The 52,040-nt window shown below is 72.4% G+C and carries 46 protein-coding genes and 2 pseudogenes (1 of these 48 running past the window's edge); 24 read left to right on the forward strand and 24 right to left on the reverse strand.

Annotation, left to right across the window (positions count from 1 at the left end; translation table 11 throughout):
• On the reverse strand, positions 1-294 hold the 5' portion of the coding sequence (locus tag ACZ5CW_RS13085) for a hypothetical protein (protein WP_468600505.1). 258 nt of this gene lie to the left of the window's left edge; only the first 294 of its 552 coding nucleotides appear in the window; its start codon is at positions 292-294; its stop codon lies beyond the left edge, outside the window.
• Positions 295-446: 152 nt separating this feature from the next.
• Here ACZ5CW_RS13085 and hmgA point away from each other — a divergent pair, with 152 nt between their 5' ends.
• Genes hmgA through ACZ5CW_RS13100 form a run of 3 tightly spaced genes read left to right on the forward strand, consistent with a single transcriptional unit; the run spans position 447 to position 3,735 of the window.
• Positions 447-1,760, forward strand: a complete 1,314-nt coding sequence (gene hmgA / locus ACZ5CW_RS13090) for a homogentisate 1,2-dioxygenase (protein ID WP_468600507.1) — start codon at positions 447-449, stop codon at positions 1,758-1,760.
• A gap of 45 nt (positions 1,761-1,805) precedes the next feature.
• Positions 1,806-2,555, forward strand: a complete 750-nt coding sequence (locus tag ACZ5CW_RS13095; RefSeq protein ID WP_468600509.1) for a GntR family transcriptional regulator — start codon at positions 1,806-1,808, stop codon at positions 2,553-2,555.
• A 25-nt stretch (positions 2,556-2,580) separates the two neighbouring features.
• Positions 2,581-3,735: a type ISP restriction/modification enzyme gene (locus ACZ5CW_RS13100; RefSeq protein ID WP_468600511.1), complete on the forward strand. Its 1,155-nt coding sequence runs from the start codon at positions 2,581-2,583 to the stop codon at positions 3,733-3,735.
• Positions 3,736-3,780: 45 nt separating this feature from the next.
• On the opposite strand, the gene ACZ5CW_RS13105 is transcribed toward ACZ5CW_RS13100, so the two are convergent.
• Positions 3,781-4,491, reverse strand: a complete 711-nt coding sequence (locus ACZ5CW_RS13105) for a TetR/AcrR family transcriptional regulator (protein ID WP_468600513.1) — start codon at positions 4,489-4,491, stop codon at positions 3,781-3,783.
• A gap of 63 nt (positions 4,492-4,554) precedes the next feature.
• On the opposite strand from ACZ5CW_RS13105, the gene ACZ5CW_RS13110 reads away from it, so the two are divergent.
• From ACZ5CW_RS13110 to ACZ5CW_RS13120, 3 genes are read left to right on the forward strand one after another with little or no spacing between them, the layout of a single operon-like run.
• The gene (locus ACZ5CW_RS13110) at positions 4,555-5,511 is read left to right on the forward strand and encodes an ATP-binding cassette domain-containing protein (RefSeq protein WP_468600515.1); all 957 of its coding nucleotides are present in this window, start codon (positions 4,555-4,557) and stop codon (positions 5,509-5,511) included.
• The gene (locus ACZ5CW_RS13115; RefSeq protein WP_468600517.1) at positions 5,508-6,290 is read left to right on the forward strand and encodes an ABC transporter permease; all 783 of its coding nucleotides are present in this window, start codon (positions 5,508-5,510) and stop codon (positions 6,288-6,290) included. Before ACZ5CW_RS13110 ends, ACZ5CW_RS13115 begins: the two co-directional genes overlap by 4 nt.
• A gap of 44 nt (positions 6,291-6,334) precedes the next feature.
• Positions 6,335-7,531, forward strand: a complete 1,197-nt coding sequence (locus ACZ5CW_RS13120) for a CaiB/BaiF CoA transferase family protein (RefSeq protein ID WP_468600519.1) — start codon at positions 6,335-6,337, stop codon at positions 7,529-7,531.
• Positions 7,532-7,627: 96 nt separating this feature from the next.
• Here ACZ5CW_RS13120 and ACZ5CW_RS13125 read toward each other — a convergent pair whose 3' ends face one another.
• From ACZ5CW_RS13125 to ACZ5CW_RS13135, 3 genes are all read right to left on the reverse strand, one after another.
• The gene (locus tag ACZ5CW_RS13125; RefSeq protein WP_468600521.1) at positions 7,628-7,897 is read right to left on the reverse strand and encodes a hypothetical protein; all 270 of its coding nucleotides are present in this window, start codon (positions 7,895-7,897) and stop codon (positions 7,628-7,630) included.
• A 126-nt stretch (positions 7,898-8,023) separates the two neighbouring features.
• Complete coding sequence (locus ACZ5CW_RS13130; RefSeq protein ID WP_468600523.1) at positions 8,024-8,836, reverse strand: anti-sigma factor; 813 nt, start codon at positions 8,834-8,836, stop codon at positions 8,024-8,026.
• Complete coding sequence (locus tag ACZ5CW_RS13135) at positions 8,833-9,375, reverse strand: sigma-70 family RNA polymerase sigma factor (protein WP_468600525.1); 543 nt, start codon at positions 9,373-9,375, stop codon at positions 8,833-8,835. The genes ACZ5CW_RS13130 and ACZ5CW_RS13135 overlap by 4 nt, the downstream gene beginning before the upstream one ends.
• A gap of 208 nt (positions 9,376-9,583) precedes the next feature.
• Here ACZ5CW_RS13135 and ACZ5CW_RS13140 point away from each other — a divergent pair, with 208 nt between their 5' ends.
• The 4 genes from ACZ5CW_RS13140 to ACZ5CW_RS13155 all read left to right on the forward strand — a co-directional run bounded on the left by ACZ5CW_RS13140 (position 9,584) and on the right by ACZ5CW_RS13155 (position 16,136).
• Positions 9,584-11,125: a DUF4331 domain-containing protein gene (locus ACZ5CW_RS13140; RefSeq protein WP_468600527.1), complete on the forward strand. Its 1,542-nt coding sequence runs from the start codon at positions 9,584-9,586 to the stop codon at positions 11,123-11,125.
• Positions 11,126-11,224: 99 nt separating this feature from the next.
• Entirely contained in the window at positions 11,225-12,781 is a 1,557-nt protein-coding gene (locus ACZ5CW_RS13145; protein ID WP_468600529.1) for a tetratricopeptide repeat protein, read from the forward strand.
• Entirely contained in the window at positions 12,778-14,457 is a 1,680-nt protein-coding gene (locus ACZ5CW_RS13150) for a nickel transporter (protein WP_468600531.1), read from the forward strand. The genes ACZ5CW_RS13145 and ACZ5CW_RS13150 overlap by 4 nt, the downstream gene beginning before the upstream one ends.
• Before the next feature lie 44 nt (positions 14,458-14,501).
• Complete coding sequence (locus ACZ5CW_RS13155; RefSeq protein ID WP_468600533.1) at positions 14,502-16,136, forward strand: serine/threonine-protein kinase; 1,635 nt, start codon at positions 14,502-14,504, stop codon at positions 16,134-16,136.
• A 19-nt stretch (positions 16,137-16,155) separates the two neighbouring features.
• On the opposite strand, the gene ACZ5CW_RS13160 is transcribed toward ACZ5CW_RS13155, so the two are convergent.
• Complete coding sequence (locus ACZ5CW_RS13160; RefSeq protein WP_468600535.1) at positions 16,156-16,962, reverse strand: SGNH/GDSL hydrolase family protein; 807 nt, start codon at positions 16,960-16,962, stop codon at positions 16,156-16,158.
• Positions 16,963-17,279: 317 nt separating this feature from the next.
• On the opposite strand from ACZ5CW_RS13160, the gene ACZ5CW_RS13165 reads away from it, so the two are divergent.
• The 6 genes from ACZ5CW_RS13165 (at position 17,280) to ACZ5CW_RS13190 (ending at position 25,955) form a co-directional block, all read left to right on the forward strand.
• Positions 17,280-18,488 carry a S8 family peptidase gene (locus tag ACZ5CW_RS13165; protein ID WP_468600537.1) on the forward strand — a complete coding sequence of 403 codons (1,209 nt, stop codon included), beginning with the start codon at positions 17,280-17,282 and terminating at the stop codon, positions 18,486-18,488.
• Between the two features lie 213 nt (positions 18,489-18,701).
• Positions 18,702-19,073: a hypothetical protein gene (locus tag ACZ5CW_RS13170; RefSeq protein WP_468600539.1), complete on the forward strand. Its 372-nt coding sequence runs from the start codon at positions 18,702-18,704 to the stop codon at positions 19,071-19,073.
• Positions 19,074-19,465: 392 nt separating this feature from the next.
• Positions 19,466-20,287, forward strand: a complete 822-nt coding sequence (locus ACZ5CW_RS13175) for a glycosyltransferase family 2 protein (protein WP_468600541.1) — start codon at positions 19,466-19,468, stop codon at positions 20,285-20,287.
• Complete coding sequence (locus tag ACZ5CW_RS13180; protein WP_468600543.1) at positions 20,284-21,306, forward strand: glycosyltransferase family 2 protein; 1,023 nt, start codon at positions 20,284-20,286, stop codon at positions 21,304-21,306. The genes ACZ5CW_RS13175 and ACZ5CW_RS13180 overlap by 4 nt, the downstream gene beginning before the upstream one ends.
• Positions 21,299-22,099 (forward strand): polysaccharide deacetylase family protein, encoded by an 801-nt coding sequence (locus ACZ5CW_RS13185; protein WP_468600545.1) that lies wholly within the window; start codon positions 21,299-21,301, stop codon positions 22,097-22,099. Before ACZ5CW_RS13180 ends, ACZ5CW_RS13185 begins: the two co-directional genes overlap by 8 nt.
• Positions 22,092-25,955, forward strand: coding sequence for a lipopolysaccharide biosynthesis protein (locus tag ACZ5CW_RS13190; RefSeq protein ID WP_468600547.1), 3,864 nt, complete (start codon positions 22,092-22,094; stop codon positions 25,953-25,955). The genes ACZ5CW_RS13185 and ACZ5CW_RS13190 overlap by 8 nt, the downstream gene beginning before the upstream one ends.
• Positions 25,956-25,970: 15 nt before the next feature.
• Here the strand turns inward: ACZ5CW_RS13190 and ACZ5CW_RS13195 are convergent, their stop codons facing one another.
• Entirely contained in the window at positions 25,971-27,386 is a 1,416-nt protein-coding gene (locus tag ACZ5CW_RS13195) for a GH39 family glycosyl hydrolase (RefSeq protein ID WP_468600549.1), read from the reverse strand.
• 129 nt (positions 27,387-27,515) lie between these two features.
• On the opposite strand from ACZ5CW_RS13195, the gene ACZ5CW_RS13200 reads away from it, so the two are divergent.
• A complete protein-coding gene (locus ACZ5CW_RS13200; RefSeq protein WP_468600551.1) occupies positions 27,516-28,610 on the forward strand; it encodes a DUF5925 domain-containing protein in 1,095 nt (364 codons plus the stop codon).
• A gap of 39 nt (positions 28,611-28,649) precedes the next feature.
• Positions 28,650-29,420: a DUF72 domain-containing protein gene (locus ACZ5CW_RS13205; RefSeq protein ID WP_468600553.1), complete on the forward strand. Its 771-nt coding sequence runs from the start codon at positions 28,650-28,652 to the stop codon at positions 29,418-29,420.
• A 23-nt stretch (positions 29,421-29,443) separates the two neighbouring features.
• On the opposite strand, the gene ACZ5CW_RS13210 is transcribed toward ACZ5CW_RS13205, so the two are convergent.
• Entirely contained in the window at positions 29,444-29,815 is a 372-nt protein-coding gene (locus ACZ5CW_RS13210; protein WP_468600555.1) for a GntR family transcriptional regulator, read from the reverse strand.
• A gap of 71 nt (positions 29,816-29,886) precedes the next feature.
• On the opposite strand from ACZ5CW_RS13210, the gene ACZ5CW_RS13215 reads away from it, so the two are divergent.
• Both ACZ5CW_RS13215 and ACZ5CW_RS13220 read left to right on the forward strand, forming a co-directional pair.
• On the forward strand, positions 29,887-30,816 hold the full coding sequence (locus ACZ5CW_RS13215; RefSeq protein WP_468600557.1) for a GNAT family N-acetyltransferase: 930 nt from the start codon (positions 29,887-29,889) through the stop codon (positions 30,814-30,816).
• Complete coding sequence (locus ACZ5CW_RS13220) at positions 30,797-31,297, forward strand: ribonuclease FAU-1 family protein (protein ID WP_468600560.1); 501 nt, start codon at positions 30,797-30,799, stop codon at positions 31,295-31,297. Before ACZ5CW_RS13215 ends, ACZ5CW_RS13220 begins: the two co-directional genes overlap by 20 nt.
• An 18-nt stretch (positions 31,298-31,315) precedes the next feature.
• Here the strand turns inward: ACZ5CW_RS13220 and ACZ5CW_RS13225 are convergent, their stop codons facing one another.
• The gene (locus ACZ5CW_RS13225) at positions 31,316-31,936 is read right to left on the reverse strand and encodes a class I SAM-dependent methyltransferase (protein WP_468600562.1); all 621 of its coding nucleotides are present in this window, start codon (positions 31,934-31,936) and stop codon (positions 31,316-31,318) included.
• Between the two features lie 138 nt (positions 31,937-32,074).
• On the opposite strand from ACZ5CW_RS13225, the gene ACZ5CW_RS13230 reads away from it, so the two are divergent.
• Complete coding sequence (locus tag ACZ5CW_RS13230; protein ID WP_468600564.1) at positions 32,075-32,209, forward strand: hypothetical protein; 135 nt, start codon at positions 32,075-32,077, stop codon at positions 32,207-32,209.
• 46 nt (positions 32,210-32,255) lie between these two features.
• Here the strand turns inward: ACZ5CW_RS13230 and ACZ5CW_RS13235 are convergent, their stop codons facing one another.
• A complete protein-coding gene (locus ACZ5CW_RS13235; RefSeq protein WP_468600566.1) occupies positions 32,256-32,714 on the reverse strand; it encodes a GNAT family N-acetyltransferase in 459 nt (152 codons plus the stop codon).
• A 65-nt stretch (positions 32,715-32,779) separates the two neighbouring features.
• Positions 32,780-33,109, reverse strand: coding sequence for a hypothetical protein (locus ACZ5CW_RS13240; protein WP_468600568.1), 330 nt, complete (start codon positions 33,107-33,109; stop codon positions 32,780-32,782).
• A gap of 296 nt (positions 33,110-33,405) precedes the next feature.
• Between ACZ5CW_RS13240 and ACZ5CW_RS13245 the strand changes: the two genes are divergently transcribed.
• Positions 33,406-34,419 (forward strand): lytic polysaccharide monooxygenase auxiliary activity family 9 protein, encoded by a 1,014-nt coding sequence (locus ACZ5CW_RS13245; RefSeq protein WP_468600570.1) that lies wholly within the window; start codon positions 33,406-33,408, stop codon positions 34,417-34,419.
• 49 nt (positions 34,420-34,468) lie between these two features.
• Here the strand turns inward: ACZ5CW_RS13245 and ACZ5CW_RS13250 are convergent, their stop codons facing one another.
• Both ACZ5CW_RS13250 and ACZ5CW_RS13255 read right to left on the reverse strand, forming a co-directional pair.
• The gene (locus tag ACZ5CW_RS13250) at positions 34,469-35,329 is read right to left on the reverse strand and encodes an esterase/lipase family protein (RefSeq protein WP_468600572.1); all 861 of its coding nucleotides are present in this window, start codon (positions 35,327-35,329) and stop codon (positions 34,469-34,471) included.
• A gap of 170 nt (positions 35,330-35,499) precedes the next feature.
• Positions 35,500-35,946, reverse strand: coding sequence for a MarR family winged helix-turn-helix transcriptional regulator (locus ACZ5CW_RS13255; protein WP_468600574.1), 447 nt, complete (start codon positions 35,944-35,946; stop codon positions 35,500-35,502).
• Between the two features lie 97 nt (positions 35,947-36,043).
• Here ACZ5CW_RS13255 and ACZ5CW_RS13260 point away from each other — a divergent pair, with 97 nt between their 5' ends.
• Positions 36,044-36,418, forward strand: coding sequence for a cupin domain-containing protein (locus ACZ5CW_RS13260; RefSeq protein WP_468600576.1), 375 nt, complete (start codon positions 36,044-36,046; stop codon positions 36,416-36,418).
• A gap of 16 nt (positions 36,419-36,434) precedes the next feature.
• Here ACZ5CW_RS13260 and ACZ5CW_RS13265 read toward each other — a convergent pair whose 3' ends face one another.
• From ACZ5CW_RS13265 to ACZ5CW_RS13310, 10 genes and pseudogenes are all read right to left on the reverse strand, one after another.
• Positions 36,435-37,409 carry a DNA polymerase Y family protein gene (locus tag ACZ5CW_RS13265; protein ID WP_468600578.1) on the reverse strand — a complete coding sequence of 325 codons (975 nt, stop codon included), beginning with the start codon at positions 37,407-37,409 and terminating at the stop codon, positions 36,435-36,437.
• Positions 37,406-40,924, reverse strand: coding sequence for a DNA polymerase III subunit alpha (locus ACZ5CW_RS13270; RefSeq protein WP_468600580.1), 3,519 nt, complete (start codon positions 40,922-40,924; stop codon positions 37,406-37,408). The genes ACZ5CW_RS13265 and ACZ5CW_RS13270 overlap by 4 nt, the downstream gene beginning before the upstream one ends.
• Before the next feature lie 260 nt (positions 40,925-41,184).
• Positions 41,185-42,263: pseudogene (locus tag ACZ5CW_RS13275) on the reverse strand (S1 family peptidase).
• 359 nt (positions 42,264-42,622) lie between these two features.
• Positions 42,623-43,525 carry a S1 family peptidase gene (locus tag ACZ5CW_RS13280; RefSeq protein WP_468600582.1) on the reverse strand — a complete coding sequence of 301 codons (903 nt, stop codon included), beginning with the start codon at positions 43,523-43,525 and terminating at the stop codon, positions 42,623-42,625.
• 223 nt (positions 43,526-43,748) lie between these two features.
• On the reverse strand, positions 43,749-44,531 hold the full coding sequence (locus tag ACZ5CW_RS13285) for a DUF1684 domain-containing protein (RefSeq protein ID WP_468600584.1): 783 nt from the start codon (positions 44,529-44,531) through the stop codon (positions 43,749-43,751).
• Positions 44,532-44,555: 24 nt separating this feature from the next.
• The gene (locus ACZ5CW_RS13290) at positions 44,556-45,818 is read right to left on the reverse strand and encodes an NtaA/DmoA family FMN-dependent monooxygenase (RefSeq protein ID WP_468600586.1); all 1,263 of its coding nucleotides are present in this window, start codon (positions 45,816-45,818) and stop codon (positions 44,556-44,558) included.
• Complete coding sequence (locus ACZ5CW_RS13295) at positions 45,815-46,894, reverse strand: LLM class flavin-dependent oxidoreductase (protein WP_468600588.1); 1,080 nt, start codon at positions 46,892-46,894, stop codon at positions 45,815-45,817. The genes ACZ5CW_RS13290 and ACZ5CW_RS13295 overlap by 4 nt, the downstream gene beginning before the upstream one ends.
• Positions 46,895-46,938: 44 nt before the next feature.
• Positions 46,939-47,700, reverse strand: a complete 762-nt coding sequence (locus ACZ5CW_RS13300) for an amino acid ABC transporter ATP-binding protein (RefSeq protein WP_468600590.1) — start codon at positions 47,698-47,700, stop codon at positions 46,939-46,941.
• Between the two features lie 35 nt (positions 47,701-47,735).
• Positions 47,736-49,493, reverse strand: coding sequence for an FAD/NAD(P)-binding protein (locus ACZ5CW_RS13305; protein ID WP_468600592.1), 1,758 nt, complete (start codon positions 49,491-49,493; stop codon positions 47,736-47,738).
• Entirely contained in the window at positions 49,490-50,347 is an 858-nt protein-coding gene (locus ACZ5CW_RS13310; protein WP_468600594.1) for an amino acid ABC transporter permease, read from the reverse strand. Before ACZ5CW_RS13310 ends, ACZ5CW_RS13305 begins: the two co-directional genes overlap by 4 nt.
• 413 nt (positions 50,348-50,760) lie before the next feature.
• Here ACZ5CW_RS13310 and ACZ5CW_RS13315 point away from each other — a divergent pair, with 413 nt between their 5' ends.
• Positions 50,761-51,708, forward strand: a complete 948-nt coding sequence (locus ACZ5CW_RS13315; RefSeq protein WP_468600596.1) for an ABC transporter substrate-binding protein — start codon at positions 50,761-50,763, stop codon at positions 51,706-51,708.
• 17 nt (positions 51,709-51,725) lie between these two features.
• Here ACZ5CW_RS13315 and ACZ5CW_RS13320 read toward each other — a convergent pair.
• A pseudogene (locus ACZ5CW_RS13320) lies at positions 51,726-52,040 on the reverse strand (teichoic acid biosynthesis protein C); the annotation flags it as partial.

The raw sequence follows: 52,040 nt of genomic DNA on the forward strand, positions 1-52,040 counted from the left end.
GACCGCCGTCGGCTCAGCGCCGGGCGCGGAGCAGCGGAAGTTGCGGAAGGACAGCCGGACGTCCCAGCCGCCGGCGTCCGGGGTCACCTCGACGCCGACCTCCGGGGCGTTCTTCCCGGCGACCTCGCGCAGATGGCGGCCGGTGTCGTCGGTGTCGTCCAGCACCTCGCCCACCGGAGAGGGCGAGAGCGCACTCCCGCGCTCGTGCGCCTCGCCGGTCCCGCAGCCCGCCACTGCGCACGGCAGCAGGACGCAGGCCGCGAGCGCGACCAGAGATCTGCGCGTCCACGACATGATCCGGAGCCTAAGCCAGCGTTCCGGCACCCCGGATCCCCCTCAAGTCTGGTTCTCCTCGTTCCCCAGGTGGAGTACGTGGGGCCCTCTTGCGCACCGCCGCACGCATTCCTACGGTGTTACATAGGAATCAGGATCGCAAGGGAGCGAGCATGAGCGCGGACGCGCGGAAGACCGCCGAGGGACTGTCGTATCTGACCGGGTTCGGCAACGAACACGCCTCGGAGGCGGTGCCCGGCGCCCTGCCCGAGGGCCGCAACTCGCCGCAGCGAGCGCCGCTCGGCCTGTACGCGGAGCAGCTGAGCGGTACGGCGTTCACCGAGCCGCGGGCGCACAACCGCCGCTCGTGGCTGTACCGCGTCCGCCCGTCGGCCGCGCACCCGGCGTTCACCCGCACCGGCAACGGCGCGATCCGTACGGCGCCCTTCACCGAGACGGTGCCCGACCCCAACCGGCTGCGCTGGAACCCGCTGCCCGAACCGCCGGCCGGCACGGACTTCCTGGCGGGCCTGTGGACCCTGGGCGGCAACGGCGACGTGACGCAGCGCACCGGCATGGCCGTCCACCTGTACCACGCCGACGCCTCGATGGAGCGGGTCTTCTCGGACGCCGACGGCGAGCTGCTGATCGTGCCGGAGCACGGCGGGCTGCTGCTGCACACCGAGTTCGGCCGGCTCCACGTGGAGCCCTCCCACGTCGCGCTGATTCCGCGTGGGGTGCGCTTCCGTGTGGAGCTGCTGGACGAGTCCGCTCGGGGCTATGTGTGCGAGAACTACGGGGCGCCCTTCCAGCTGCCCGACCTCGGGCCCATCGGTGCCAACGGGCTCGCCAACGCCCGGGACTTCCGGGCGCCGGTCGCCGCGTACGAAGAGGTCGAGGGCCCGGTGGAGGTCGTGAACAAGTTCTGCGGCAACCTCTGGACGGCGACCTACGACCACTCCCCCCTCGACGTGGTCGCCTGGCACGGCAACCATGTGCCGTACGTCTATGACCTGCGTCGCTTCAATGTGATCGGCACCATCTCCTACGACCACCCGGATCCGTCCGTCTTCACGGTCCTGACCTCCCCGTCGGACACCCCGGGCCTGGCCGGTGTCGACTTCGTGGTGTTCGCGCCGCGCTGGCTGGTGGGCGAGGACACCTTCCGGCCGCCGTACTTCCACCGGAACGTGATGAGCGAGTACATGGGCCTCGTCGAGGGCGCCTACGACGCGAAGGCGGAGGGCTTCGTGCCGGGCGGCGGCTCACTGCACAACATGATGTCGGCACACGGCCCGGACCGGGAGACCTTCGACCGGGCCAGCGCGGCCGAGCTGAAGCCGCACAAGGTCGACGACGGGCTGGCGTTCATGTTCGAGACCCGCTGGCCGGTGACGCTCACTCCGCACGCGGCCGGTGCGGACCACCTCCAGCAGCGCTACGACGACGTGTGGCAGGGGCTGGAGCGTCACTTCCGGGCGAATTGACGGCTCCGTTGCACTGAACGGGTCCCGACAGGTACGGATAGCCGTGTGACCTCCTTCGCTCCCGATTCGATCGTCCTGAACCGCAAGCTGCCGCTCTGGTATCAGGTGTCGCAGTCGCTGCGTGCCTCGATACTCGGCCGCTCACCCCAGGACCCGCTGCGCCTGCCCACCGAGGAGCGCCTGGCGGAGCACTACGGCGTCAGCGTGCTGACCATGCGGCAGGCGCTGAAGGAACTGGAGGACGAGGGGCTGATCAGCCGGCACCGGCGGCGCGGCACGTTCATCGAGCCCGGGGTCCGGCGCGGGGCTCCCGTGCGGCTGCTGGGCTCGGTGGACGCGATCGTGGCCCAGCAGTCCGGCATGCGGACCGAACTGCTGGACCACGGCCGGGCGCCGGTGCCGGCCGGGATCGCCGAGTTCTTCCCGGACCTCGCGGAGGTGGCCACGTACCACCGGCTGCGCAGCGACGAGAAGACGGGCGAGCCGACCAACCACGCCGTCAACCACATCCGTCCCGAACTCGCCGCGCGGATCGACGTGGAGGACCTGGTCCGCTGGCCGATGACGAAGGTGCTGCGGGACGTCGTCAAGGCGGACATCAGCCGCATCACGGACACCGTGGAGGCCCGGCTCGCGGACCCGGAGACCGCCCGGCTGCTCCAGGTCCCGCTGCTCAGCCCGATCCTGCACTACACGGGCGTGACGTACGACGCCGAGGGCCAGGTGCTGGATGTTGCGGTCATCCACTACCGGGGCGACCGCTTCTCGTTCACCGTCACCCTGGACGCGACCTGATCCCGGGTGCCGCCCAGGCCGTACGATGCCCTGCGTGACGCACGACGACGCTCCGCCGCTGGCGGACCTCATGCCGTGGTCCGTCGCACCGCTGCGGCCGGGCCGCGCCTGGCCGACGGCACCCGACCCGGCCTCCCTGAAGGCCCGCTGGGACGCCCTGCTGAAGGCCGAAGGGCCCGACCGGGAGACCCTGTTCGAGCCGACCCGCGCCCGCACGCTCACCTCGGCCGTGGGCCAGCTGCCCGGCCGGTCCGCCGGCACGCGGCGGCTCGCGCGCGCCGAGGGGCCCTGCGCGGAGCCGGTACGGGTCCTCGCGGCCCCCTTCGACGAGCAGTGGCTCATCCCGGACCACCGGTTGATCGACACGGCCCGCCCGGAGCTGTGGCGGGTGGCGGACGCGCACCAGGTGTTCACGGTGGAGACGGGCGACGACGACGCTCCGCTGCTGGCGACATCGCTCCTGCCCACGCTGCGCGCCGGCCGGATCCGCCCGCTTCACCGCCGCCCCGGCGGCCGGGAGCCGAACCTGGCTCCCGGCCTGCTGGATCACCTGTCCGCCCGCCTGGGCGACCGGGTCGCGGCGCCGGACGCGCTGGCCTGGATCCTGGCGACGGTCCGCCCGGACCTCACCGTCCCGCTCACCGACGACCCGTCGCTGTGGTCCTCCGGCGTGGAGTCGGGCCGCCGGATGCTCTGGCTGATGCGCCGCGACGGCGAGCGCCCCAAGCTGCCGGGCGGCCGCCGCCCCTACGTCCGCGCACCCCTGCCGAGCCGGCCCGGGACGCTCCACTACGACCGCGCCGAGGAGGCCCTCCACCTCGACGAGGGCCGCATCTCCCCCGTCCCGCCGGAGGCCTGGGACCACGAGGTGGCCGGAGTCCGGGTCCTGGAGGCCTGGTTCGCGGTCCGCACCGCTGCGGCCGAGCCGGGCACCCTGGCGGCGATCCGCCCGGCCACCTGGCCGCAGGCCTGGACGTCGGAGCTGCTGGAGCTGATCACGATCCTGTCCCTGCTGGCGGAACTGCGGCCCCTGCGGACGGGCTTGCGGGTGACGTCGTCGGTCACGGCGAGCGATCTGCGGGAGGCGGGCGTCCTTCCGGTACCCGGGCCGTGCCGCCGTCCCGCCTCGGTCCTGGACCACCACGAGGAGGGTCCGGACGGTCAGTTCGCGCTGCTCTGACGGCGGCCCAGGGCTGCGCGCGCCGGTCGTCCGGGACACGGCACGCTAGCGCGGCGCGAACCCGTCGAGCACCCGCTCCAGCGCCCGCTCGAACACCGCCTCCAGATCGATCGGCCCCGCGTCCTCCATGAACGCCGCGGCCATCCTCGGATACGCGCCGGAGGCGATCTGGCCGCCCAGATAGGCGATGCGCACCGCGTTCTCCTCGTCCTGCGACCACGGCAGGGCCCGTACCCGCTCCGCGGTGTCGAGTTCGTTGCGGACGTAGGTGGTCACCATGCCGTTCAGCATCGCGATCAGCTCCAGCTTGGTCCCGTACGGCGCTTCCAGCGGGTCCAGGCAGGCCAGGCAGTGCTCCAGATAGCGCAGGGCGTGCGGGCTGAAGCCGTACACCGGGGACATCAGGCGCGGCATCCAGGGGTGCCTGCGCAGCAGCGCGCGCGTCTCCCGGGCGACCCGGAGCATGTCGGCCCGCCAGTGGCCGCTCGGCTCCCACGGGACGTGCTCCGCGCTGACCGCGTCCACCATCAGCTCGTACAGGTCCTCCTTGCGGGGGACGTAGTTGTACAGCGACATGGTGCCGCAGCCCAGCTCGGCCGCGACGTGCCGCATGGACACGGCGTCGAGCCCCTGCGCGTCGGCGATCCGGACGGCGGCGGCCGCGATGTCGTCGCGCGTGTACGCCGGCTTCGGCCCCCGGCCGGTGCGCTCGGGGCGCGCCCAGATCACCTCGGGTACGGCCCCTCGGACTGCCATCGGTCATCACCTCGGTCACCATCGTAGTTACGTACGCCGTACGTAATGCGTTATGGTCGCCCCATGACTACTACGTACGGTGTACTTAGTGAGGGGCTGGAGAAGCGCTTCGGCGCCGTGCACGCCCTGCGGGGGCTGGATCTGGCCGTCGCCGAGGGCACGGTCTGCGGACTGCTGGGTCCGAACGGGGCGGGCAAGACGACCGCGGTGCGGCTGCTGACCACGCTGCTGCGGCCGGACGGGGGCTCGGCGCGGATCGCCGGGCACGATCTCGTACGGGAGGCGGCGGCCGTGCGGCGGCGGATCGGGGTCACAGGCCAGTACGCCTCGGTCGACGGGGATCTCACCGGCCGGGAGAACCTACGGCTGTTCGCCCGGCTGCACCGGGTGCGCGGGCCGGCCGCCCGGGCCGACGAACTGCTGGAGCGGTTCGGCCTGGCCGAGGCCGCGGACCGCAGGGCCGCCGGCTACTCGGGCGGCATGCGGCGCCGGCTGGACCTCGCCGCGAGCCTGATCCGCCGTCCCGACGTGCTCTTCCTGGACGAGCCGACCACCGGACTCGACCCCGCCAGCCGCGCCCGCATCTGGCAGGCGGTGCGCGAGCTGCGGGGGGACGGGACGACGGTGCTGCTGACCACGCAGTACCTGGAGGAGGCGGATCAGCTCGCCGACGACATCGCACTGGTGGACCGGGGGCGGGTCGCGCACACCGGCTCGCCCGCCGAACTCAAGGCGGTCATCGGGTCGTTCGCGCAGGCGGTGGTCGCGGAGACCGACGCGCTGCCGAAGGCGGCGGCCGTACTCGACCGGCTCACCGGCGGCGAGCCCGTGTTCGACCGCGAGCGCAACGCGGTGGGCGCGGTCACCACCGACCCGACCCTGACCCTGCCGCGCCTGGTGCGCGAACTCGACGCGGCGGGCGTGCCGTTGCTGGACGCGAGCATCCGCCCACCCACCCTGGACGACGTCTTCCTGCGGCTCACCGGGGAGCCCACCGACAGCGAGGAGCTTGCCGCATGAGCGCGTTGGCACACGACGGACTCGCGATGACGGGCCGGCAGCTGCGCCGGGTCCGCAACAACCCCGGCCTGGCGATCCTGACCCAGATGATGCCGGTCAACATGCTGCTGTTCTTCGGCTACGTGTTCGGCAGCGCGCTGGCCATGCCGGGGCGCGAGTACCGCTCCTTCCTGGTGCCCGGACTGCTCGTGGCGACGGCCGCCGGCGGGCTGATGACCGGCATGTTCCAGGCCGCCCAGGACACCCACCGGGGCGTGATGGACCGGTTCCGCACGATGCCGGTGAGCCGGGCCGCCGTACCGCTCGGACAGGCCGTGGCCGACCTCGTCGTCACGACCGCCGGCACCGTGCCGTTGCTGCTCGTGGGGCTCGCGGTGGGCTGGCGGATCGAAGGGTCCGCGCTCGAGGCCGCGGGGGCCGTGGCACTGCTGCTGCTCTTCCGGTTCGCCTGCACCTGCGCCGGGATCTTCCTCGGGCTGCTCACCCGCAGCGAGGACGCAGCAGGACAGCTCGGCGCCTCCTCCTTCGTGCTGCCGCTGCTGTCCGACGCGTACATCCCGACGGACAACCTGCCGGGCTGGCTGCGCACGCTCGCCGAGTGGAACCCGATCAGCGCCGTGACGACCGCCCTGCGGGACCTCTTCGGCAACGCGCCCGTCCCGGACGGCGCCGCCTGGCCGGTGGCCCACCCCGTCGCCGGGTCGCTCGCCTGGAGCCTCGCCCTGACCGCGGTGTTCCTGCCGCTCGCCGTGCGCCGGTACGCCCACGCGGAACGGTGACCGGGTACTGACAAACCCGCCGGTCACGGGACATGATCCGGGCCATGGATCATCTGCCCCTGCCCCTGGAGGGCATCACCGTCGTCGCCGTCGAACAGGCCGTGTCCGCGCCCTTCGCGACCCGGCAGCTCGCCGACCTGGGCGCCCGGGTCATCAAGGTGGAGCGGGTCGACGGCGGCGACTTCGCGCGCGGCTACGACACCGCCGCCGCCGGACTCGCCTCGCACTTCGTGTGGTGCAACCGCGGCAAGGAGTCCCTCGCCCTGGACCTGAAGGACCCGCGCGGCCTGGACGTCGTACGGCGGCTGGTCGCGGACGCGGACGTGTTCGTGCAGAACCTGGCGAACGGGGCCGCCGCCCGGCTCGGGCTCGACGCGGCCACGCTGTGCGCCGCGCACCCGCGGCTGATCGCCGTGGACATCTCGGGCTACGGCGGCTCGGGCCCGTACGCGGACAAGCGGGCGTACGACATGCTGGTGCAGTGCGAGGCCGGACTGGTCTCGGTGACGGGGACGCCCGAGCAGCCCGTCAAGGCGGGGGTTCCGGCGGCGGACATCGCGGCGGCCATGTACGCGTTCTCGGGGGTGCTGGCGGCCCTCGTCCGGCGCGGCACGACCGGGCGGGGCGGCCCGGTGGAGGTGTCCATGCTGGAGGCGCTCGCCGAGTGGCTGGGGCATCCGCTGCACCACGCGATGCACGGCGGCGAGCCCCCTGCCCGTACCGGGCTCGCGCACGCCGTCATCGCGCCGTACGACGCCTATGCGACGGCGGACGGCGGGCGGGTGCTGCTGTCGGTGCAGAACGACCGGGAGTGGCGGCGGCTGGCCGAACACGTCATCGGCCGCCCGGAACTGGGGACGGATCCGGCATACGCGACGAACGCGGCACGGGTGGCGCACCGGGAGCGGACCGATGAGCTGGTCGCGGGCGCGCTGGCGGTGCTGGACGCCGAGGAGGCGCTGGCCCGGCTGGAGAAGGCGGGCATCGCCTGCGCACGGCTGAGGGATCTGCACGAGCTGGCGGAGCATCCACAGCTGGCGGCCCGGGAGCGGTGGCGTCAGGTGGGGTCGCCGGTCGGGCCACTGAAGGCGCTGCTGCCTCCGATCACACTGCCGGGCGGGGACGAGGCGCGGATGGGCGACGTGCCCGCGCTCGGGCAGCACACCGAGGCGCTGCTGCGTGCCGTGGGGATGACGGGCGACGAGATCGCAGCGCTACGCCGGGACGGTGTGGCTACCTGAGCACGGGCACCCCGGACAGTGTTCCGGGGGCGCCGGTTGCTCGGTGACGGTGGGCGGTGAGGGTACTCGGTGACCGCTGGGTGAGCGGGCGAGTGCTCAGTGGCCGCCGAAGAGCGAGCGGCGCAGCCTGCGCAGTGGCGCGAAGAGCGAGACACGCCTGACCCGGGTACCCCGGTCGCTGCGCTCGTGCACCGCGTCGCGGGCCGTCAGCTCACGCATCAGCGAGGTCGCCTCGACCGTCTCCCGCTGCGGTATGGCGGGCCCGCCCAGTACCGACAGATGGCGGTCGAGCCGCGAACTGGTCGCGCTGCTCCCGCAGGTGATCGCAGGCACCCTGGCCCTGCTGCGCACTGTTATCTGCTCCATGTCACTCCCCACCCGTACGAGTCCACCCGGCCCGGGCAGGGTAACCCTATCGCCCCGGTGGGGCACGCGTGTATCTCGGCCACAGGATTCACCTTCCCCACAAGGCGGTTGACCATCCTTCGATGACTACTCTCCGAATCCGACCGATTTCAGGGTGAGTTGGACAATGGGCTGACCGGTGGGCCGGGCTGACCCTCCGTCAGGCTCGACGGTTACGGCGAGTGACGTCGAGGACTTCTCGAGCCCCTTCGCGACCAAGGGCGTGTCGCCCGCGAAAAGCCCGAGGGAGCGCGGTTGCACACGGGGGCGCATGAGCCAGAGCTGGTGCACGCGCCCGCCGGCCGGGGCGCCGTATCCGCTGAGGGTGACGACGGCTTCCCCCTTCGACGCGGAAGCGATCACTCCGATACTGCGGCCCTGCCCGTCCTCGCTGTTCGTGGCGCGGGCGTCGGACGCGGCGAGAACGTGGGCGATCTCACGTGCCCGGGCCTGCTCCGCGTCGAGCCGGTCCTGAGTGCGGTTCGCCTGGACCGCGAAGAGGGAGGCGACGACGAGGGCCGCCGCCGCGGTGGCCGTCGCGAGCGGCACGAAGAGGGGGCGCGCCCGGGGCGTTCGCGCGCGTCCCGGCGGAGGCTGGGCGCCCCAGACGTGGGGCGGCAGCTGGGGCGCGCGCTCCCGGCCCGGCACCTGATCCTGCGGGGTGGTGCGGACGGCGGCCAGCACCCGGTCGCGCAGGGCGGCGGGCGCCGGGGCCGCCGTGGACCAGGCGAGGCGCACCGCGTCCTCGGCCAGGTCCCGCACCGCGGCGGCGCACCGGTCGCAGCCCCGCAGGTGCTTCTCGAAGCGGCGCCGCTCGCCGGGTTCCAGCGCGTCGAGCGCGTAGGGCGCGGCGAGGGAGTGCAGGTCCTCGCGGCCCAGCAGCCGGCCGAGGATGCTCATGCGGTACCTCCCAGGCATTCGCGCAGCCGGGTGAGTCCGTCACGCATCCGCGTCTTGACCGTACCGAGCGGCAGTGACAACCGCTCGGCGACCTCACGGTAGGTGTAGCCGTCGTAGTAGGCGAGCGTCACCGACTGGCGCTGCAGCGCCGTGAGCCGGTTCAGGCAGCGGCGCACCCACTCGCGTTCCAGGCCCGCCTCCACCTCCTCGGCGACCTGGTCGAACGCGGGCTCCCCGGCCCGCAGCGCCTCCCGCTGCTCGCGTTCGCCGGCCGCGCGGGCGCTGCGCACCCGGTCGACGGCGCGGCGGTGGGCGAGGGTGAGGACCCAGGACAGGGCGCTGCCCCGGGCCGGGTCGAACCGGGCGGCGGAGCGCCACAGTTCGAGCAGCACCTCCTGGGCGACCTCCTCGGACTGGGCGGCGTCGCGCACCACCCGCCGTACGAGCCCGTACACCGGTCCGGACACCAGTGCGTACAGTTCCTCGAACGCCCTCTGGTCGCCGCCCGCCACGAGCACCAGCAGCTCGTCGGCCGCCATCCGGGCCCCCTCTCCCTGGCCGCAGCCGGCCCTTCCTCGCGCACCGCGCATCCGCACCGCACACACCTCCCCGAGAAGTTACGGATCAGCGGGCCGAAAACGCGGGTCCCGGATCGGGAAAAGTTTTTTCCCGTCCGACCAAACCGATCGGCGGGTCCGCTCCGTATACCCGTCCGTCAAAGGCAAGTAGGCACGGAGGACGGACGGCATGACACCTCTTATCTCCAGGAGCGGAGCGGGGCGCTCGGGCCTGGTCGCGCTCATCTGCGGGGCACTGGCCGCCGGAGGGCTCGCGGCCGCGGGCGTCGCCACGCTGGCACCCGGGGAGGCCTCCGCCTCCTCCCACCGGGAGGCCCCGCTGATCTCGGGCACCCCGCAGTACGACAACACGGACCTGTACGCGTTCGTCAGCCCGGACAAGCCCGACACGACGACGATCGTGGCCAACTGGATCCCGTTCGAGGAACCGGCGGGCGGACCGAACTTCTTCACGTTCGCGGACGACGCCCAGTACGACCTCCACATCGACAACAACGGTGACGCGCAGGGCGAGTTGGTGTTCCGCTACACCTTCAAGACCCACACGAAGAACGGCAACACGTTCCTGTACAACACCGGTCCGGTCACCAGCCTGGACGATCCCGACCTGAACGTCACGCAGACGTACGACATCGAGCTGCTCCGGCTGAAGAACCAGCACGTGATGTCGAAGACGAAGCTCGCGGACGACGTACCGGTGGCACCGTCGAACGTGGGCAAGGCGTCCATGCCGGACTACGGCAAGCTGCGCAGCCAGGCCGTGTACAAGACGGCGGGCGGTGCCGCGACCTTCGCCGGCCAGGCCGACGACCCGTTCTTCCTGGACCTGCGGGTCTTCGACCTGCTGTACGGCGGGAACCTCACCGAGGTCGGCCGGGACACGCTCAAGGGCTACAACGTCAACACGATCGCGCTGCAGGTCCCCAACGACCTGATACGCGAGTCGTCCCACCAGCCGATCGTCGGCATCTGGTCCACCACACAGCGCCAGAACGCGCAGGGCTACTACACGCAGGTGTCGCGCCTGGGCAACCCGCTGGTCAACGAGGTCGTCAACCCGCAGAAGGACAAGGACAAGTTCAACGCGTCCCAGCCCTGGTACGACGCGCAGTTCCTGAAGAACGTCACCAACCCCGAGCTGCCGAAGCTCATCGAGGGGATCTACAAGATCAAGGCGCCCGCCGAGCCGCGCAACGACCTGGTCGACGTCTTCCTCAAGGGCGTCAAGGGCCTCAACCAGCCGCCGAACGTGAAGCCTTCGGAGCAGCTGCGGCTGAACACCTCGATCAAGCCGACCATGCATCCCAAGCGGCTCGGTGTGCTGGACGGTGACAACGCGGGCTTCCCGAACGGCCGCCGGCTCACCGACGACGTGATCGACGAGGCGCTGCAGGTCGTCGAGGGCGAACTGGTCGGCTCCAAGAACGACCTGGGCGACGCGGTGGACAAGAACGACAAGAAGTTCGAGAAGTACTTCCCGTACGTCGCCCAGCCCACCTCGGGTTCGCGCGGCGCGCTCGCCAAGGGGACGACCGCGGGTGCGGACGTACGCAGCCAGCTCGGTGACGCCCTGCAGCCGGCCGGTTCCGGCTCGGGCGGCTCGGACGACACCGTGCTGATCGCGGGCTCGGCCGCCTCCGGCGCGGCCGGGATCCTGCTGATCGGGACCGCCTTCGCGTGGTGGCGCCGGCGCATGCAGCGCCCGTACTGATCCCCGCACCCCACACAGACCGGCGCGGCCCGTACTCCACTCCCCCACGGCGGGCCGCGCCATCCCCTTCCCGACATCTCCAGGCGACCGAGGAGAGGCATGTCCCCGCGTACGAATGACGACGAGACCGGCGAACGGCGGGTGAGCGGCACGGAGCGGGAGACGACCGGGGTGCCTGACCCGTCGGACGCCTCGGCCTCGGCCTCGGGCGACGACACAGCCGGGGACGGAGCCCCGAGGGAATCCGTACCGTCCGACGCCACCGGCGCGGACGACCGGGTGTCCGCCGGCGCGGACGACCGCGTGGCCGCCGTGCGGCGGGCCGGGGCCGCTGGGCGGCGTTGGCGGGCCCTGCACCTCGGCGGTTGCGCGGCGCTGCTGGCGGTCGCGCTGACCGGGGGCGCGATCGCGCTCGGCGCGGATCCTGCGCCGGCTTCGGTGCCGGCCGCCTCCCGGGCCGTGGACCCGGCGGTCCTCGGCGGCGGAGACCTGGACGCGGCCATCGCCGCGCTCCAGGCGCATCTGCGGTCCCAGCCCAAGGACTCCGGCAGCTGGGCCACCCTCGGGCTGGCCTATGTCGAGCAGGCCCGGACCAAGGGCGACCCCTCCCGGTACCCGCAGGCGGACACGGCGCTGCGGCGGTCGCTGTCCCTCGCGCCGGGCAACGACCAGGCGCTGGCCGGCCGTGCCGCCCTCGCCGCGGCCCGGCACGACTTCGCGCACGCCCTGGCCTACGCGGACCAGGCCCTCCGGCAGAACCCGTACAGCGAGCGCGCGCTGTCCTCCCGCGTCGACGCCCTGGTCGAACTGGGCCGGTACGCCGAGGCGTCGAAGGCCGCCACGACCGCCGACGCACGCAAGCCGGGTGTGCCGGTCTTCACGCGGTACGCGTACGTGCACGAGCTGCGCGGGGACGTGACCACGGCACGCCGGGTGCTCGAGCAGGCGCTGTCCGCGGCCGCGTCGCCCGGCGACACGGCGTACGTGGCCGCGCAGCTCGGCCAGCTCGCGTGGAACCAGGGCGACCACAGGTCGGCCCTCACCTACTACGCCCGCGCCCTCGCCGCGGACGACGGCTACCTTCCGGCGCTGGAGGGCCGGGCCCGCGCGCAGGCGGCGAGCGGCGACCGCGCCGCGGCGATCGAGGGTCTGGAGGCGGTGGTCTCCCGGTATCCCCTGCCCGGCCCGCTCGTCGAACTGGGCGAGCTGTACGAGGCGCGGGACGGGGCCGGCGACCGGGCGCGGGCCCGGCGGCAGTACGCCCTGGTGGACGCGTGGATCGCCCTGGCCCGCGCCAACGGCGTCAACGCGGACCTGGACACCGCCCTGGCCGCCGCCGACCACGGCGACCGGGCGGCCGCGCTGCGGGCGGCCCGCGCCGAATGGGCCCGCCGGCACACCGTGCACACGGCGGACGCCCTCGCCTGGGCGCTGCACGTGAACGGCCGCGACGCCGAGGCCCTGCCGTACGCCCGCCGGGCCACGGCCACCGGCTACCGCAACGCCGCCTTCCGCTACCACCGCGGCGTGATCGAGCTGGCCACGGGCCACCGCACGGCCGGCCGTGCCTCGCTCACCGCGGCCCTGGAACTGAACCCCGGCTTCTCCCCGCTCGGCGCGGCGCGGGCCCGCAAGGCTCTGGAGGGTACGAAGTGAAGCCGCGTCTGCTCCTCGTCCTCCTCGCCGCGTGCGCCCTCTCGCTCCTCCCGGCCGGCACCGCGAGCGCGCACCCCCTGGGCAACTTCACCGTCAACCGCTACGACGGTCTGGTCGCCGCTCCCGGGCAGCTCCGCGTCGACCACGTGGAGGACCTCGCCGAGATCCCGGCGACCCAGGCCGAGCCCGAGCTGAAGCGGCTGGGCCTGGCGGGGTGGGCCCGGCAGCGGTGCGCCCGGGCCGCCGAGGACAGCAGGCTCACCGTCGGCGGACGTCCGGCGCCCCTGACCGCCGCCGGGAGTACGGCGCGTCTGCGCCCCGGTCAGGCCGGTCTGCACACCCTCCGCGTGGAGTGCCGGCTGACCGCTCCGCTCCCCCGGGGCGCCGTGGCCCTCGGCTTCCGGGGCGCCGGTGCGTCCGGGGGGCCCGGCTGGCGGGAGATCACCGCGCGCGGCGACCGGATGACGCTCACCGCGACGGACGTGCCGAAGACCTCGGTCTCGCACGAACTGACGTCCTACCCGCAGGACTTGCTGTCCTCGCCCGCCGACGCCACCGCCGCCTCCCTGCGGGTGCGCCCCGGCGGCCCCGCGCTCGCCGAGGAGCGGCAGAACGCCCCGGGCGCCGGAGTGCTCCCCCGGGGTGCCGACCGCTGGACCCGGGCCCTGGACGACCTGGTGGCCCGCCGTGACCTCACCGTCGGCTTCGCCGCTCTCGCGCTGCTCATCGCGGTCGGCCTGGGCGCGATGCACGCTCTCGCTCCGGGCCACGGCAAGACGTTGATGGCCGCGACGGCGGCCGCGCGCGGGGGCCGGGCCCGGCTGCGGGACGTACTGCCGCTGGCCGCCTCGGTCACGGTGACCCACACCCTCGGTGTGGTCGCCCTGGGCCTGCTCGTCACCGCCGGGTCCGCCGCCACGCCCTCGGTGATCGCCTGGCTGGGCATCGCGAGCGGCGTCCTGGTGCTCGCGGCCGGCGCGGGCCTGCTGCGCCGGGCCTGGCGCAGCCGTGCCCACGAGGCCGCCCACGCCCCCGCGCACGCGAGGGAGGCCGAGTGGCGCCAGCTGGCCGGTGTGGGCGCACACCATGGATCAGGTCACCACCATCACCACGACGAGGGTGTGGAACACACCCATGGGGGCCACAGCCACGCCTCCCCCCACGACGCGGACCACGCGCACACGCACGGGGACCACGCCCACCCGCACGACGGGGACCACGCCCACACGCACGACGGAGACCACACCCACCCGCACGACGGAGACCACGCCCACACGCACGGGGGTCTGACCCATTCGCACGGAGGCCACACCCACACGCACCCCACCGCGCCCACGCTCCGCGGCACGATCCTGCTCGGGTTCGCCGGAGGGCTGGTGCCCAGCCCGTCCGCGGTGGTCGTGCTGGTCGGCGCGGCGGCGCTCGGGAAGGCCTGGTTCGGGCTGCTGCTCGTCGTGGCGTACGGGGCCGGTCTGGCGCTGACGCTCACCGCGGCCGGGTTCGCCGTCGTCCGGCTCGGTTCGGGGGCGGCCCGGGTGCTGGAGCGGCGCCCGCGCTGGACCACGCACCCGGTGGCCGCTCTGGTGCGCCGGACGCTGCCGCTCGTCTCCGCGTCGGTCGTCGTCGCGCTGGGTACGGGATTGGTGCTCAAGGGGGCCGCGTCCGCGCTCGGGTGAGCTACTTTTGTGGAGAATTCGCGCGAGATGCCTTGGGGGCGCCCGTGTCCGAAGAGCCGGGCCGCGAACGTCTGATCGCGGACCGCTACCGTCTGCTGTCCCCGCTGGGCGAGGGCGGCATGGGGACCGTGTGGCGGGCCCGCGACGAGGTGCTGCAGCGTGAGGTGGCCGTCAAGGAGGTGCGGGCGCCGGCCGGGCTGCCCGCCGCGGACGTCGAGCGGATGTACGCGCGTCTGGAGCGCGAGGCGTGGGCGGCGGCCCGGGTCGCGAACCGCAACGTGGTCACCGTGTACGACGTGGCGATGGAGGGCGGCCGGCCCTGGATCGTCATGGAGCTGGTGCGCGGGCTGTCCCTCGCCGACCAGTTGGAGGCGGCGGGCCCCGTGTCGCCGCAGCGGGCCGCGCACATCGGTGCCGAGGTGCTGTCCGCGCTGCGCGGCGCGCACGCCGCGGGGGTGCTGCACCGGGACGTGAAGCCGGCCAACGTGCTGCTCGCCGACGACGGCAGGGTGGTCCTCACCGACTTCGGGATCGCCACGGTCGAGGGCAGCTCCGCGCTGACCATGACCGGTGAGGTGATCGGCTCGCCCGAGTTCCTGGCGCCGGAGCGGGCGTTGGGGCGTACGCCGGGCCCTGAGTCGGATCTGTGGTCGCTGGGTGTGCTGCTGTACGCGGCCGTCGAGGGCGTCTCCCCGTTCCGGCAGGACACCCCGCTGAGCACCCTGCGGGCGGTGGTGGACGAGGAGTTGCCGCCGCCGCGCCGGGCCGGGCCGCTCGCGCCGGTGATCGCCGGGCTGCTGCGCAAGGACCCGGCCGAACGGCTGTCCGCCGAGCGGGCGGAGCGGGAGCTGCGGGTGGTCGCGGCGGGCGGGGCGCCCGGGGCGGACACGACGCCCGCGGCGTCGCCGTACGCTCCGACGGTGGCGTCCCGGACGCCGCGGTCGCGGCCGTCGCACACCCCGCCGGTGCCGCTGCCCACGGGATATCCGGACCCCGGGACCACGGCCGCCGAGCCGGGTGCCCGACCGGATCGCAGCCGGCGTGCGGGCCTCGTCCTGGCCGCGGGCGTGCTCGCGGTCGTCCTCGCGCTGGCCGGGCTGACGTACGCGCTGCTCCACCGCAACGGCGGGAGCGACCAGGGCAACGGCACCGCGAGCACCGGCCGGACGAGCGGTGCCGCGCACTCCCCCGCGGCGAGCGGCACCACCGAGTCGGACACCGGAGCGCCCCCGCCCACGCACAGCAGCGCTTCGGCGAGCAGTGAGCCGGCCCAGTCCGTGCACGTCACCCTGACCGGCGCGCACACGACGTACTCCGGAGCCTGTCCGCCGCCGGCCGCTCAGGCGCCCGCGTTCACCGCGGTGTTCACGGTGGGGCGGCTGCCCGCGGAGGTGGAGTACCGGTGGGTACCGGCGCACGGGTCGGTGTCGGACCCGGGGTGGAAGACGCTGTCCTTCCCGGCCGGCGGCGGAAGGACCGAGCAGGTGCGGCTGACCGTGACGGCGTACCCCGAGGGCCCGGCCGGCGGGACGCTCGAGAACGAGATCAGCGTGGAGGTGCGCGGTCCGGTACGGACCGCGTCGGACTCCGTGCCGTTCTCGGTGACCTGTACGCCGACGGAGACCCCGTCGGACGGGGCCTCCGCTTCTCCTTCGGGTTCGCCAGGCAGTTCACCCTGACGGGCGAGCCCCTACGGGGTCAGGCCGCGTTCGTGAGCACCGGAAGGTAGCCGCCGGACTGGCCGGCCGCGGTGGGGTGGTACGACTCGCCGATGTCGAGCCAGTTGACGCTGTGCAGCCAGGAGTTGCCGGAGCAGATCTCGTGGCCGGAGAACGGGGTGCGGACGTCGCCGAAGACGAAGGCGTGTGCGTTCACGCGGGCCTTGACGGTGGCGTTGAGGAGGTCGGACGCGTCGTTGATGGCCGACCGCTTGGTCTCGGAGAGGCCGAGGCAGCTCTGGCCGAGCAGGTAGAAGCGGGGGTAGCCGATGACGACCACCCGGGCGGACGGGGCCTTGGCGCTGATCGTGTTGTAGACGGTGTCCAGCTTGCCGGGGAGCGTGTTGGTGACGTACGCCTTCGCCGTGTTGATCTTGGAGATGCAGGCGCTGTCGGACTGGATCACACACGTCGTCATGACGTCGGCGAAACCGGCGTCGTTGCCGCCGATGGTGATGGACACCAGTGAGGTGGAGGAGTTCAGCGAGCCGAGCTGGTTCGCCAGCACGTCGTCCGTCTTCGCCCCCGAACAGGCGTTGAAGGCGAACGACGACGGGCTGTGGGCGGCGTTCCACAGGTACGGGTACGCCTTCGTGCTGCGGTCGCAGCTGCCGCTGGAGCTGATGTAGCTCCCGGAGCCGACTCCGGAGGAGTAGGAGTCACCGAGGGCCACATAGCCACCGGTCGCGGCCGTCGAGGAGGCCTGCGCCGAAGCGGCCCCGGTGAGACCGAGGCCGACGGCGAGGAGGAGCGAGGTCACGAATCCGGTAAGTCGGGAACGTCTCATGGAACCTCCCTTTAGCAGGATCTCTGCCTCAACTTTCGTACCAACTACGCGTGTTGACGGGAAGTGTTCATGCCAAGACTTTTGAGGTCTCAACAGGATCAACCCAAGACGTTCACCGCTCATGTATTGCGTGTGCATGTCATATGTGTTGACAGATCGTCAATTGCCTTGCCCCGTACGGGGACGCGAACCGAGGCTTTACCCGACCCGGGAGCGGAACGCGACGCTCCAGGGCCGTGCGCGCGATCCCGCGCGCATCCCCCACCCACGCGCGCCGGACCCGAGGCGCGCGCCGCCATCAGGAGGACTCCCCCGCAATGGCACACCTGCGTTCCGACAAGCTCCGCATAGCCGCCCTCACCGGCGTCGCCACCGCCGCGCTCGTCGGCGGTCTCACCGCCCTGCCGGCCCAGGCCGCCCCGGCCACCGGCAAGGTGCTGGCCGCGGACTCCCCCACGGCCGTCAAGGGCAGCTACATCGTCACGCTGAAGAAGACCGCCGGCTTCACGGCCGCGTCGGGCACCGGCAAGGGCCTGGTCGCGCGGTACGGCGGCACGGTGGAGAAGACCTTCCGCACTGCCCTGAACGGCTACACCGCACACCTGACCGCGACCGGAGCCGCGAGACTCGCCGCCGACCCCGACGTGGCCTCCGTGGAGCAGGACCAGCGCGTCCACCTGGCCGACACCACGCAGTCCGACGCCCCCTGGGGCCTGGACCGCATCGACCAGACCAGCCTGCCGCTCACCGGCACCTACACCTACCCGGACAGCGCGGGCAGCGGGGTGACGGCGTACGTCATCGACACCGGCGTGCGCATCACGCACACCCAGATCAGCGGCCGCGCCTCCTACGGCTACGACGAGGTGGACAACGACACCACCGCCCAGGACGGCAACGGCCACGGCACCCATGTGGCCACCACCATCGCGGGCTCCACCTACGGCGTGGCCAAGAAGGCGAAGATCGTCGCGGTCCGCGTGCTCGACGACAACGGTTCGGGCACCACGGCCGGAGTGATCGCCGGTGTCGACTGGGTGACCGCGCACCACAGCGGACCCTCGGTCGCCAACCTCTCGCTCGGCGGCTCCGCCTCCGCCTCGCTGGACACGGCGGTGCGCAACTCCATCGCCAGCGGCGTCACCTACGCCGTCGCGGCCGGCAACAGCAGCGCCAACGCCTCCTCGTACTCGCCCGCCCGGGTGACCGAGGCGATCACGGTCGGCGCCACCACCAGCTCCGACGCGAGGGCCGGCTACTCCAACTACGGCTCGGTCCTGGACCTGTTCGCGCCCGGCTCCTCGATCACGGCCGGCTGGAACACCGGCGACACCGCGACCAACACCATCTCCGGCACCTCGATGGCGACCCCGCACGTGGCGGGCGCGGCCGCGGTCTACCTCGCGAACCACACCTCGGCCACCCCGGCCCAGGTCGCCACGGCCCTGGTGAACGGCGCCACCTCCGGCAAGGTCACCAGCCCGGGCAGCGGCTCGCCGAACAAGCTCCTGAAGATCGTCCCGTGATCCCCTCCCGTACCCGCTGACCAGCCGTTCCCCGGAGACCCTCCTGGCCTCCGGGGAACACTTGTTCAACGAGGAACCGTCGTCTTGACGGCCCACCTCGGTCTGCGCCACATTGAAGCCCGGCATCCGGCGCGTCGGGGGGCAAAGTCGCCAATGCAGACCTTCGGTATCAAGACACCTTCACCAGACGGCGCCACGAGGGACGCCGAGGGCGTGCGGCCAGGTTCGGGGAGGGACCTGTCACCGCTGCTCGCGGGTGCCGCGACCGCCGTCGGAGCGGTCGGTGCGCTGCTCGCGCTCATCGATTCCGCCTCGCCACTGCGTGGCCCATGCACGTTGTTCTTCCTGCTCCTGGCGCCGGCCGTGGCGATCGCCGCGGCCCTGCGGGGGCTGGATCCCTTCGGCCGGGGCCTGTGCGCCCTTGCGGGTGCGGTGGTCGTCAACATGCTGGTTGCGCAGGGCATGCTGGCCGTGCACCGCTGGTCGGTCCGCGGCGGAGTGGTCACGGTGACCGCACTGAGCCTGGCCGTTCTGCTCCTGGTTCTGCTCCGGGACCGAATTTCCGGAAAACGCGCACAGGAGTGAACGACTTGGGCCAAAGTTGTGTAATGGCCAAACCAACAAAAACGTGAGGCAGCCTTCCAGGTCTTGCCTTTCGGCTTCAACCGTCAATACCGTCATACATCTCACCCGCATCGGCACGTCGAACCACGGCTCCAGGGGAGGGCTCAGGGCCGCGGCGTTTCCGGCGCGGGGCGCGGTAGGGGGGTGCCGTGCTCGGTGACCGCAACTGTGACCGAGCCGTGCCGCGCGACCGGCTGCCGTTTTTCTCCGGCAGGCCGGCCAGCTTTGCCAGCTCGTCTCCGGGACCGGAGATCAATTCACCGTACCGAAGATGAGAACCCCCCTTTCGAACCGGACACACAGCCGGGCCGCCCAGGGGCGGGCGGTCCACCGGACGAGAGGGAAAAAGACTCATGAGTTCTGTTCTGCGCCCGCCCAGTTCGGGTCAAGATCCATTGTTCGCCAGCCGATACCGGCCCATCTCCTCTCACCTGGCGATCACTCCGCCGGTGAGCGTGGTGATCCCCGCCATGAACGAGGCGGAGAATCTGCCCTACGTCTTCAAGACGCTTCCCGACTGGATCCACGAAGTCGTGCTCGTGGACGGGAATTCCACGGACGACACCGTCGAGGTCGCCCGTTCCCTGTGGCCGGACGTCAAGGTCGTCGAACAGCGTGGCAAGGGCAAAGGGGATGCCCTGATCACCGGCTTCGAGGCCTGCGGCGGCGACATCATCGTGATGGTCGACGCGGACGGCTCCGCCGACGGCAACGAGATCGTCTCGTACGTCTCCGCGCTGGTCTCCGGCGCCGACTTCGCCAAGGGTTCACGCTTCGCCAACGGCGGCGGCACGGACGACATGACCTTCATCCGCAAACTCGGCAACTGGGCGCTGTGCACCGTCGTCAACCGCAAGTTCGGCGCCCGCTACACCGACCTCTGCTACGGGTACAACGCGTTCTGGCGGCACTGCCTGGACAAGATCGACCTCGACTGCACCGGTTTCGAGGTCGAGACGCTGATGAACATCAGAGTGGTCAAGGCGGGGCTGAAGGTGCAGGAGATCCCGAGCCACGAGTACCTGCGCATCCACGGCACGAGCAATCTGCGGGCCGTCCGGGACGGGCTGCGGGTGCTGAAGGTGATCCTCAAGGAGCGCTCCAACCGGCGTGACCTGCGCCGGCGCACGCACAGCTCGCCGCTGCTGCACACCGGGCGGGGAGAGGTGTCTTGAGAGATCCCGGCATCTCCGTCGTGATCTGCGTGTACACCGAGGACCGCTGGGAGGACATCCTCGCGGCGGTCGCCTCGGTACGCGCGCAGTCGTATCCGGCGCTGGAGACGCTCCTGGTCGTAGACCACAACCCGGGCCTGCGGGACCGGCTGGCCCGCGAGTACAAGGAGTCCGAGGGCATCCGGGTCCTGCCCAACGCGGGCCCGCGCGGACTGTCGTCCGGGCGCAACACCGGGATCGCCGCCTCGTACGGCGAGGTGATCGCCTTCCTGGACGACGACGCCGTGGCCGAGCGGGACTGGCTGCGCCGCTTCGCCGAGGGGTACGCCGACCCGCGCGTGCTGGCCGTGGGCGGGCGGACGGTGCCGGTCTGGGCGTCGGGCCGGCGGCCCGTGTGGTTCCCGCGGGAGTTCGACTGGGTGGTGGGCTGTACCTACCGGGGGCTGCCGCCGGGCCGGGTCCGGGTCCGCAACGTCCTGGGCGGGAACGCCTCCTTCCGGCGCACGGCGTTCGCGGCGGCGGGCGGCTTCGCCACCGGCATCGGCCGCGACGGCGACCGCCGCCCGCTCGGCTGCGAGGAGACGGAGCTGTGCATCCGCCTCACCCGGGCCCGCCCCGACGCCGTCCTGCTCATCGACGACCGCGCGGTGATCCACCACCGCGTGCCGGAACCCCGCGAGCACTTCGCCTACTTCCGCACCCGCACCTACGCCGAGGGGCTGTCCAAGGCGCTGGTCGCCCGGAGCGTCGGCGCCGGCAAGGGCCTGGAGTCCGAACGCCGGTACACCACCCGGGTGTTGCCGGCCGGGGTCGCCCGGGGGCTGCGGGACACCCTGCTCGGCCGGCCGGGCGGGGCGGGGCGCGCGGCGGCGATCGTCGCGGGGGTGCTCACGGCGGCGGGCGGATACCTGGTGGGCAGCGTGCGGGCCCGGCGGGGAGCGCCCACGTTCACGGTGGCGCCGATCCCGGGGGCGCCCACGGACGACACAGGCACGGCCCGGGGAGGCACACATGAGTGACGTGCCCGTGCCCATCCTCATGTACCACTCCGTCGCGGCCGCGCCCAACGACGCCACCCGTGCCCTGTCGGTCGCGCCGCAGGCGTTCGCGGAGCAGATGGCGCTCATCGGTGACCTGGGCCTGACCCCGGTCACCACCGCCGATCTCGCGGCCCGCTGGCGCTCCGGCCGCCCGCTGCCCGCCCGGCCGGTGCTGATCACCTTCGACGACGGCTACGAGGGCGTGCACCGGCACGCCCTGCCCGTGCTCGCCGAGCACGGCTTCCCGGCCACGCTGTTCGTCTCCACCGGCTGGATCAGGGGTGCGTACGACACCGGGGGCGGCCTCGACACCATGCTCGACTGGGAGCAGGTGCGCGAGCTGGCGTCCGCCGGGGTCGAGATCGGCGGGCACAGCCACACCCACCCGCAGCTCGACCAGCTGGGCGACGGCGAGCTGCGCACGGACCTCACCCGTTGCACGCGGATCGTCGCGGACGAACTCGGAGCGCCCCCGGAGTCGTTCGCCTACCCGTACGGCTACTCCAGCCGCCGGGTCCGCCAGGCCGTGCGCGCGACCGGGTACGCCCAGGCGCTCGCCGTCGGCAACGGACTGGCCCGCCGCCGCCAGGGTCCGTACGCCCTGCGGCGCGTCACGGTCCGCCGCGGCACGGGCGTCGAGGAGTTCGAACGACTGCTCGAAGGCCGTGCCATCGCCCGCAACTTCGCCAAGGACCGTGCCCTCACCCAGGGGTACGCCCTCGTCCGCAGAGCCCGCCAGGTCCGCCGGAAGGCCATCCGTTCCCGTGTCTGACACGACCACCACAACCGAGGCCGAGACGCCCGGCGCCGAGGCGCCCGTGAAGACCCGGCGCCGTCTGCGGCTGCCCGGCACGGGCCGGCCCGCCGGCGGCAGCCCGCTGTTCCGCAACGCCTACGCGCTGATGCTCAACACCGGCATCTCCGCCGTCCTCGGGCTCGGGTTCTGGCTGGCCGCGGCACGCTACTACTCCGAGTCGGCGGTCGGCCAGGGTTCGGCCGCCATCGCCGCGATGAAGCTGCTCGCCGGGCTCACCGCGGTGACCCTGACCGGCGCCCTGGCCCGCTTCATCCCGGTGTCCGGGCAACGCACCGGCCGCCTCATCTTCCGTACGTACGCGGGAAGTTCGCTGATCGTCGCGCTCGCCGCCGGCGTGTTCCTGCTGACGCTGGACGCGTGGGGGCCGTCGTACCGGTTCCTGCACGGCACGCTCAACGGGCTCGGCTTCATCGCGGCCGTCGCCGCCTGGAACCTGCTCACCCTGCAGGACGGCGTGCTGACCGGACTGCGCAGCGCGCCCTGGGTGCCGGTCGGCAACACCGTGTTCTCGGCGGTGAAGCTGGCCCTGCTCGTCGCGTTCGCCGTCGCCATCCCGGCCACCGGTGTCTTCGTGTCCTGGGTGGCCGCGATCGCCACCTCGGTGCTGCCGCTGGGCTGGCTGGTCTTCCGCCGGCTGGTACCCCGGCACGTGAAGGCGACCGACGGCCGTACCGACCCGCCGACCCTCAAGCAGATCGGCAGGTTCCTGGCCGGGGACTACACCGGCTCGCTGTTCTCCCTCGCCGTGGTCTACCTCGTCCCGGTGATCATCGCCGCGCAGGTCAGCTCCGAGGAGAACGCGTACTTCTACATCACCACCACCATCGGCGGCACGACCAACCTGCTCGCGATCAACATGGGCGCGTCGCTCACGGTCGAGGGCTCGCACGACCCGGCCCGGCTGGCCGCCAACACCCGGGCCGCGCTCAAGCGGATGGCCCGGATCATGCTGCCGATCGCGGGCCTGCTGTTCATCGGCGCACCCTGGATCCTGGGCGTGTTCGGCGACGGCTACGCGGACGCGGCCACCCCGCTGCTGCGCTGGTTCGCGGTCGGCGCGGTGCTGCGCGTGGTGATGGAGACCTGCTTCGCGGTGCTGCGCGCGCAGAGCCGCACCGCCGGACTCGCCTGGATGCAGGGCCTGTTGTGCGTGCTGGTGCTGGGCCTGACCCTGCTGCTCCTGCCCCGGATGGGGCTGACCGGCGCGGGTGTCGCCGAGATCTCCAGCCTCGCGGTGATCGTGGCGATCGCCGCGCCGAAGCTGTGGAGGACGATACGCTCCGCGCCCGCCGCCGTACCCGAGACGGCGGCCCCGGACGGGGATCTCGCCGATCTGGGGGCGCGCGAGGTCCCGGTCCCCCCGGCACGGGGGCACAGCCCGGCCTGGGCGCTGGACGCCGAGACCCTGGCCCTCGGCATCCACGTGGACTTCGACCATGTGGAGCGGCGGCCGGACGTCCGCCCGGGCCCCGGCACACCGCCCGCGGGCACACCGGTTCCCCCGCCCCCGTCGGGGCTGCCGATGGAGGAGAGCGCGCCCGGCACCGAGGCCTCGCCGGGGCCGGCGGAGGCCGAGCTGCTGAGGGATGCCCAGGCGGCGGAGGTCGACGCGCCGTTCGCGGAAGGGGAACTGGGCGCGCCCTTCGCAGGGGCCGAGGCGTCCTTCGCCGGCGTCCGTGCCCGCTTCACCACGTCCGCGTCCGACGCCGATGTACCGAAGTCCGTACCGGACGAGGCCGTGGCGGAGGATCTCGTGCCCGCTGAGCCGCCCGCTCCCGTGTCGCCGCGGGAGCGGCTGCTGCCCACCCGCTCGGGTGTCGTCCTCGGCTGTCTGCTGATCGCCGCGCTGCTGCTGTACTGGGTGCCCGCGCTCCGGCTCGGCGAGGCCGACCTGGACCGGATGGGCGGCCTCGGGCTGATCTCGGTGCTGCCGCTGCCGACCCTGGTGGGTGCGGCGCTGCTGATCACGGTCTTCGCCACGCTGCTCTGGCTGCGCCGCGAGCACCGGGCACTGCTGCTGGTCACACTGCTGGCGACCGTGGTCTCCCTGCACGCCCTGCCCGCGGTGATCGAGACCGTGCCACGGTTCCCCACGGCGTGGCAGCACCTCGGTTTCATCGACCACGTCGACCGCACCGGTTCGGCCGTGCCGGACCTGGACGCCCGCTGGAGCTGGCCGGGCTTCTTCGCCGTGGCCGCGTTCGTCGGCCGGGCCTGCGGGGTCACCGACTTCACGGAGATCATCCGCTGGTGGCCGACCGCCGTCCAACTGGCCTATCTGGCGCCGATGTTCCTGCTCACCAAGTCGCTGCGGGCGAGCTGGCGGGCGAAGTGGACCGGCATCTGGATCTTCGTGCTGAGCGGCTGGGTCGGCCAGGACTACTTCTCGCCGCAGGGCTTCACCTATCTGCTGTACCTGGTCTTCGTGGCGATCCTGCTGGTCTGGTTCCGCCCGCCACGCGTCATCTGGAGCGGGTTCAGGCCCGGCGAGGCCGAGGTGGAGCCCACCGACCGCCGGCAACGGGCCGTGCTGCTCCTGGTGCTGATCGGCCTGTACGCGGCGAGCGTCCCGGCGCACCAGCTCACCCCGTTCGTGATGCTCGGCGTGCTGGCCGCCCTGGTGCTGTGCGGCCGGTCCGAACTGCGGGGTCTCCCGCTGCTGTTCGCGGTGCTGGTCGCGGTCTGGGTCGGCTTCATGGCGGAGCCGTACTGGTCCGGGCACTTCGACGACCTCTTCGGCGGCGTCGGCGGCGTCGGCAGCAATGTCTCGACCTCCGTCTCCGGCCGTATCGAGGGCGGGAGTTCGACACACAAGCTGGTGCTGTACACCAGGGTGCTGCTGGCCGGCACGGTGCTGGGCCTCGCCTGCTGGGGCTGGTGGCGGCGCCGCTTCCACAAGTACCGCGAGCGGTCCCTGCTGGTCCTCGCCTTCGTGCCCTTCCTGGGCTTCGGCATGCAGTCGTACGGCGGCGAGATGGCGCTGCGCGTCTTCATGTTCGCCGTGCCGGGCGCCGCCCTGCTGGGCGCCCTCGCCCTCTTTCCGCGCACCGGTGTCACCGCCGCGGAACGCGCCAGGGACCGGGTGAGTCTCGCTCCGGTGGCCGCGCTGCTCGCGGGGCTGCTGCTGATGGGGGGCTTCCTGGTGGCCCGCTGGGGCAACGAGCCGTTCGAGCGGGTCCGGCCGGGCGAGGTCGCGGCCATGGACTGGGTGTACGCCCACGACGAGCCGACCGTGCGGCTGCTGTGGCTGAGCCAGGACACGGTCAACGACGTGACCCCGGCGATGCCGTGGGGCGCGCGGGACATGGAGCGGGTCAACTACGTGCCGACCCTGGCGCCTGCCGACCCGGTGCTGGTGTCGAGCCTGGTCAAGGCGCTCAAGGACGCCGGCCCGAACTCGTACCTGATGATCAACCGGAGCCAGGTCACGTATCTGGAGCTGGACGCGGGCTACTCGGCGACCTGGGAGTCCCGGCTGATCGAGAACCTGGACGACCGGCCCCAGCTGACGAAGGTCCTGGTCAACGAGGACGTCACCCTGTACACGCTGCGCGAGCGGCCGGCGGGCGCGGTGCCGAAGCCGGATCCGGGGCCGATCGGGCCGCAGGTGACGTGGACGCCGTGGTCGGTGGTCGGCGCGCTGGCCGCCGTCGCCCTGATCCTGCTGCTGGCCGCCCGTGAGGTGGTGCGGGTCGCGGTCCGGCCGAGCGTGCGTCAGCTGCGGCTGCTGCAGGGCGGTTTCTGGTTCGCGCTGCCCCTGCTCGCGGTGGTGCTGGCCTCGCTGGTGCAGCGGTTCCTGACGATGAAATGACGGGTGTGCGGTGGCTCAGCGGTCGAGCCACTTCACCTCGTAGGCGTGCATGTCGAACCGCTTGCCGTCGACCTGGGCGCTGATCGTCCGGTCGAGGGTGTTGACGACCAGGACGGTCCGGTCGGTGGCCAGGACGCGGACGTTGGGCCGGTCGTCCGCGGCGACGGACACGGGCGCGTACCCCGTCCCCGGCGGGAACGCCTTCGCGAACCTGGTGACCAGGCCGTGCATGGGCAGTTCGCGGCCGCCGCCCGCGCTGTCGGTCGGCGTCCACAGGCAGCCGGCGCAGGCGCCCGTCTTCTCCTGCGGGTTCCAGTAGAAGCCGGAGTCGGCGCCGCCCTTCGCCATGGCGATCATCCCGGTGGCCTGGACGGCGACGCGGTGCGGTTCCGACCAGCCCTTGCGGTCGTCGGCGGCGTCGCCCGGCTCCACGTAGTACTCGGCCCACCACAGGGGCAGGTCATGGGTCTGCCGCCTTACCCACGCGCCGATCGCGGTGAGCTTCTCGGTGGCCGCGAACTCGTTCGGCAGCAGCTCGTCGTCGCGGGTGTAGCTGGAGCCGTCGACCACGGCGAAGTCGGCACCCGCCTTGTGCGTGTTCCAGTACGCGAAGGCGGTGAGGACCCGCTGGTCCATGGCGCCCCAGGGGCCCTTGAGCGCGGAGGAGGCGTTCTCGTCGCGCGGGTCCACGCTGTCCATCGACAGGTACGGGCCGCCGACCATGATGTCCTTGTCGACCTTCTTGAGCGCCTTGTACACGAGGTTGTACATCCTGGTGTAGCCCTCGTAGTCCCAGCGGGACTCGGTGTCGTTCCAGAAGCCCTTGAACTCGTTCCAGACGATGAAGTGCCTGACGTCCGGGTAGCGCCGGGCGACGGTCGCGGCGAGGTCGGCGAAGTCCTGGTAGTGGCCGGGGGTGGGGGCGGTCTCCAGGGCGGCCTGGCTCCAGTCCGTGGATCCCGCCCCGGCCTTGCCGCCCTTCATCCAGTCCGGGGAGCAGCACAGCGTGATCACCGGGGTGCCGCCGGAGGCGCGGACGAAGTCGACACGGCGGTCCAGCGCGCCGAAGTCGTAGTGCCCCCGGACCGGTTCGGGGTTGTCGGCGCCCCAGCCCATGATGTGCTGGTTCTGCGGCAGCCCGCCGCCCTGCCCGAGCAGTCGCTCCACCCGGCGCGTGGCGGCCGTCGCCCCCTGGTCGGCGCTGTACTGGGTGTGCGTGAAGCCCCAGCCGACGTACGGCTCCGGTGTCCCGGCGGGCGTCGCGGGGGTGCCGTGCACCTTGTCGCCGTCGCGTGTGGTGCCGGCGGTGCTGGGGCCACCGGACAGTGCGCTGACCAGGGTCACGACCAGGGCCAGCGCGGCCACGCCCACACCGAGCAGGGCGGTGAGCCGCCACCGCCGAGTCTCCACATCCCACCCATGACGTCCCATCAAGGACACAGTAATGGGGGAAGCCGGGCACCGGGCAGGTCTTGGGAACACCCGGAACAGTCTTGGAACACCCGGAACAAGCGGCGGAAATGCCGTGCGCGGAGCGCATCCGTGCCGGATCATGGCGGCATGTCTGCGAACCCACACGACGCTCTGCCGATCCGGCTCCACGTCGACGACTCCGACTCGCCGTCCGACGTCGTCGACGCGCTGTTCCTCGGCCGCTTCGCGACGGGCGAGCAGCCGTACTCGCACGCGGCGAACATCGACCGCGTGCGCTCGGGAGCGACCCTGCTGCCGGACGGCGCCCGCGTGCTGCGGGTCGCCCGCGACGACGACCGCAGCGCCACCCTCGCCGAGGGCGAGGGCTGGACCGTGCTGGTCTCCCGCTGGAACCGGGGCGCGGACGTCACGGTGACCGCGACCACCGCCGAGCTGGCGAAGCGGATCCTCGACCAGGCCACGGACGGCGCCGCCGACGAGCCCGAACCGCAGCCCGAGAACGTGACGATGGGCTTCTGGTACGTCTCCCCGAGGCGCGGCCCGCACCGCACCACCCGGCAGATCTCCGCCGGCACCTGGGACGAGGTCCGGCACAACTACACGGCTCCGGTGGCGGAGGCGATGGATCACCTGATGAAGACGACCCCCGAGGACATCGCGGGCCGGCTGCTGCTTCTGCACGGGCCGCCCGGCACGGGCAAGACCTCGGCGCTGCGCACCCTGGCCCGGTCCTGGCGGGACTGGTGCCAGGTCGACTGCGTGCTCGACCCGGAACGGCTCTTCTCCGACGTCGGCTATCTGATGGACATCGCCATCGGCGAGGACGACGGCGCCGGCAAGGGCCGCTGGCGGCTTCTGCTGCTGGAGGACTGCGACGAGCTGATCCGCGGCGAGGCCCGGCACACGGCGGGCCAGGCCCTGTCCCGGCTGCTGAACCTCACCGACGGGCTCCTCGGCCAGGGCCGTAACGTCCTGGTCGGTGTCACCACCAACGAGGACCTGGAGCGTCTGCATCCGGCCGTGGTGCGCCCCGGACGGTGCCTGGCCCGCATCGAGGTGGGCCCGCTGACCCGCCAGGAGGCGGTGAACTGGCTCGGTTCCGAGGAGGGCGTCGGCCGGGAGGGGGCCACGCTGGCCGAGCTGTACGCGCTGCGCCGGGGCACGACCCCGACCTCGGTGCCCGGCGCCCGGGACGGAGCGGACGCGGGCCTCTACCTGTAGTGCGGCGCCGGCTGGTGCCCGGGGTGCTTTGATGGTGCTATGACCTTGTTCGTCGGCACCTCGGGGTGGCAGTACAAGGACTGGCGGGACCACGTCTATCCGGCCCGGGTCCCGGCGCGGTTGTGGCTGGAGGAGTACACCCGGCTCTTCGCGACCGTGGAGATCAACAACGCGTTCTACCGGCTGCCCTCCCGGGAGAACTTCGAGGCCTGGCGCGAGCGGGTTCCGGCGGACTTCGTGGTCGCGGTCAAGGCCAGCCGCTACCTCACCCACATCAAGCGCCTCAAGGAGCCCGAGGAACCGGTCCACCGCCTGATGACCCACGCGGCCGGCCTCGGTGACCGGCTGGGCCCCGTCCTGCTCCAGCTCCCGCCCACCCTGCGCGCCGACCCGGCCCTGCTGGACGCCTGCCTGGCCTGTTTCCCGCCGGGTACGCGGGTCGCGGTCGAGCCCCGCCATGACTCCTGGTGGACGCCGGAGGTCCGAGAGGTCCTGGAATCCCGGGCGGCCTCCCTGTGCTGGGCGGACGTCCTGGCCCGCCCGGTCACCCCGCTGTGGCGCACCGCCGGCTGGGGCTACGTCCGCTTCCACCAGGGTCGCGCCCGGCCCTGGCCGCGCTACGGCCGCCGTTCCCTGGAGACCTGGGTGGACCGCGTCGCGACGACGTGGTCCGACGGGCAGGACGTGTACGCGTACTTCAACAACGACCCCGGGGGCGCGGCCGTACAGGACGCGCTGGTGTTCGGCAGGACGGCACGCCGGGCGGGCCTGACGGTGACCCGTACGCCGGAGCCTGCCGAACTCCCGTAGAGGTGTCGCTGCCCCGTGACCCCCTAGCCCTCCCCGTATGCCGCCCGCAGGGCGTCCCGCACCGCGGCCAGCGCCTCCGGCTCGGCCAACCCCAGCCGCCGCACCCGCTCCACGTACGCCTGCGCGGCCAGGGACGCCTCCCGCTCCGCGGCCGAGCCGGCGGCAGCCACGAACGTGCCGTTGCGCCCCCGCGTCTCGATCACCCCGTCGCCCTCCAGCGCCCGGTACGCCTTGGCGACGGTGTTCACCGCGAGCCCCAGGGACTCGGCCAGCCCCCGGACGGTCGGCAGCCGGTACCCCACCGGCACCGCCCCGGACCGCGCCTGCTCGGAGATCTGCGCCCGCACCTGCTCGTACGGGGGCGCGCTGTCATCGATGCGGATCTTCAGGCTCACAGGGCGATTGTCCCGCACCCGCCGGAAAATGAGAGGCACCCCGGTGTTCCCGCCGCGTACGGTTCCTGCCCATGACCGTGATCGTGCGTGACCTGCGCCCCGACGTCCCGGCCGACACCGAGGGTTTCGCCCGGGTACGCCGGCTCGCCCTTCCGTACATCCTGTTCACCCCGGAGTCGGTCCGGCACAACGCCCTCCACATACACCCCGATGCCCGGTACCGCCCACTGATCGCGGAGGAGGACGGGGAGGTGATCGGCACGGCCCAGGTCCATCTGGCCCACGACAGCCCCGAGCCCGGGCAGGGCCTGCTGAACATCTACGTCCGGCCGGACCGGACCCGGCGCGGCGCCGGCGGGCTGCTGCTGCGGGCCGCCGAGGAGCACCTCGCCGCCCAGGGGGCGACCAGGCTGCTCAGCTGGGTGCTCGACGAGCCGGGCAACCGCGCCTTCGCGGAACGGCACGGCTACGGCAGCAGCCGGTCCGCGCACTTCCTCCGTCTCGACCTGGCGCACGCTCCCCTCCCCCCGCTCCCGAAGACCCCGCCGGGCGTCGAACTGCGCACCGCGGCGGACTTCGCGGACGACCCGCGCCCGCTGTTCGAGCTGGACGCCGAGACGCTGCTGGACGAACCGGGCGACATCGACTTCGAGTTCTCGGACTACGACGCCTGGGTCGAGCAGACCTGGAAGCATCCGCTGCTGGACCTCGACCTGACGGTGGTCGCGTGTGTCGAGGGCCGTCCGGTCGCCTTCAGCGTGGCCTACACCGACGGCGCCACCCGCTACTCCACCGCGATGACCGGAACCGCCCGCGCCCACCGCGGCCGGGGCCTGGCCAAGCTCGCCAAGACCCACTCGCTGCACCGGGCCCGCGCGGCCGGTCTCACCGAGGCCTTCACCGGCAACGACGCCGGCAACGACCCCATGATCGCGATCAACAAGTGGCTCGGGTACGAGATCTGTGCCGCGGAGGTGCGCTATGTCCGTGAACTCGGCTGATCCGGTGGCCCGGTGGGAGGTCGTGCTGGTCAAGGCGGGCCGTACGAAGATCCGTTACCCGGCCGAGCTGCTCCAGGACGACGGCACCCGGGTCGCCGTCCGGGCTCCCTGGGCGGGCTCCGGCGTCCGCGACTTCGGCTTCGTCCGCTTCGAACCGGGTGATGTGTTCACCGAGTACTACTGGCGCGACCGCTGGTACTCGGTGAAGGAGGTCCGCGCCGCGGACGGTTCCGTGAAGGGCTGGTACTGCGACATCACCCGGCCCGCGGTCGTCTCCGGGACGGAACTGGTCGTGGAGGACCTCGACCTGGACCTGTGGCGCTCCGCCGACGGCTCGGAGGTGCGGCGCCTGGACGAGGACGAGTTCGCCGAGAGCGGGCTGGCGGAGAAGGACCCCGAGGCCGCGTCCGCCGCCGTGGCCGCCCTCGACGGCCTGGAGGCGCTGGCCCGCGAGGGCGGCTTCGAGGACCTGCTGGCCTGAGGCCTCCGGAGCCCCCGGCTACACCGTGGCCACCACCGCGTACCGCTCGTCGTCCACCGTCTTCCCCCACAGCACGGGATCGTCGGACAGTGGCTCCACGCGCACGCGCCGGGCGAGGGGCGCCAGCAGGGACGTGAGCCGGCCGGCGGGTGTGCCGACCGGGCCGAGGGTCCCCCAGACGCCCTCGACCAGGACGAACCGGCCCGTGGGTCGCAGCAGGGTCCGCCAGTGCCGCAGGACGCGCGCGGGGTCCGGCAGCGCCCACAGCACGTGCCGGACGAGGACGACGTCGTAATCCCGCTCCCCCACCGGCGGGGCGGCGGCGTCCCCGCGCAGCACCACGGCGTCGTGCCCGGCGAGCTTGGCGCGGGCCCGCTCGACCATCGCCGGGGAGAGGTCCACGCCCGTCACGCGGTGTCCCTGTTCGGCCGCGAGGAGCGACAGGCTGCCGGTGCCGCAGCCGAGGTCCAGGACGTCGGCGGGGTGCTCGGGCAGCCAGGTCCGGAGCCTGGCCGCCCAGGCCGCGCGGACCTCGGGGTCGCGCAGGCCGTGGTCCGGCTCGCCGTCGAAGACGGCGGCCTGCGCATCCCAGTCCACGGTGGGGGCAACCGCAACCATGTGCTCGCTCTCGCTCGTCATGCCCAGAGAGTGACACACGCCACTGACAGTGCGGACGTGACAGCCGCCACTGACAGACCGGGACCGATGAGGAACTCTCCCCAAAAGCGTCTATCTCCGTGCCAACGCGGAACCCGGTAGACCCTGAAGGAGGCAGCCATGCGCCGCACCACTGTGCAGAAGCCCCTGAAGAGGACGGACAGCCGCCGGCTCCGCGAAGAGGCGGAGGAGCGCCCCTCGGGGCGGCCGGAAGTGCGCAAGGACATCGCGCGCACCTGGTGGCCCGACGGCTGACGCCGCCGAGTTCCATCAGCCCAGATCCGTTCGGTCCGGCCGCTCGTCAGTCCAGCCGCTTGCGGTAGTGGATCCGGTCGTAAGGGCCGTCGACGCGGCGTTCCACGATCTCGTACCCGTACTTCGGGTAGATCTTCCGGTTCTCCCACATCATCGCGTTCGTGTAGAGCCTGATCTCACCGAGGCCCAGCTCACGCGCGCGTGCATCGACGAAGCGCAGCAGTCGCCGCCCGACGCCCGCGCCGTGGGCGTCGGGCCGGACGGCGATGCTGTCCAGGAAGAGGTGGTCGGCGAACGCCTCGATCACCACGAGCCCGAGGACGGGCTCTCCGGTGACGAACACCTTCCCGGCGGCCACGTCCGCCCCGTGGTCGGCCTCCATGGGCTGGGGCACCACGCCGATGCGCTCGATGTAGTGGCGGTAGGCCGCGTTCGTCACCGCTCGCACGTCCGGTACGTCAACGGCACCGGCCGCCCGGACCCGCTCCATGTCCCTGTCGATCATGCCGAGCACGCTATCCACCCGAGCACGATTTCGGCAGGTGGACGCAAGTCCCCCGGGGGGCGGTCTCAGTCGCAGTACCGGTTGTAGGCCGAGTTGTAGCCCTGGTTGTAGCCGTCGACGTAACCGCGTGCCCATGAGGAGTCGTGGCCGCTCGAGTAGCCGGATCCGTAACCGTCGCGGTCGCAGTCGGAGCGCGCGTCGGAGAAGCCGTCGCGGAAGCCCTGCCGGAAGCCCTGCCGGTAGTGGTTCTGCTCCGGGACAACCGTCGCGGAACTCACGTGCGTTGCGGGAGAGGACGCGAACGCCGGCTGAACGCTCAACGGCATGAGGGCGACACCGGCCGCCGCCAGAGCGGAGCTGAGGGCGGCTGCCCTCCTGATGGTCCTTCGCTGCATGAGTTCTCCCCAGATACGCTCATATGGGATATGTCCACTCTAATAGGCCGAATGTGTGTCGCAACTCGTGGGTAAATCGACCCACTCGGTCGTCGCGGACGGCGGCACAACTCGGGAGCGGGCCGGCAGGAAGCGCCCCAACCTCCTTCCTCAGCCCTCCGTTAGCTCCCCCTTAACGGCACCATAAGGATCCCCTCCACCCGTCTCCAGCAGGCGATTTCACGGTTTCTCGGGGCTAGCTTCTGATCACCCCACGGGATCCAGTCCGTCCCACGGACCGTTCGGAGGAGTTCCACATGCCCGCTCGCGCCCGCCGCAAGGTCGCCGCAGCCGCCGTACTCGGCCTGACGCCGCTCTCCCTGACCGCGCTCGCCGCCGCCCCCGCGTCCGCGCACGGTTCGATGGGCGACCCGGTCAGCCGTGTCTCGCAGTGCTACGCGGAGGGCCCCGAGAGCCCCGACTCGGCCGCGTGCAAGGCGGCCGTGGCGGCCGGCGGCACGCAGGCGCTGTACGACTGGAACGGCATCCGGATCGGCGACGCGAACGGGCGGCACCAGCAGCTGATCCCGGACGGCAAGCTGTGCAGTGCGAACAGCGAGGAGTTCAAGGGCCTCGACCTGGCCCGCGCCGACTGGCCGGCGACGAGCGTGCACAGCGGGTCGTATACCTTCAAGTACCGCGTGACCGCCCCGCACAAGGGCACCTTCAAGGTCTACCTGACCAAGTCCGGTTACGACCCCGCGAAGCCGCTGGCCTGGTCCGGCCTGGACCTGGAGCACCCGGTGGCGACGGTCACCGACCCGGCCCCCTCGGGCGGCTTCTACACCTTCTCCGGCTCGCTCCCCGAGCGGTCCGGCCGGCAGCTGCTGTACGCGGTCTGGCAGCGCTCGGACAGCCCGGAGGCGTTCTACTCCTGCTCCGACGTGGACTTCGGCGGCGGCAGCGGCAGGGACAGCGGCGGCGGCAAGGAGAGCAGCGGCGAGAGCGCCGAGAGCAGCGCCGAGAGCACCGGAACCACCCCGGCCCCGGCCGCCTCCGCGCCCTCCGACGAGCAGATCGCGGCCGGTGCCGACAAGTCGACGATCGAGCACTACGGTCACGGCGACGACGACGCGAGCACCTCGGCGGAGCCCAGCGCCCCGGCCAACCGGCCGAAGGCCGCCGGGACCTCGGAGAACCTCGCCGAGACCGGCGCGTCCACCGGCACCTCGTACCTCGCGGTCGGCGGCGCGGCGGCGCTGGCGCTCGGTTCGGCGGCGCTGTTCCTGTCGGTGCGCCGGCGCGCGACGGCCGGCGGGCACCGCCGGTGAGGTTCCGGGGCCTGTCCGGCGGCTCAGGCCGGACAGGCCCCGGCGGCGGTCAGCTGAAGGCCGACGCGCAGGTGGTGGGGGTGGCGTGGGCCGGGTCGAGCGCGTTGGCCGCCTCGTGGAAGGCGATCCGGTCGAACAGGGCGATCGCCACGTGCTCGGAGAGGTCGAGCGGGCACAGGTCCTGCAGCAGGACGTTACGGACGTCCGAGCCGCTCAGGTACTGGCTGCGCCACGGGGTGGCGACCTCGTCGTACTTGGTGGCGATGACCGTGTAGTGCACTCCGGGGACGGTGTCGCCGTCCGCGTTGAGCTTGGTGAGGAAGCCGGAGCCGGGGATCTGGTCGGCGAGGCCGGGGGTGGTGGCCTTGATCAGGGCCTCGGCGCCGGGGAAGTACGGCAGCAGGCTGGTGAGGCCGCTCAGACTGGCGCCGTGGTTGTCGGGGGCGATGCCGACGAGGGCGTTCACCTTGTCCGCTCCGCCGAGGAACTTCAGGTAGTACCGGGGCATCATGCCGCCCTGGGAGTGTCCGACCAGGTCGACCTCGGCGGCTCCGGTGGCGGTGAGCACCTTGTCGACATAGGCGGAGAGCTGTTCGGCCGACTTGTCGATGGGGCCGAGGCCGTGGAAGAGCGGTACGCCGGCCAGCTGGCCGTAGTCGAGGGAGTAGACGCAGTACCCGCGGTCCTTCAGGTAGGGGGCGAAGGAGAGCCAGTTGTCGACGGAGTTGCCCAGGGTGCCGTGGACCAGGACGACCGGGCGGGGATGGGCGGCGGAGGGCTTGCAGGAGAAGTCGTTCCAGCCCCTGCTGGGAGCGTCGGAGGCGTGGGCGGTGGCGGCGGGCACGGCGGCGACCGCTGCGGTCAGGAGCAGCGCGGCGAGGGGTCTGAGCACTCGCTTCCAGGGCAGCATCGTGTGATCTCCTTGCGGCTCAAGGGAGGTGCGACGGCCTAACCCTGTGATCCGGATCACGAGGATGCTGTTCACTCGTCAAGTTACGGGCGAGTAGTCCAAGTGTGAAGTTACGCGCGAGTAAAAACTTCCAGTGATAACCAGCGCCCCATCGGGCCTCTAGCGGACCATCACCAAGCAGGCCGGATCGGACCATAGGGCGCGATCCGCGCCAACCGGTCGCGCAACACGCACAGTTCACCCTCGCCCAGCAGTTCGGCCCATCGCCCGACCACCTCGGCGGCCGCCTCCTCCGCCGCCCGGGTGCAGGCCCGGCCGCGCTCGGTCAGCACGATCAGCCGGGCCCGCGCGTCCTCGGGGTGCGGCCGGCGCTCGGCGTACCCCTTGCGTACGATCTCGTCCACGAGCTGACTCGCCGCCTGCTTGGTCACACCGAGGTGCGCGGCGAGATCGGTCGCGGTGGCCCCGCCCGGGGCGAGCCGCGCGAAGGCGAAGCCGTGGGCGGGCCGGAGATCCGTGAAACCGCGGGCGACCACCCCGTCGTGGATGCGCTGCGTGAGGTCACCCGCCACGGCGAGCAGGGCGGCGGACAGGGCCATGGCTTCGGAGTTCTGCACGGAGGCATTGAAACACCCTTGACGAATCAGTCAAGCAGCTTGACCATATAGTCAAGTTACTTGACCAGTTGGTCATCCCTGAACGGAGAACTCCGCCATGCCCGTCGTCCGCTCCTCGGCAGCCGTCACCCATGAGATCCACGGCGCCCGCTTCGTCTCCTACGCCACTCCGCGCACCGGCAGCAGGGAACTGTGCGCCTGGCGCGGCGAGATCCCGCCCGGCACCAAGGCGCCCGCCCACACCGTCAACCGGGAGGAGATCTTCCATCTGCTCGTCGGCGAGCTGCTGATGACCCTCGACGGTCACACCGAGCGGATCTCGGCGGGCGACACGGTGATCGTCAGCCCCGGCGCGACCCTGGCCGTCGAGAACCCCACCGGCCACACCGCGATCTCCTGGGTCACCACCTCCGTCGGCCTGCAGGCACAGCTCGCCGACGGCACGCGCATCACTCCGCCGTGGGCCAACTGACTGACCGGAGGCCGGGTCACGCCGCCAGCGCCCCCGGCATCACCGCCCGCGGCCCGAACTTCGCCCGCGCGCGGTCCGCGACCTCCTCGATGCGGCGGACCTTCTCGTCCACGGGGTCGAAGGTGAGCTGGTAGGAGGCCTGGTCGGCGGGGGTCAGGCCCTCGGCGCGCAGGGCGAGGGCGCGGACCCGGGCGCGCTGCAGGCCGAGCGCCCCGTACAGGTCGTAGGCCGCCCTGGTCAGGGCCGCCGAGTGGGCGGTCGGCTCCTTCAGGGTGCGGCTGCGGGTGGTCGAGGAGCGGTCGGCGTAGCGCACGGTGAGGGTCAGGGTGCGGCAGACCTTCTCCACCGCGCGCAGCCGGGCGCCGATCTCCTCGGCGGCCGACAGCAGCGCCCCGCGGTGCCGGCCGGGATCCAGCTCGTCGATGTCGAAGGGCCGTTCGGCGACCAGAGAACGTGAGACGGCGTTCGGGACGACCCGGCCCCGGTCGATGCCGCTCGCCTTCTCGCGCAGCTCGCGACCCGCCTTCGCGCCGATCAGCCGCTGGAGCGTGGACAGCGGCGCGGCGGCGACCAGACCGAGGGTGTCCAGGCCGTACTCGCCCAGCGTGCGGGTGGTCGCCGTGCCGACGCCGGGCAGCGCGGACACCGGCCGTTCGGCGAGGAACTCCGCGATGCCGTCCGGGTCCCCGGGCACCGCGCAGGTCACCCCGGGCCGGGCGTCGCGCAGCGCGACGCGGGCCAGCATCGGGCCCGGACCGGCGCCGATCACACAGTCGACGCCGTACCGGGCGAGGGCCCGGACCCGGATGACCGAGGCCAACTCCACGGCGGTGCGCCCGAAGTACCGTTCGGCGCCGCGGAGATCGGCCAGGGCCCCGTCGGGTGGCAGCGCCTCGACGACCGGCGTGAACTCCTCCAGCAGCCCGAGCAGCCCCGGCAGGGCCGCCTCGTACATCGGCGGCAGCTGGAAACGTACGCAGAGGATGGTCATCCCGCACTCCCCGGACTCTGGTGCCACAACTTCCTTCCCACCGCGGGCCCCTCGCCCGCGGGGCGCAGATCCGCCCAGGGGTGCATCTCGTACCCCGTGGGCATGCGGATCGTCCGGCCCTCCATCGGATCGCGGGCCGCGGAGCCGGCCGGCGGGGGCAGCCCGTCGGACCCCGCGAGCCGGGCCCGGGACGGACCGCCGTCACCCTCCGCCGCGGATCCGTCCCCGGCCGGGGATCCGTTCCCGGCCGTGCCGGACGGTTCGGCCAGCCGGGCCGCGACCCCGTCGAGTCCTTCCGCGAGGCGTACGTCCACCAGCTCGGCGAGGTTCCAGGCGGCGGCGCCCACCACGCTCAGGCTGCGCGGACCGCGCCGCTGCACCACTCCGCGCACCAGCAGCAGCCAGGAGTGGAAGACGGTGTGCGCGCAGGCGTCGTGGGAGTCGTCGAAGAAGGCGAGGTCGACCAGGCCCGTGCCGTCGTCGAGCGTGGAGAAGATGACCCGCTTGCCGGAGCGGATCGGCGGGGTCTGGGTGGCCGCCTTGGCGCCCGCGACCAGCACGGTCTCGCCGTGCCGGGCCTCGCGCAGCCGACGTGCCGAGACCACGCCCAGCTCCTTCAGGAACTCCCGGTGGTCGTCCATCAGATTGCGCGAGGTGTCCATGGACAGCACACCCAGCTCGGCGCTGAGCCGTTCCGCCGACGACAGATCCGGCAGCCCGGCCGGTGCCGTCTTCCGGCCTCCCGCCAGCGGCAGTTGCCCACCGCCACCGCTCCGGGCGCCCCGGTGCAGTTCGGTCAGGTGCAGTTGCAGATCACGCCGGTTGGCGCCGAAGGCGTCCAGCGCGCCCACCTGTGCGAGCCGCCCGGCGAGCGGCCGGCTCGGCCGGGCCCGCTCCCAGAAGTCCAGCAGGGAGGAGTACGGCCGGCCGGCCTCGATCCGCTTCGCCTCGGCCTCGCTGATGCCGTGCACGTCGCAGAGGGCGAGCCGCAGCCCCCACACCGCCGGGGATTCAGACACCAGTTCGATCGTGTGGGCGACTCCGGAGGCGTTCACGTCCAGGGGCAGGATCGGCACCCCGCGCCGCCGCGCGTCCGCCAGCAGCAGCCGCTTCGGGTACATCCCGGGGTCGTGCGTGAGCAGCCCCGCGTAGAAGGCGGCGGGGTGATGGGCCTTCAGCCACGCCGACTGGTACGTGGGCACCGCGAAGGCGACCGCGTGCGCCTTGCAGAAGCCGTACGACCCGAAGGCCTCGACGATCTCCCAGGTCCGCTGGATCGTCTCCGCGCCGTACCCCCTGGCCGCCGCGTGCTGCGCGAACCACACCTTGATCCGCGCCTGTGACTCCGCATCGGACAGCCCGCGCCGGACCCGGTCGGCCTCGCCCCGGCCGCAGCCGGTCATGACGGCGACGATGTCGATGACCTGCTCGTGGAAGACGACGACCCCGTACGTCCCCTTCAGCGGCTCCTCCAGGTCCGGGTGCGGATAGCGCACCGGCGCCCGCCCGTGCCGCGCCTCGATGAACGGCCGCACCATGTCGGCGGCGACCGGGCCGGGCCGGAAGAGGGAGATGTCGACGACCAGGTCGTGGAAGGTGCTCGGCTGCAGCCGGCCCACCAGGTCCCGCTGGCCCGGCGACTCGATCTGGAAACAGCCGAGGGTCTCGGTGGAGCGGATGAGCCCGTACGTCGCCGGGTCGTCCGGCGCCAGCGCGTCCAGGTCGACCCGCTCGCCCGTCGCCCGTTCCACCTCGGCGACCGCGTGCGCCATCGCCGACTGCATCCGCACGCCCAGCACGTCCAGCTTGAGCAGCCCGAGATCCTCCACGTCCTCCTTGTCGAACTGCGACATCGGCAGTCCCTCGCCGCTGGTCGGCACCACCGGCGTACGGGCGAGCAGGGAGGCGTCGGAGAGCAGCACCCCGCACGGATGCATGGCGACCCCGCGCGGCAGGGCGTCCAGCGCCTCGACCAGTTCCCAGAGCCTGCCGTACTTCTCCTTCTCCCCCGCCAGCCGCTTCAGCTCGGGCAGTTCCTCCAGCGCCGCGCGGGCGTCCCGCGCCCGGATGTGCGGAAAGGACTTGGCGACCCGGTCGATCTCGGCCGGGTCCATGGACAGGGCGGCACCCACGTCCCGGATCGCGTGCCGGACCCGGTAGGTCTCCGGCATCGAGACGGTGGCGACCCGCTCACCGCCGAACCGGTCGATGATCGCCCGGTACACCTCGAGCCGGCGCGCGGACTCCACATCGATGTCGATATCGGGCAGCACCACACGCTCCTTGGACAGGAAGCGCTCCATCAGCAGCCCGTGCTCCACCGGATCGGCATGCGCGATACCGAGGAGATGGTTGACGAGCGACCCGGCGCCGGAGCCGCGCGCGGCCACCCGGATCCCCATCTCCCGCACGTCGTCCACCACTTGGGCGACCGTCAGGAAATAGGAGGCGAAACCGTGGTGGGCGATGATGTCCAGCTCGTGGTGCATCCGCTCCCAGTACGCACGCCTGCCGCCGTGGCCGAGCCGCACCATGCCCGCCGCGGCCCGCGAGGCGAGGGCCCGCTGGGCGGTGCGGCGGCCGGCGCCGACGAGGTGCGGCTCGGGGAAGTGGACGGTGCCGATGCCGAGGTCGTCCTCGGGGTCGACCCGGCACTCGGCGGCGGTGACCCGGGTCTGCTCCAGCAGCCGGTGGGCGGTGTCGCGCCGGTAACCGGCCGCCTCCACCACCCGCTCGGCGACCTGGAGCATGGTCTGCGCGTCCTTCAGCCAGGCCTCGCCGGAGTCCAGCTCCCCGCGCGGGTCGACCGGGACCAGGCGCCGCGCGGCGTCCAGCACGTCGGCGACCGGCCCCTGACCGGGATCGGCGTAGCGGACGGCGTTGCTCAGCACGGGCCACACCCCCTGCTCGGCGGCGAAGCCGACGGTGCGGGCGGCGAGCCGCAGGGAACCGGACCCCGTACCCGTCCGGCCGTGCCAGACGGCCTCCAGTCGCAGGGCGTCACCGTAGACCTCGCGCCACGGGCCGAGCAGCGTCGCGGCCCGGTCGGGACGCCCCGCGGCGAGCGCGCGCCCCACATCGGAGCCGGGGCCGAGCAGTACGAGCAGGCCGTCGCCGCGGTGGTCGGACCAGGGCAGCAGCGGTGTGCCCGCGCCCGCGTGCGCGGCCGTGACGATCCGGCACAGGCCGGCCCAGCCCCGCGCGCCGTCCCGGGCGAGGAAGGTCACCCGGGGAGCCGACTCGTCCACGAAGGCACCGCCCCGCACCGGGGTGCGGCGCCTCTCACGCCGTACCTCCGCAGCCTCCACCGCCAGGTTCACCCCGAACAGCGGGCGGACGCCCACCTTGGCGCAGGCCTTGGCGAAGCGGACCGTGCCGGCGACGGTGTCGCGGTCGGTGAGGGCGAGGGCGTCCATGCCCCGCTCCGAGGCGCGCTCGGCCAGCCGCTCCGGGTGGGAGGCGCCGTACCTCAGGGAGAACCCGGAGACGGTGTGCAGATGCGCGAAGCCCGGCACACGCACCTCCCGCACTCGTGAGCCCCGAACGGCTCTCGAACATCAGTTCCCTACTTCCTCATCCACCATACCTCCATTCTCGAACATGTGTACGACATCCCTTCGACCGCCTCTCACCTGCGCAAACGCCCGGCCGTGGCGGGACCGCGGGGACATGACACGGACAACCGGGGCGGACGCGCCCACCCCGCCGGAACCCCCGCGTACGCGAAGCCCCGCCCCGGGCGCTCGGGGCGGGGCTTCCGGTGGGCCGCCGCGGGTCAGCCGATCCGCGCGCCCGTGACCGACAGGGCCGCGGTGACCGGCTGGAAGAAGGTCTCCCCGCCCGAGGCACAGTCCCCGCTGCCACCGGAGGTCAGCCCGACGGCGCTGCTCCCCGAGAACAGCGAGCCGCCGCTGTCACCGGGCTCGGCGCACACGTCGGTCTGGATCAGGCCGCCGACCGTGCCCTCGGAGTAGTTGACCGTGGCGTTCAGGCCGGTGACCGTGCCGGAGTGCACCTGGGTGGTCGAGCCGCTGCGGGTGACCTTCATCCCGACGGTGGCCTCGGCGGCGCCGGTGATCTTCTGGGCGGATCCGTCGTAGAGGTCGACCTCGCTCGGGTGATCCACCTGGGCCGTGTACTTCACCAGACCGAAGTCGGTCCCCGGGAAGTGGGACTCGGCGTTCTGCCCGATCCGCCCGCCCTCGGCGTCCGACCAGGTGGAGATGGACTCGGTGCAGTGACCGGCGGTCAGGAAGTACGGCTGCCCGTCCTTGACCACGTTGAAGCCGAGCGAGCACCGCCCGCCCCGGTGATCGCGTCGCCGCCCGCGACGAAGGGCTCGAACCGCCCTCGGGACCTCTTGAGTTCGGCCTTGCCGCCGAGCCCGTCGACCACCTTGCCCAGCCGGTCCCATTCCGCGCCGGACACCGTCCTGTCGGCGGTGACGACGACCTTGTTGCCGACCGGGTCGGTCGCCCAGGAGGTACCGGGGATGGTCGCGTCCTTCGTCAGCGCCGAGCGCGCGGCGCGGAGATCGGCGAGGGAGTGGGTGACGATTCTGGCCTTGGCCCCGGCCGCCTCGACGGCCCTCGCGGCGGTCCGGTCGAGCACGTTGACGACGAGGCTCTTCGCCTGGGCGTCGTAGTAGCTGCCCGCCGCGTCGGCGCCGAGGTCGCTGTCGAGACTCGAGGCGAGCTTTCCGGCCGCCAGGGCGGACAGGACCCGCGGTTCCGGAGCGGACTTCGCCGGCTCGCCGGCGTTCGCATTCTGCAAGGTGACACCCGCTGCGACCAGTGCGGCGATGCCGGCGCCGGCCAGGGCGGTCCGCCGCCCGGATATGCGTCGGTGCTTCAACTCGCGTCCTCCTGTGGGGGGTCGGCCGGTCGGGCTGTGGGGACCTGACGGGCCGGAAGGCTGGTTGACGGGCGCCCACTCTTCCGAACCGCGCAGGGAGCACACAAGGTCGACTTCCGGACGCGCGCACAGAACGTCGCACGCCCCCGCCCCGCTCCGGGCGGGGACGGTCCCCCCAGGGAATTCGCACTGCAAACACTACGAGCGAGTAACCCCTCGGCGCTCCGTGGTCGTCACCCCTGGCCGAAAAGGAACCCTCCGAAGACACGGCCGCGCGCGCCGGGCAAGCGGAAGCCCCCGCACGCGGGGTGCGTGCGGGGGCACAGCCGGGTCACCGGACGGAGGAACGTGCCGGTCCGTCAGTAGACGTGGACTCCATAGGCGCTCAGCGCCTCGGTGACCGGCTGGAAGAACGTCGTTCCGCCGGAGGAGCAGTTGCCGCTGCCGCCGGAGGTGAGGCCGTACGCGGTGCTGCCGCCGTACAGCGGGCCGCCGGAGTCACCGGGCTCGGCGCAGACCGTGGTCTGGATCAGGCCGGAGACGATGTCGCCGCCGCCGTAGTTGACCGTCGCGTTGAGCGCGGTGACGCGGCCGCTGTGCGTACCGGTCGTGGAGCCGCGGCGGTAGACGGTCGTGCCCACGGAGGGCGTGGCCGCGCCGGCGATGTCCTGGCTGCCCACGGCGCCCGACTTGGTCACCGAGCTGTTGGTGTAGCGCACGATGCCGTAGTCGTTGCCGGGGAAGCTGGAGCCGGCCGTGGTGCCGAGCGTGGTCGTGTGCGCGGAGTTCGACCACCAGGTGCCCGCGCCGTCGGTGCAGTGACCGGCGGTCAGGAAGTAGTAGTTGCCGCTGGAGTCCTGGACGTTGAAGCCCAGGGAGCAGCGCCAGCTGCTCGCGTAGATGGCGTCGCCGCCGGAGATCAGCTTGTTGAACTTGCCGGGGGTGCGCTTGATGGTGAGCGCGTCCGCGGTGGCGCCGGCCTGCTTCTTGATCTGGGCGATCTCGGCCTTGGACACCGTGCTGTCGACGGTGACGACGACGCGGTTGGTCTTGCCGTCCACCGCCCAGGCCGTGCCGGCGATGTCGGCCTTGAGGACGGAGTCGCTCGCGCGGGTGAGCTGGGCGGCGCTGAACGAGGGGGTGTCGTCGGCGTTCGCGGTGGGGGCGGCGAACGCCGCTGCGGCCAGGAAACCGGTGGCCACGGCGGTCAGCCGGGTCCGTCTGGCGGTGCCGCTGCGGGGAGTGGTGCGCTTGATCCTCACGTTTCGTTCCCTCCATGGGAAGTCGGGGGCCCGCGTGGGGTCGGGGCCGGTGAGGCGCAGCCAGGGACACGGCCGGATGCCGAGCGCGCATGTCCCTGACAAGCACTGGGGGGAGTATTCGGCCGAACGGCCGGTCGGCACAAGAGTGCCTTTCGGCCGTCGGATTTTGAACTACCTCCGTGCGCCCGTCGCGCACTCTCCCCCGAACAGCCGCCCCCTGACGTCAGTTCAGCGCACGCTCCCCCGCGTCGACCGCCACGTCCAGCGTGTTGCCGGGCGGCGGGAAGGGGCAGATGAAGTGGTCGGCGAAGGCGCACGGCGGGAGCTGGGCGCGGTTGAGGTCGACCGTGGTGCGGCCCTCGGCGTCCGGTGCCTCCGGGTGGAGGAAGCGGAACCTGAAGCTGGTGTCGCCGCTGGTGGTGTCGGCGAACACCGCCCACAGCCGCCCGTCGCCCTGCTGCGCGACCTGCAGCGTCAGGTCCTGTCCGGCCAGGGTGAAGGCGAGTTCGCCGGCGAGGGCGAGCCCACGTTCCCGGCCGTCCGCGTTGCCGACCCGGACGGTGCGCGTGTCGCCGTACGGCGTGAAGCGCCCCGGCACCGACCAGCGGGACGCGTACGGGGTGGCCTCGATGCCCCGGAAGGCACGGCGGGCCGCGGACTGGGGGTCGTAGACCCGTACGCCCCAGACGCCCTCACGGACCAGCACGAACAGCCGCTTCTCGCCGAGCGCGACCCGCGAGGCCGCTTCCGGCCCGGGGTCGGCGGCGAGGTGGATCTCTCCGGTGAAAGGGCGGCCGTCCACCGTCAGCCCGTCGGTCTCCCCGGCGGTGAGCACAACCCCCGCATCATCCGCCGCCCATGTACCGGGAATGTCCGGAAGTAGCCCCTCCGGATGGTCCTCGACCCAGTGCGTGGCGGTCAGCGCGAGCGGGCCGTAGGGCGCCGAGACCGTCTCCACGCGCCCTTCGTGCCACTGCTTCCACGCGTCGGGTGCGTCCGTCGTCATGTCGTCGTTTCCTTTCCTGTGCGGTCAGCGTTCCCCCGCCGGGTGCGGCAGCCCGAGATGGGAGCGAAGAGTGGGACCCTGGTATTCCGTGCGGAACGCGCCGCGTTCCTGGAGCAGCGGCACCACCCGGTCCACGAACTCCTCCAGCCCGTCGGCCGTGAGCTGAGGGACGAGGACGAACCCGTCGGCGGCCCCGTCGCGGACATATGTGTGCAGTTCGGCGGCGACCGTCTCGGGAGTGCCGACGAAGGACTGCCGGCCGCTCGCCTCGATCACGGTGTCCCGGCTGGACAACCCCTTCTCCTCCGCCAGCGCCCGCCATCTCCCGACCAGCGCCAGGGTCTCGCCGTCCCTGCCGCGGGGGGCGATCCCGGGGAGCGGGCCGTCGGGGTCGTGGCCGGAGAGGTCCACTCCCCAGAGCCGCTCCAGCGCGTACAGCGCGTACTGGGGGGTGACCCGCTGCCGTCTGATCCCGGCGGCTCGCTCCTGTGCCTCGGCGGCGGTGTCCCCGAGGACGACGGTGACGCCGGGCATGATCTTCAGGTCCTCCGGTGCCCGGCCGTACGCCGCCAGACGCTGTTTGACGTAGGCGTAGCGGAAGCGGGCCGCCGCCGGGGAGCCGTGCCGGGCGAGGAACACGTCGGCCGAGGCCGCGGCCGACTCCCGCGCCTCCTCGGACTCCCCCGCCTGGATCACGACCGGCCGCCCCTGCGGTGAGCGGGGCAGCCCGAACTCGCCCGCGATGTCGAAGTGCCGGCCCTGGTGGGCGAACGGCCGGGGCAGCCCGTCAGCCGTCCAGGAGTCCCACAACCGCCGTGCCACGCCGATGAACTCGTCCGTCCCCGGGGCACGGTCGGCGCGGCCGCCGGGCCGGAAGTTCTCGCCGGTTCGGGGGTCCGGCGAGGCCGCCACCCGCCAGGCCGCCCGGCCCCCGCTGAGATGGTCCAGGGTGGCGATCCTGCGGGCGAGTTCGTAGGGCTCGCCGAAACCGGCGTGCACGGTGGCGGCGAGTCCCAGCCGCGTGGTGACCCCGGCGAGCGCGTTCAGTACGGCGACCGGTTCCGGCCAGCCCACCGGCTCCAGATCGTGGATCCGGCCCCGGTGCTCGGGCAGTCGCAGCCCCTCGTCGAGCAGCAGGAAGTCGAACAGGCCACGCTCGGCGACCCGGGCCAGGCGCTCGAAGGAGGGGAACGCGATCCGCGCGTCCGTGCGCTGATCCGCCCACCCGGTGGTGCCGTCGGTGCCCGGGAAGAGAGCCGCGAGGTGCACCTGCCGTCGTACGGTCATGACGTTCCCCCGGTCACGGCGTACCGGTTGGCCGGCCGGGCCAGGCCCAGGTGGTCGCGCAGGGTGCTGCCCGGGTAGAAGGTGCGGAACAGTCCGCGGTGCTGGAGCAGCGCCACCGTGCCGTTGACCAGCCGCTCCAGATCGCGGCGCGGTTCGACGGGGACGAGGTGGAAGCCGTCGGTGGCGCCGTCGGCGTGCCAGCCGGCCACCAGCTCCGCGAGGTCGACCGGGCCACCCCGGTACAGCGGGCCCTGCGCGGTCGGCCGTGGGCCTCCTCCCCCGTGCCCGGGCTCGGCCGCGTGTTCGCCGTCGCCGAGATCCACCAGCAGGCTCACCAGCACCCGCAGGGAGTCGGGCCGCCGCCCGGACTCACCCGCCAAAGCGCGCAGTTCGTCCCGCACGGTGGCCGCCTGGGCCGGGGTCACGGCGCGGACCAGAGCCACGTCCGCGTACCGGGCGGCGACGGTCCGGGTGTGGGCCTCGGTGGCGTCGACCACACGGACGGGGTGGCCCTGCGGCGGCCGCGGCACGGTCGAGGGGCCGCGGACCGAGAAGGCGGTCCCGGCGAAGCCGGCGCGGTGCAGCCGGTCCCGGTCGAGGAACCGGCCGCTCGCCGGGTCCCGGATCTCGGCGCCGTCCTCCCAGCTGTCCCACAAGCGCGCGGCGGCGTCGGCGACTTCGCCGGCCTCCTGCCACAGCGCCTCGGCCGGGGCCGCGTGCCGGCGGCCGAAGAGCCGGGCCTCCCCCTCGGTGGTGGACACCTCGATGCGCCAGCCCGCCCGGCCTCGGCTGACCCAGTCCAGGGTGGCCACGGCGGCCTGCACCCGGAAGGGCTCGGTGTGCGTGGTGGTCACCGTGGGGACCAGCCCGATCCGCCGGGTCGCGGGCGCCACCCGGGACAGTGCCGCGAGCGCGTCGGGACCGGGCCGGGCGAAGGAGTCGTCCAGCGTCACGAAGTCCAGCGCACCGCGCTCGGCGAGCCGGGCCAGCTCGACGTAGGAACCGGCGTCGAGGGAGCCGGGCTGGTCGACGGCGGCGGCGAGATGCAACAGCCCACGGCCGTACCGCGCGCTCACACCAGCACCTCGGACCGGGCACACCTTGTCTGCACGGCCATCCCTCACAGCACCTTGGAGAGGAACACCCGGGTCCGCTCCTCCCGCGGAGCGCCGAGCACCTCGGCCGGTGGCCCCTGCTCGACGATCCTCCCGTCGGCCATGAAGACCACCGTGTCGGCGACCTCCCGGGCGAACGCGATCTCGTGCGTGACGACGATCATCGTCGTGCCCTGCTCCGCCAGGCCGCGGATGACGTCCAGGACTTCCCCGACCAGCTCGGGATCGAGCGCCGAGGTCGGCTCGTCGAACAGCAGCAGCCGGGGCTCCAGCGCGAGCGCCCGCGCGATGGCCACCCGCTGCTGCTGCCCGCCGGACAGCTGCCGCGGGTAGGCACCGGCCTTGTCGCCGAGCCCGACCCGTTCCAGCAGCCGGTGCGCGCTCTCCACGGCCGCCTTCCGGGGCCGCTTCAGCGCGGACACCGGCGCCTCGACGACGTTGTCCAGGACGGTGAGGTGCGGGAAGAGGTTGAAGTTCTGGAAGACGAACCCGATCCGGGTGCGCTGCCGGAGCACCTCGCGCTCGGGCAGTTCGTACAGCTTGTCCCCGGCGCGCCGGTATCCCATCAGGGCGCCGTCCACGCTGATCTCGCCCCGGTCCACCTTCTCCAGGTGGTTGATGGTGCGCAGCAGTGTGGACTTTCCGGAGCCGGAGGGGCCGAGCACGACGGTGACCTCACCGGCGCGCACCTGGAGGTCGATGCCCTTGAGCACGGCGAGGGAGCCGAAGCTCTTGTGCACGGACCTGATGTCGACCATGACGGTCATGGCATGTATTCCTTTGCGGATTCACGTGGGGGGGCTCAGGCGGCCGCGCGGCCGTCCGGGTCCCGCAGGAAGGTCAGCGCTGTGCGGGCGGTGGCGTCGTTCTGCCGGAACGCGGCCCCGCCGGTTCGCGGGCGGGTGAAGGCGCCGGGCGTACGGGCGTCGGTGTAGGGGCCGAGGGCGAAGCGCCGGGGGTGCGGGCGTCCGGTGCCGTCGAGGATGCGGCCGTCGCGGGGGTCGACCCGGAGCAGCCCTTCGGGGGTCTCGGCGGCGCCGTCGTCGTGCAGCTCGCGCAGCAGGCCGTCGCGGGCCCGTCCGACGGTGGGCTCGGGCAGTCGCGCCTCGACCAGTGCCCGGGCCTCGACGGCGAAGCCCGGCACGGTCGGGCTGGTGGCCCGGAACACCCCGTCCTCGGCGGTGACGGCCATGTCGGCACCCAGGAAACGGAGCAGGCCGGCGCGGGACAGCGCGAGCATCTGCCGCAGCCGGGGGCCGGGCGGCCCCGAGGCCAGATAGCTGAAGAACCCGTGCCACCGGGGGCCGGTGTTCCCGAGCCGCACGAGCTGTCCGTAGACGGAGAGCAGCCCGAGGAAGACCCCGAGATCCGCACTGAACGACGGATCGTGACGGCGGCTCAGGTCGTCCTCGATGTAGCCCCGCAGCCCTTCCTGGAACGCCTCGTGGGAGGGGTGGCGCACGCCGTCGAGCGGGTGGTCGAGCGCGGCGAGGTCGAGACGGTCGGCCGGGTCCGGCACGGCGGCGGCGATCAGCGCCCCGACCTCGGCGGGGCCGCCCGCGGCCGCGTACTTCTCCTCGAAGTCGGTCCAGGCCATCGCCGTGCGTTCCGGGTGGGCGGTGAACAGCCGGTGGTAGTGGGCGAAACCCAGCTCCTTCTCCACCAGGGGCCACACGTCGCGCCGGAAGTCGAAGCCCTCCGGTCTGGCCAGCAGCTCCTCGACCTGGGCGGGTCCGAGGAAGCGGGGCAGCGGGGGCCGGTCGCCGGTCCAGTCGTAGCCGATCTTCGAGTGGTAGGGCACGCCGCGCCGTGAGCCGACGTACAGCACCGGCTCCCGGCCCGAGGGGAGGTAGGTGTCGCCCTCGTGGCGTCCCCCGCGTCCCTCGGTGAGCAGCACCATCAGGTCGACGAAGGCCAGCCCGAAGCCGCGCACGAGGACGGGTTCACCTGGCCGCAGCGCGGACAGATCGCTGTCGGCGGTGAAGTCGGGCGGCAGGTGCAGCAGGTCGTGCTCCCGGGCGTACGCGGCCAACTCGGCCTGCGTGTCGTCGAGGTCGGCGTCCAGGTGGCCGAGCGCGAGGATCACCAGGTCGGCGAGGAGAGGGCGGGGACTGCCCTCCAGCCACACCTGCTGGCGGCCCGCGCGTGGCCCGCTGATCCGCAGGGCACGCCGCGGGTGGTGACGGACGGTGACACCGGGCGGCAGGTCGGCGCGGGCCCGCTCGTACACCCAGCGCAGATAGCGGCCCTGGAGCTGCCGGTCGGCGAAGGTGCGGCCGTCGAGCGCGGCCCACTCGTGCAGGGTGGGGCCCTCACGGACCGGGCCGTCCATCGTCACCGTCTCGTCGGTGAACATGGTGACGTCCTCGGCGTGCGAGTTCATCCACAACAGCGGGGACTGCGCCTCGCGCCAGATCCGTCCGCCGCCCGGCGGATGGGGGTCGACGAGGTGGATGTCGAGGCCCCTACCGGCGTACATCTCGGGCGCGTTGGCGGCGAGGCGTTCGAGGACGCCGGTCCCCCTCGGCCCGGCTCCCACGATCACCAGCTGCGGCCTCATCGGGCGCTCTCCGTGCCGCGCGCGTAGTACTTCTCCACGTAGTACTGGCCGATGCCGAGCACCGAGGTGACGACGGCGTACCAGAGGGTGGCGACCATCAGCAGCGGGATCACCTGATAGGTGCGGTGGTAGATCAACTGGGCGGAGAACAGCAGGTCGTTGACGGCGATGACGCTGACGATCGAGGTGCCCTTGAGGGTGCCGATCAGCATGTTGCCGGCCGGCGGCACGATGGAGCGCATCGCCTGCGGCAGCACGATCCGCCGCCAGCGCCGCCACCGGCTCAGGCCGAGCGCCTGGGCGGCCTCGATCTGTCCGCGGTCCACGGAGAGGATGCCTCCCCGGACGACCTCGGCGGCGTAGGCGGCCTCGTGCAGGGTGAGGCCGACGACGGCGACGGCGACCGGGCTCAGCAGGTTGACCGTCTTCACGCCGAGCACCTCGGGGTACAGCGCCCCGATGTTGAACCAGAGCAGCAGCTGCACCAGGATCGGGATCGACCGGAACAGCCACACGTAGCCCCAGCCGACCGCCCGCAGAACGGGGTTGGCGGACAGCCGGAACGTGGCGAGCAGGGTGCCGAGGGCGAAGCCGAGGACCATCACCACCGCGGTCAGCCACAGCGTGAGCCACAGTCCGCGCAGGATGGAGTCCGAGGTGAAGTGGTCGGCGACGACGCCCCACTGGAACGCCTCGTTGCGCAGGACCGAGTTGACGGCGAACCCGAGCAGGACGAGGACCACGACGGCGGCGGCCCACTGCCCGTACCGGCGCTGCGGCACGATCCGCGGAACGTCCGCGGGCTCGGGTGTCTGCGGTGCGGTGGGGAGTTTGGCGAGGGTGTCGGATGACATGCGAAGGCTCCGTGACGCGTGGAATCGTCAGAACGGGGTGGTGCCTTCACAGGGACGCGCGGCGTGGCGCGGACACGGCCGAGCCCCTCAGCAGGGCCGTGTACCGAGAGTACGCGGGCGTTTCCCCGCGCTGTCAAGGTTGTCCATACTGTGAGCCGTACGTCTCAACTCAGTTGACGCAGAACCGGATGCCTGTTCCACTTGCCCCATGCATCCACAGCAGTGGCTGGTCACCCGCTCCCACATCGACTTCGGTCGCGTGTGGTCCTCTTCCTGTTGAGCTGACCCCCTGCGCACGCCCGCCCTGTTGCGGGCGTACCCGCGTTCTCCCCTTTCTTCCGTCACGCCTTCACACGCGCACCCCTCCCCTCTCGCGCTTCTCACACCCTTCTGCTTCAGGAGATCGCCGCCCGATGCGTACGTCCTTTTATCGCCATTTCACGCCTTTTATTGCCATCACGTCGGCCGCTCTGCTCCTCACCGCCTGCGGTTCCGGCTCCGGTGACTCGGGCGGGACGGACGCCTCCGGTGTGGCGGCCACGTCCGACGAGGTGCCCACCACGGACGTCGTATCCGCCGAGAAGAAGGACGCCGCGGTCGCGAAGCTGCTGCCGGCCGGCACCACGCACCTCACCGTCGCCGTCAGCGTCGGCGGTACTCCGCCCGGCACCACCTACCTCTCCGACGGCAAGACCCTGACCGGTCAGGACGTCGACTTCACCAAGGCGGTCGCGGGCGTCCTCGGTGTCCGGCTGAAGGTGGAACAGGCGGGCTTCGAGGCGATCCTGCCGGCCCTGGACAGCGGGAAGTACGACTTCGGCGCGAGCAACTTCGGCGTCACCGAGGAACGCCGCAAGACCATCGACTTCGTCACCTACGTCAACGACGGCCAGGGCTTCGCCACCCGCAAGGACAGCAAGCTGTCCAAGGTCACCGATCTGTTGCAGCTGTGCGGCCTGAACGTCGCGACCGGCGCCGGTACGACCTTCGAGGCCACGCTGGAGGACAACAAGCACGTGTGCACCGACGCGGGCAAGAAGGCGTACGCGGTGCAGACGTACTCCGAGCCCAGCGCGGTCTGGTCCTCGGTCCAGCAGGGCCGCAGTGACGTCGTGATGTCCACGATCAACGGCCTGCGTTACGCCGTCGCCCACCAGCCGGGCCTGAAGTTCCTCAACGAGTTCCACCGCCTGGACGTCGGCTTCGCCTTCAAGAAGGGCACCGGACTGGCCCCGGCCTTCCAGGCGGCGGTGAACAAGCTGATCGCCGACGGCACGTACGACAAGATCCTCCAGAAGTGGGGCACGAAGGGCTCGGCGATCGCCGAGTCCCGGATCTCACCGCCGGAACTGAAGGACTGATACCGCTCGCCGGGCCGTCAGACGAGGAGGTCCTTGTAGTAGAAGCTGGCCTTCTTGTCGGTCTGGCTGAGGGATTCCTCGGATCCGAGGCCGATGTGGAGGCGGGCGACGGTGGGGGTGCTCATGTCGGGGATCTGGATGGCCAGGCCCTCGGGTTCGCGGTAGAAGAGGCTCTCGCCGGCCTTGCTCAGCCGCCGTTCGTAGACGGTGCCGGTGTTCCAGTCGATGGAGGTGACATAGGTGTTGCTGGTGCTGGTCCGGTTGCCGTTCGCGTCGTAGGTGTAGGCGGTGCCGTCCAGGGTGTACAGGTACTGGCCCATGGAGGTGTACCC

It is taken from the genome of Streptomyces sp. NPDC031379 (assembly GCF_055569615.1).

Bases quoted from the DNA above. Each gene is read 5' to 3' on its own strand.
- hmgA (WP_468600507.1), top strand. From the start codon at position 447: ATGAGCGCGGACGCGCGGAAGACCGCCGAGGGACTGTCGTATCTGACC.
- ACZ5CW_RS13100 (WP_468600511.1), top strand. From the start codon at position 2,581: ATGCCCTGCGTGACGCACGACGACGCTCCGCCGCTGGCGGACCTCATG.
- ACZ5CW_RS13105 (WP_468600513.1), bottom strand. From the start codon at position 4,491: ATGGCAGTCCGAGGGGCCGTACCCGAGGTGATCTGGGCGCGCCCCGAG.
- ACZ5CW_RS13110 (WP_468600515.1), top strand. From the start codon at position 4,555: ATGACTACTACGTACGGTGTACTTAGTGAGGGGCTGGAGAAGCGCTTC.
- ACZ5CW_RS13115 (WP_468600517.1), top strand. From the start codon at position 5,508: ATGAGCGCGTTGGCACACGACGGACTCGCGATGACGGGCCGGCAGCTG.
- ACZ5CW_RS13120 (WP_468600519.1), top strand. From the start codon at position 6,335: ATGGATCATCTGCCCCTGCCCCTGGAGGGCATCACCGTCGTCGCCGTC.
- ACZ5CW_RS13125 (WP_468600521.1), bottom strand. From the start codon at position 7,897: ATGGAGCAGATAACAGTGCGCAGCAGGGCCAGGGTGCCTGCGATCACC.
- ACZ5CW_RS13130 (WP_468600523.1), bottom strand. From the start codon at position 8,836: ATGAGCATCCTCGGCCGGCTGCTGGGCCGCGAGGACCTGCACTCCCTC.
- ACZ5CW_RS13135 (WP_468600525.1), bottom strand. From the start codon at position 9,375: ATGGCGGCCGACGAGCTGCTGGTGCTCGTGGCGGGCGGCGACCAGAGG.
- ACZ5CW_RS13140 (WP_468600527.1), top strand. From the start codon at position 9,584: ATGACACCTCTTATCTCCAGGAGCGGAGCGGGGCGCTCGGGCCTGGTC.
- ACZ5CW_RS13145 (WP_468600529.1), top strand. From the start codon at position 11,225: ATGTCCCCGCGTACGAATGACGACGAGACCGGCGAACGGCGGGTGAGC.
- ACZ5CW_RS13160 (WP_468600535.1), bottom strand. From the start codon at position 16,962: ATGAGACGTTCCCGACTTACCGGATTCGTGACCTCGCTCCTCCTCGCC.
- ACZ5CW_RS13165 (WP_468600537.1), top strand. From the start codon at position 17,280: ATGGCACACCTGCGTTCCGACAAGCTCCGCATAGCCGCCCTCACCGGC.
- ACZ5CW_RS13175 (WP_468600541.1), top strand. From the start codon at position 19,466: ATGAGTTCTGTTCTGCGCCCGCCCAGTTCGGGTCAAGATCCATTGTTC.
- ACZ5CW_RS13185 (WP_468600545.1), top strand. From the start codon at position 21,299: ATGAGTGACGTGCCCGTGCCCATCCTCATGTACCACTCCGTCGCGGCC.
- ACZ5CW_RS13195 (WP_468600549.1), bottom strand. From the start codon at position 27,386: ATGGGACGTCATGGGTGGGATGTGGAGACTCGGCGGTGGCGGCTCACC.
- ACZ5CW_RS13200 (WP_468600551.1), top strand. From the start codon at position 27,516: ATGTCTGCGAACCCACACGACGCTCTGCCGATCCGGCTCCACGTCGAC.
- ACZ5CW_RS13205 (WP_468600553.1), top strand. From the start codon at position 28,650: ATGACCTTGTTCGTCGGCACCTCGGGGTGGCAGTACAAGGACTGGCGG.
- ACZ5CW_RS13215 (WP_468600557.1), top strand. From the start codon at position 29,887: ATGACCGTGATCGTGCGTGACCTGCGCCCCGACGTCCCGGCCGACACC.
- ACZ5CW_RS13220 (WP_468600560.1), top strand. From the start codon at position 30,797: ATGTCCGTGAACTCGGCTGATCCGGTGGCCCGGTGGGAGGTCGTGCTG.
- ACZ5CW_RS13225 (WP_468600562.1), bottom strand. From the start codon at position 31,936: ATGACGAGCGAGAGCGAGCACATGGTTGCGGTTGCCCCCACCGTGGAC.
- ACZ5CW_RS13230 (WP_468600564.1), top strand. From the start codon at position 32,075: ATGCGCCGCACCACTGTGCAGAAGCCCCTGAAGAGGACGGACAGCCGC.
- ACZ5CW_RS13235 (WP_468600566.1), bottom strand. From the start codon at position 32,714: ATGATCGACAGGGACATGGAGCGGGTCCGGGCGGCCGGTGCCGTTGAC.
- ACZ5CW_RS13240 (WP_468600568.1), bottom strand. From the start codon at position 33,109: ATGCAGCGAAGGACCATCAGGAGGGCAGCCGCCCTCAGCTCCGCTCTG.
- ACZ5CW_RS13245 (WP_468600570.1), top strand. From the start codon at position 33,406: ATGCCCGCTCGCGCCCGCCGCAAGGTCGCCGCAGCCGCCGTACTCGGC.
- ACZ5CW_RS13250 (WP_468600572.1), bottom strand. From the start codon at position 35,329: ATGCTGCCCTGGAAGCGAGTGCTCAGACCCCTCGCCGCGCTGCTCCTG.
- ACZ5CW_RS13260 (WP_468600576.1), top strand. From the start codon at position 36,044: ATGCCCGTCGTCCGCTCCTCGGCAGCCGTCACCCATGAGATCCACGGC.
- ACZ5CW_RS13265 (WP_468600578.1), bottom strand. From the start codon at position 37,409: ATGACCATCCTCTGCGTACGTTTCCAGCTGCCGCCGATGTACGAGGCG.
- ACZ5CW_RS13285 (WP_468600584.1), bottom strand. From the start codon at position 44,531: ATGACGACGGACGCACCCGACGCGTGGAAGCAGTGGCACGAAGGGCGC.
- ACZ5CW_RS13290 (WP_468600586.1), bottom strand. From the start codon at position 45,818: ATGACCGTACGACGGCAGGTGCACCTCGCGGCTCTCTTCCCGGGCACC.
- ACZ5CW_RS13300 (WP_468600590.1), bottom strand. From the start codon at position 47,700: ATGACCGTCATGGTCGACATCAGGTCCGTGCACAAGAGCTTCGGCTCC.
- ACZ5CW_RS13305 (WP_468600592.1), bottom strand. From the start codon at position 49,493: ATGAGGCCGCAGCTGGTGATCGTGGGAGCCGGGCCGAGGGGGACCGGC.
- ACZ5CW_RS13310 (WP_468600594.1), bottom strand. From the start codon at position 50,347: ATGTCATCCGACACCCTCGCCAAACTCCCCACCGCACCGCAGACACCC.
- ACZ5CW_RS13315 (WP_468600596.1), top strand. From the start codon at position 50,761: ATGCGTACGTCCTTTTATCGCCATTTCACGCCTTTTATTGCCATCACG.